This window comes from Mycolicibacterium psychrotolerans (genome assembly GCF_010729305.1).
Lineage (GTDB): Bacteria > Actinomycetota > Actinomycetes > Mycobacteriales > Mycobacteriaceae > Mycobacterium > Mycobacterium psychrotolerans.
Map to the genome: position 1 here is coordinate 5,396,938 of NZ_AP022574.1, position 57,259 is coordinate 5,454,196.

Consider the following 57,259-nt stretch of genomic DNA (forward strand, 5'->3'; position numbering starts at 1 on the left):
TGATGCGCTGGATCGGCTTCTCGCCCCAGCGCGTCGTCCGCACGTGTCTGGACACCCTCGACCGCGCGGGCTCTACTGCATGCCGCAGCCGGAGGCCCGAATCGGCTGGGGAATCAAACGTTTCACCCCGACGGTGTACACCCGCGCCGCCGGTCTGGTCACCCGCGTCACCACCTGAGAGGATCACCATGGCCACCGCATCGATCGACATGGACGCCATGCTGGCGAAGATCAAGGACCGACAGTGGGCGCTGGCCGACATCGACTGGGCCGCACCGGGCGCGGAGCGGATCACCGACGAACAGCGGCCCAAGCTCAAGGCGTTCATGGCCGACCTGTGCTGGATCGAGAACATCGGCGCACGGGGTTTCGCCGCGCTGGCCAAGAAGGCGCCCACCCCGACGATCGCCGAGATCTACCGCTACTTCCACGCCGAGGAGCAGCGGCACGCCAATGCCGAACTGGCGCTGATGAAGCGGTGGGGCATGCTCGACGACGGGGAGATGCCCGAGCCGAACGTCAACATCCGGCTGGCGATGGACTGGCTGGACCGCTACGCCGACCGCATGTCGCTGTCGGTCCTGGGTACCGTGATCCCGATGCTGGAGGTGGCGCTCGACGGCGCGCTGCTGAAGTTCCTGCTCGAAGAGGTCGACGATCCCGTCTGCCATCAGGTGTTCGAGAAGATCAACAACGACGAATCCCGGCATCTGGTGGTCGATTTCGCGGTGCTCGACATGATCGGCCACGCCGACGCGCGGCGGCTGGCCATCGAGTTCGTCGGCACCGTGGCCTCGCCGAGCCTGATCATCGGCGCGCTGATGTACATCCCGCTGCTGAACCGGGTGGTCGACGAGATCGCGGCGATGGGCCTGGAACCCGAACGCCTGCACCAGGCGATGCTGCGCTTCAAGTCGCTCGGCGAACGCGGCGAGAACACCTGGCGGGTACCGACCTATCAGGTTCTCAAGCGCCACGCCGCGGTGGTCGTCAACCCGCGCCACCCCTACCACCTGCTGGCCAACACCATGGTCCGGCTCTCCGACTTCTATCCCCGGTCCCTGCTCAAGCCGATCCCCAGCTGGTTCAAAGAACTCACCCACGACCCGGCGGCCTGACCCGTGGCCGGAACACGCATCCACGACACCCTGATCGTCGGCGCGGGCTTCTCCGGGCTGGGCGCCGCGGTCAAACTCCGGAAGGCCGGTGTCGACGACATCGTGATCGTCGAACGCAGCGACCGTGTCGGCGGCACCTGGCGTGACAACACCTATCCCGGTGTTGCCTGCGACATTCCGACCATGCTGTACTCGTTCTCGTTCGCCGAGAACCCCACCTGGTCACGGATGTATCCGTCGGGCGGCGAGATCTGCGCCCACATCGAAGAGCTGACCGACCGGCACGGGCTGCGCCCGCTGATCCGGTTCGACACCGAGATCACCGGCCTGAGCTTCGACGAGAGGGCCGGCGTGTGGACCGCGACAACCAAGGGCCGCAAGCGCTTTGCGGCCCGCACCGTGGTGTTGGCCGCCGGCCCGCTGGCCCACCACAAGCTGCCCGACATCCGCGGCATCGACACCTACCGCGGCCGCACGATCCACAGCGCCGCCTGGGATCACGACTTCGACGTCACCGGCAAGCGGGTCGCGGTGGTCGGCACCGGTGCCAGCGCCGTGCAGATCGTGCCGGAACTGGTGAAGACGGCGGCATTCGTCAAGGTTTTCCAGCGCACTCCGGGTTGGGTACTGCCCCGCCCGGACGTCGAGATGCCCGCATCGGTCCAGACGCTGTTCGCCAAAGTGCCTGCCGCACAGGAATTGGCACGTCAGGCACTGTTCTGGGGACACGAGGCGTGCGCGGCGGCGCTGGTGTGGAACACGCCGCTGAGCGGGCTGGTGGCCGCACTGGGCCGGGCCCATCTGCGGGCGACGGTCAAGGACGCATGGCTGCGCAGGCAGCTCACGCCGGACTTCACGCCGGGCTGCAAACGCATGTTGATCTCCAACGACTACTACCCCGCCCTGCAGCGTGAGAACTGCAAACTCATCGACTGGCCGATCGCCACGATCAGCCCGGCAGGGATCCGCACCAGCGACGGGGTCGAGCACCATCTCGACGCGATCGTGTTCGCCACCGGATACGACGTGCACCTGTCGGGTCCGCCGTTCCCGGTCACCGGGCTCGGCGGGCGGTCGCTGCAGCAGGAGTGGGCGGATCACGCCGAGGCCTTCAAGAGTGCCAGTGCGCACGGCTTCCCGAACCTGTTCTTCATGACCGGGCCCAACTCCGGTCCCGGCCACAATTCCCTGCTGGTCTACATCGAGGGACAGATCGATTACGCGGTCGCCGCCGTCACCGCGATTCTGAACGAGAACCTGCGCTACCTCGACGTCCGCGCCGACACGCAGCGCCGCTACAACGCCGCGATCCAGCAGCGGTTGACCAGGACGACCTGGATGTCGGGCTGCCGCAGCTGGTATCTGACCGCCGATGGGTTCAACGCGTCGATGTACCCGGGGCTGGCGACGCAGTATCTTCGACAGATGCGCCAATTCCGGCTCGACGACTATCACGCGGTGGCACACGAGGTGCGGGCACGCGCCGTCACCTCCACTGCCTGAGCACGCCCGGATGTCCCAGCCGAAGTCCAGCGGGCCGATCCCCACCATCCTGCGCCGGATCCGGCGCGGATCCCGCGACGTCGTCGAGACCGCGGTGTCGCAGTTGTTCGACGCCGCCGTGCAACCGCACGGCGCCGCCGAATCCGGCGAGTACCGCATCGACGAACTTGCCCGGCTGGCCGGCACGACCACCCGCAACATCCGCGTCTACCGGGACCGCGGGCTGCTGCATCCGCCGCTGCGGGTCGGCCGCATCGCCCTGTTCAACGACACCCATCTGACCCGCCTGCGCCTGATCACCTCGCTGCTCGACCGCGGATACAACCTCGCGCACGTCCACGAGATGCTCTCGACGTGGGAGCAGGGCAAGGATCTGGGCGACATGCTCGGCCTGGAGTCGGCGATCGCGGGCAGCTGGGCCACCGAGAAGCCGCAACGGATGACGATCGAGGCGGCCCGGCGGCTGATCGACGACGACGCCGCATTCGAGCGGCTCGTCGCGCTGGAGATCATCCGCGTGGAGCAGGAGCAGGCCACCGTCGTGCGGCCCACCCTGGTCGACGCGTTCACCGAGATCCACCGGTACGGCGTCGCCTACGACAAGCTCATCGACATCCACGAGCAGATCAGCCCGCTGCTCGATCAGATCAGCGCGATCCTGGTACAGGCGGGCGTCGAGGAGGTCCTCGACAAGATCAACCCGGGCGCCGCGATGCCCGACGACGTCAAGGTCGCCGAACTGATCACCACGCTGGTGCGGTTCCGCACCCGCGCGGTCTCCGCGGTCGGTGCCACGCTGGCGTTCTCGATCGAGACCGCCATCGAGACGACCGTCGCGCAGATGCTCGGCGACCTCGTCGAGAGGAACACCGACGCCGGCGGAGAGTGACCCGGCGCTACTCCCATTCGATGGTGCCGGGCGGCTTGCTGGTGATGTCCAGCACGACCCGGTTCACCTCGCGCACCTCGTTGGTGATGCGCGTCGAGATCCGTTCCAGCACGTCGTAGGGCACCCGCGTCCAGTCCGCCGTCATCGCGTCCTCGCTGGAGACCGGGCGCAGCACGATCGGATGCCCGTAGGTGCGGCCGTCGCCCTGCACGCCCACCGACCGGACGTCGGCCAGCAGCACGACCGGGCACTGCCAGATCTGGTGATCCAGTCCGGCCGCGGTCAGTTCCTCGCGGGCGATCGCATCGGCACGGCGCAGAGTTTCCAGCCGGTCCGCGGTGACCTCGCCGACGATGCGGATCCCCAGCCCCGGACCCGGGAACGGTTGGCGCGCAACGATTTCCTCCGGAAGGCCCAGCTCGCGACCCACCGCGCGGACCTCGTCTTTGAACAGCAGCCGCAACGGCTCGACGAGCGTGAACTTCAGGTCGCCGGGTAGGCCGCCGACGTTGTGGTGGCTCTTGATGTTCGCCGTGCCCGCGCCGCCGCCAGACTCCACCACGTCGGGATACAGCGTGCCCTGCACCAGGAACTCGACGTCCCCCTCGGCCGCCCCCAGCGCGTCGCGCACCGCACCCTCGAACGCGCGGATGAACTCGCGGCCGATGATCTTGCGCTTGCCCTCGGGGTTGGTGACCCCGGACAGCGCCTCGAGAAAGCGGTCGGCCACATCGACGGTGACCAGGTTCGCCCCGGTGGCGGCGACGAAATCGCGCTGTACCTGTGCGCGCTCACCGGCACGGAGCAGACCGTGGTCGACGAACACACACGTCAGCCGATCGCCGATGGCACGCTGCACCAGCGCCGCCGCGACCGCGGAGTCCACGCCGCCGGACAGCCCGCAGATCGCCCGTCCGTCGCCGATCTGGGCGCGCACCTGCTCGACGAGCGCGTCGGCGATGTTGGCCGGTGTCCAGGCGGCGTCGATCCCGGCGAACTCGTGCAGGAACCGGCTGAGCACCTGCTGGCCGTGCGGGCTGTGCATGACCTCGGGGTGATACTGCACGCCGGCCAGCCGCCGTGACCGGTCCTCGAACGCCGCCACCGGCGCACCGGAACTGGTGGCCACCACCTCGAACCCGGCCGGCGCCTCGGTGACCGCGTCACCGTGGCTCATCCACACCGGTTGTGTCTCGGGCAGATCGGAATGCAGATCGCCGCCAACGACTTTCAGCTCGGTGCGACCGAACTCGCTGGTGCCGGTGTGCGCGACGGTGCCGCCGAGCGCCTGCGCCATGGCCTGGAACCCGTAGCAGATGCCGAACACGGGGACGTCGAGGTCGAACAGCGCCGGGTCGAGCTGCGGCGCACCGTCGCTGTACACGCTGGCCGGCCCGCCCGACAGCACCACGGCGCGCGGGTTGCGCGCCTTGATCTCGTCGACGCTCGCGGTGTGCGGGATGACTTCGGAGAACACCCGCGCCTCGCGCACTCGACGTGCGATGAGCTGGGCGTACTGGGCACCGAAGTCGACCACCAGTACCGGGCGGGGAGCAGCTGAATCCACCCGCACAGTCTAGTGGGGCTCTCGAAGGTCAGGCGCCCTGCGCCTCGGCGGTCGTGGGATCCCGCCGGTTGACCGTCTCGGCACTCACGCCCCAGTCCAGAGCCGCAGGCGCGCCGGCGGGCACCATCGGATGCGCCGGCTCGATGGGATCAAGCCGCCGGTACGGCTCGCCCTGCGCGGGCCGCAGGTCCTCCTCGCCCTTGTTCGGCCACAGCGAGGCGGCCCGCTCGGCCTGAGCGGTGATCGAAAGCGAGGGATTCACACCGAGATTCGCCGAGATCGCCGCGCCGTCGACCACCGACAGCGTCGGGTAGTTGTACACCCGGTGGTACGGGTCGATGACGCCGCGCTGCGGGTTCTCGCCGATGGCCGCGCCGCCCAGGAAGTGCGCCGTCAGCGGGATGTTGAACAGCTCACCCCAGGTTCCGCCCGCCACGCCGTCGATCTTCTTCGCGATGCGGCGGGTGACCTCGTTGCCCACCGGGATCCACGACGGATTCGGCTCGCCGTGGCCCTGCTTGCTCAGGTAGCGGTGGAAGCCGAACCGGGTGCGCTTGGTGAACGTCGTGATCGAGTTGTCGAGATTCTGCATCACCAGCGCGATCATCGTGCGCTCGCTCCAGCGCCGCGGGTTGAGCAGGCGCAGAGTGCCCTGAGGATCGCTGCGCGCGGTGCGCACGAGCTGTTTCCAACGTGGCACGTCGGTGCCCTCCGGACCGGCGCCGTCGGTCATCAGGGTCTGCAGCAGCCCCATCGCGTTCGAGCCCTTGCCGTAGCGGCACGGCTCGACATGGGTGTCGGAGGTCGGATGGATCGACGAGGTGATCGCCACGCCGTGCGTGAGGTCCAGGTCGTCACTGACGCGCAGCCGTCCCGCGCCGACGATCGACTCCGAGTTGGTGCGGGTCAGCACCCCGAGCCGGTCGGACAGCTTCGGCAGCCGGCCGCTGTCGCGCATCTTGAACAGCAGCCGCTGCGTGCCGTAGGTGCCGGCCGCGAGCACCACCTGGTTCGCGGTGAACGTGCGGCGGGTGCGGCGCACCCAGCTTCCCGTCCGCACGGTGCGGATCTCCCAGGTGCCGTCGGGACGCTGGGAGAAATCGGTGACCGTGGTCATCGGGCGGATCGTCGCGCCGGCGCGCTCCGCAAGCCCCAAGTAGTTCTTGATCAGAGTGTTCTTGGCGCCGTAGCGGCAGCCCGTCATGCAGGAGCCGCACTCGATGCACCCGGTGCGCTCCGGACCGGCGCCGCCGAAGTAGGGATCGGGAACGGTCTCGCCCGGCGTCTTTTCGTTGTCGGGGCCGAAGAACACCCCGACCGGCGTCGGGACCCAGGTGTCCCGGCAGCCCATGTCCTCGGCGACTTCCTGCATGATCCTGTCGGCGTCGGTGACCGTCGGGTTGGTGACCACGCCGAGCATCCGCTGCGCCTGGTCGTAGTGCGGCAGCAGCTCGGAGCGCCAGTCGGTGATGTCGCGCCATTGCGGGTCGTTGAAGAACGGCTCCCTCGGCACGTAGAGCGTGTTCGCGTAGTTCAGCGACCCGCCGCCGACCCCGGCGCCGGCCAGGATCATCACGTTGTTGAGCAGGTGGATGCGCTGGATGCCGAACATGCCGAGCCGCGGCGCCCACAGGAACTTCCGCAAATTCCACGAAGTCTTGGCGAAGTCGGGATCGGCAAAGCGCTTGCCGGCCTCGAGCACGAGGACCTTGTAGCCCTTCTCGGTCAGACGCAGCGCGCTGACGCTGCCGCCGAAGCCGGAACCGATGATGACGACGTCGTAGTCGGTCTGCATACGACCATTATGAACTTACCGGCCGGTAGATCTCTAGACAGGGCCGCTTAATTTGTAAAGTGGCCCCGTTCACACCGGGCCGAGCAGGCTCAGCTGCCGACCGTGAGACCGACCTTCTGGAATTCCTTGAGGTCGCAGTAGCCGGCCTTGGCCATCGACCGGCGCAGGCCGCCGACCAGGTTGAGCGCTCCGAACGGATCGTCGGACGGCCCGCTCAGCACCTGCTCGAGCGTCGGGCGTTCCCCGGCGGCCACCTGCAGCAGCGCGCCGCGCGGGAGCGACGGGTGCGCCGCCGCGGCGGGCCAGAACCAGCCTCCGCCGAGCGCTTCAGCGGCCGAGGCCAGCGGCGTGCCGAGCACCACGGCGTCGGCGCCGCACGCGATGGCCTTGGCCAGGTCGCCGGAGGTGTGGATGTCGCCGTCGGCCAGCACGTGCACGTAGCGGCCGCCGGTCTCGTCGAGGTATTCCCGGCGCGCGGCGGCGGCGTCGGCGATCGCGGTGGCCATCGGCACGCTGATCCCGAGCACCTCGTCCGACGTCGTCACCCCGGTGGTCGAGCCGTACCCCACGATCACGCCGGCAGCGCCGGTGCGCATCAGGTGCAGCGCGGTGCGGTGGTCGAGCACGCCGCCGGCCACCACCGGCACGTCGAGTTCGGAGATGAACGTCTTGAGGTTCAGCGGCTCGCGGTCCTGCGCAACCCGCTCAGCCGAGATGATCGTGCCCTGGATGACGAGCAGGTCGATGCCCGCGGCCACCAGCGTCGGCGTCAGCGCCTGCGCGTTCTGCGGCGAGACGCGCACCGCGGTGGTCACCCCGGCCTCCCGAATCCGCGCGACCGCGGCGCCCAGCAGCTCGGGATCCAAAGGCGCAGAATGCAATTGCTGCAGCAGCCGGATCGATGCCGACGGGTCGGGCTCCTTCGCCGCGGCCTCGATCACCTCGGCGATGCGGGCCTCGACGTCGGCGTGGCGCCCGATCAGGCCCTCGCCGTTGAGGATTCCGAGGCCACCCTGACGGCCCAGCTCGATGGCGAACTCCGGCGACACCAGCGCATCGGTCGGGTGGGCCAGCACCGGGATCTCGAACCGGTAGGCGTCGAGCTGCCAGGCCGTCGACACGTCCTGGGACGAGCGGGTGCGCCGCGACGGCACGATGTTGATGTCACCCAGTTCGTAGGTACGGCGCGCCGTCCGGCCCATGCCGATCTCGACCATGTCTCGCATGTCTGCTCCCCTGTTCAGCCCGCAACGACCCTAGCGGGTGGTGTAGTTGGGGGCTTCCACCGTCATCGTGATGTCGTGGGGGTGGCTCTCCTTGAGCCCGGCCGCGGTGATCTGCACGAACTGCGCCTGCTGCAGCTGCTCGATGGTGGCCGAGCCGGTGTAGCCCATCGCAGCACGCAGCCCGCCGACGAGCTGGTGGATGACCGTCGACAGCGGGCCGCGGAACGGCACCCGGCCCTCGATGCCTTCGGGCACCAGCTTGTCCTCGGAGAGAACGTCGTCCTGGAAGTAGCGGTCTTTGGAGTAGCTGCCGCGCAGATTCCCGCCCGCGCCCCGACCCTGCATCGCGCCCAGCGACCCCATGCCCCGGTAGCTCTTGAACTGCTTGCCGTTGACGAAGATCAGCTCGCCGGGCGACTCGGCGGTGCCGGCCAGCAGCGACCCCAGCATCGCGGTGGACGCGCCGGCCGCGAGCGCCTTGGCGATGTCCCCGGAGTACTGCAGACCACCGTCGGCGATCACCGGCACGCCGTGCGGTGCGCACGCCGCGACGGCCTCCAGAATCGCCGTGATCTGAGGAGCGCCGACACCGGCCACCACGCGGGTGGTGCAGATCGAGCCCGGTCCGACGCCCACCTTGACCGCGTCGGCGCCCGCCTCGACCAACGCCAGGGCCGCCGAACGGGTGGCGACGTTGCCGCCGACGACCTCGACCCGGTCCCCGACGGTGACTTTGAGCCGGTGCACCATCTCGAGCACGCCGCGGTTGTGGGCGTGCGCGGTGTCGACGATCAGCACGTCGACCCCGGCGTCGGTCAGCGTCATCGCGCGCGACCACGCGTCGTCGCCGACGCCGACCGCGGCGCCGACGAGCAGGCGCCCGTCGCTGTCCTTGGTGGCCAACGGGAACTGCTCGGTCTTGACGAAGTCCTTGACCGTGATGAGCCCGGTGAGCGTGCCGTGCCCGTCGACGATCGGCAGCTTCTCGATTTTGTTGCGGCGCAACAGACCCAGCGCGGCCTCAGCGGACACGCCCTCCTGCGCGGTGATCAGCGGCGCCTTGGTCATCACCTCGGACACGGCCTTGGACTGGTCGACCTCGAAACGCATGTCGCGGTTGGTGATGATTCCGACAAGGGAGCCGAGGGCATCCACCACCGGCAGGCCGGAGATGCGGAACCGCGCGCACATCGCGTCGACCTCGGCCAGCGTGTTGTCCGGCGAGCAGGTCACCGGGTCGGTCACCATTCCGGCCTCGGACCGCTTGACGGTCTCCACCGCGCCCGCCTGCTCGGCAACGGGCAGGTTGCGGTGCAGCACGCCCATTCCGCCGGCGCGGGCCATCGCGATGGCCATCCGCGACTCGGTCACCGTGTCCATCGCGGAGCTCACCAGCGGCACCTTCAGCCGGATCTTGCGGGTCAGCTGACTCGAGGTGTCCGCCGTGGCGGGAATCACATCGGAGGCCGCGGGCAGCAGCAGGACGTCGTCGAACGTGAGCCCCAGCATCGCGACCTTGGTCGGGTCATCGCCGCCGGTGGGCACCGGCACGGCCAGGGGAATGCTGCTCTCGGCGATCGACATGGGAGCCTCCAGTAACCAGACACGGGACAGGCGACAGACGCGACCTGAAAGCCCATCTTATCGGCATCAAGCTCGGCATTTCCGTTCGCCATGACGTGCCGCGCGAGTGCTGGCGCGATCCCCGGGGGGCTGCGTACTCTTGTGTCGTGCGAGACCACCTGCCGCCAGGATTGCCGCCTGACCCGTTCGCCGACGACCCGAGTGATCCGTCGGCGGCGCTGGATGCGCTGGAGCCGGGTCAGCCGCTCGATCCGCAGGAACGCACCGCCGTGGAGGCCGATCTGGCCGACCTGGCTGTTTACGAAGCGCTGTTGGCGCACAAGGGAATTCGCGGTCTCGTGGTCTGCTGCGACGAATGCCAGCAGGACCACTATCACGACTGGGACATGCTGCGCGCGAACCTGTTGCAGCTGCTGGTCGACGGAACCGTCCGTCCGCACGAGCCGGCCTACGACCCCGAGCCCGACTCCTACGTCACCTGGGATTACTGCCGCGGTTACGCCGACGCGTCACTCAACGAGGCCGCGTCGGAGTCCGACGGCTATCGCTGACGGCTGAACCGCCGGCCGGTCAGCTGGTGCGCGCCTGTCCGGGCGGCACCGCAGGCGGGCCCGGAACCGCCGGGCGCGCGGGAGCCGCCGGCACCTCCGGCACAGCCGGGATCACCGCTGTCTCGGGCTCGACAGGAATCATGAGCAGCGTCGTGGTGGTCGGCACCAGAATCTCGACGGACGAGGGCACCGTCACGGCCGGCACCAGGGTCGTCGTCGGCAGTGGAGTGGGCGACGGTTGCGGTGTCGGCGTCGGCCGCGGCGCGGACGTCGGCGACGGCGCAGCGGTCGTCGATTGCTGAGCCACCACCGACGTCGAGGTAGGAGTGGGCGCCACGGTCGTCGTCGGTGTCGGTGACGGCGCCGCGGTCGTCACGGTGGTCGCCGGCGTCGGACTCGGCGCCGCAGTGGGCGTCGGCGACGCCGGGGACGTCTCCGAGGACGGCGAAGGCGACGGCGAACCGCTGGTCGACGTCTCCGACGGCGACGACGGGTCGGTCGACGAACTCGTCGGCGTCGTCTCCGTCGGCACGGTGAGCGACAACGTGTTCGGGTCGACACTGATCGAGGGGAATGTGGGCAGCGGGGCGCCCGGAGGCACCGTCGCGGCCGGGTTCTGGGCCTCGACCTTGACGGTCAGCTCCTGCCACTGGGACACCAGATCGGCCTTGCGCTCGTCGTCACCGACTCCGGCCACGGTGGTCGTGACGGCCTCCAGCTTCGCCTGAGCGCCCTGCCAGTCACCCTGCTCGATGAGACGCTGCACCTGCTGCATCTCGGTCTGGGCGGCCAGCGCCACCGCGTCGTCGCGGGCCTGGGTCTGCTCCCCGAACAGCACGCTGCGCAGACCGTAGAGCGCGTCGCCGGGTCCGGATCCGGCGATCACCGCGCCGAAGCCCCCCAGACACAGCACGGCAGCGGCAGCCGAGCCGACCACCGCCAGCGACAACCGTCGCCGCCGGCCCGGGGACGTCGCGCGATCCAGCGCCGCAGCGGCCTCCTCGGTGGTGAGCACCGATCCCGTCGGCGTCTCTCGCACATCGTCGCGCCAGCCGGCCAGCAGGTACGCCAGCTCGGCGTCGCCGCGATCGGTCGAGTACGGGGGCTGCTGCGAGGCCAGGGCATCGAGGAACTGGTCGGTGCGATTGATGTCGTTCAGCGACGGATCACCGCCATTGGCGTTCCAGCGTCCGAAATCAGGCATGGTCGCGTCCGTTCGCGGTGATCTCCGCCTTCAGCCGCGACAGCGCGCGGTGCTGGGCCACCCGCACGGCACCCGCGGTGCTGCCGACAGCCTCGGCGGTCTCCTCCGCGCTCATCCCGACCACGACGCGCAGGATCAGGATCTCGCGCTGCTTCTCGGGGAGCACCTGCAGGAGGGCGTTCATGCGGGCCGACGATTCGGACTCGATCGCCTTCTGCTCGGGGCCGGCCTCGCCGGAGAAGCGCTCGGGCACGACATCCATCGGATCGGCCTTGTTACGCCCCGCGGCACGATGCGCGTCAGCAACCTTGTGCGCTGCGATGCCGTACACGAAGGCCAGGAACGGTCGTCCCTGATCCCTGTACCGCGGCAGCGCCGTGATGGCAGCCAAGCACACCTCCTGAGCAACGTCATCAGCTGAGAGACCGCTACGCTCCGCGGTCCCCACGCGCGCCCGGCAGTACCGGACGACGAGGGGGCGGATGATCTCCAGCACCTCCCGGAGTGCGTTTCGATCGCCGGCAATCGCTTCAGCGACGACAGCATCGAGACGTTCTCCCGAAATTGTCATCGTGTGCAGGGTCTCCAGCGTTACGTCGGGGACACATCCCGGAGGGGAGGTGGCTACGGTCGTCGGTACCGAATAAGTGTCGGCTCAGACAAACAATAACGACCGCGATGGGCGCAACCGCGTTAGCGCGAGCGCCACACGCCGCCTCGTCTGATCACGGTTTCGGCGCAGGTGTCGCGGATGTCCGTGATCTGGGCCGGTGAGTGCTCGGCACTACCGATCCCGACGAGCAGGGACGCGACCGCCCAGCGCAGCGGTATCAGACCGTGCTCGCCGGACTCGGCCAGCGCGCGATCGCCCTCCTGGCGGGCCGCACCGAGGTCGCCGGCGGCGCAATGCGCGGCCGCGAGGACCACGCGTGATTTGACGCGATGCCGGATCGATGGGCCCGCGTCGGCCAGGTGCACGGCGCGTTCGGCGTGAGCGAGCGCGGTGTCGTCGCCGCACGCCATCGCCAGCTCCGCCGACACCCACGCCAGCCGGATCGGCAACCGCGCACCCGAGGTGACGGCGACGAGGTCGGCGGCGCGCTGCAGCGCACGCTGCGAAGCGGCGAACCGCCCCACTCCGAGCGCATCGGCGGCCAGACCGACGAGAGCGTCGGCGCCGGCCTCGCCGGTACCGCCGGACAGCGCCCACGCCCGGCCGTCGAGCGAGCGGGCACGGTCATGCCAGCCGAGCTGACGCAGAAAGGACGCGCGGGTGCTCTGCGCCAGCGACAGCATCAAGCCACGCGGGCGCAATCGCAGCAGCGCGTCGAGGTCGGCGTGGGCGCAGGCGTAACGGCCCTGCCCGGCAGCGGCGACCGCGCGCAGCCACCGGTCGTGTGGGGTGACGGCGCTCGGCAGCGGCCACGCACCGGGGTTGCTGCCGAAGGCTTCGTCGTCCATCTCGAAACGCGACGCTATCAACCCCGCCGATCTGTTGAGCGCGTCAGTTAACAGTTCGTGGTGACCATGTTACGAACAGGAAAACTGGAAGACGGGTGTCGAGTTCGGTTCGGGCAGCGCGGAATTAACTGACCGGGAGAAATGGCGCCTAAATAGGCCGTGGGACGGTTGTCGATAACACCCCACTCGTTGCGAACGCGTCGCACCGATGAACGTGATGTAAATTTTCTGCCTGCGCGTATGCGGTTTCGCACAGGGGGGCGCTATTGACGGAAATTCGTGAGCCCTTCTACGTTGTGTGCACGAGTGGTCATCGGCGACTGTGCTCGGATCTTTTCCACGACTGACATATCCACGTCGTCCGCGAAATGGGTGTGCAGAGAGGGGTTTCGCAGTGCCACAGCCGCAGCAGCTTCCCGGTCCGAACGCCGACATCTGGGATTGGCAGATGCAAGGCCTTTGCCGGGGCGTCGATTCCTCCGTGTTCTTCCATCCCGACGGGGAGCGTGGCCGCGCCCGCGCCCAGCGGGAGATGCGCGCCAAAGAGATGTGCCGCAGTTGCCCGGTGATCACCCAGTGCCGCTCGCACGCACTCGCCGTCGGTGAGCCCTATGGCATCTGGGGCGGTTTGAGCGAGTCGGAGCGCGAGCTTCTGCTCAAGCGGGGCATCCGCCGGTCGGCCTGATGGACGCCAGCCACTGTTCGAACGTCGTCGGTGCGATCCGCGCGCCGTCGCCGGGGAGCAGGATGGTGCCGGCCAACTCCTCACCCAACGGACCCGACCACGTCGGAATCAGCGTGACGTCGCGACCGAGCGCGGCATGCGTGCGCCGCGCCATGTCGACGAGATCCTGCGTCTGCGGGCCGGCGACGTCGACGTAGCGCCCCTGCGGTTCGCCGACCGCGATCTCGGCGAGCACCTCGGCGATGTCGTCGGGGGCGATCGGCTGGACGAGCAGCGGAGCGATCGCCGCGACGCCGTCATGTTCGGTCCAGCTGGCGGCCAGAGCCGCGAAATCGTGAAACTGCGTCGCCGGGACGATGGTCCACGGCACAGGTCCGTCTTGCACCAACCGTTCCTGCACGCGTTTACCGGCGTAGTGGTCGGTGCCGCCGTCGGTCCGGTCGATCCCGACGATGGACAGCAGCACATGGTGTCGAACACCGGCACGTTGCTCCGCGCCGAGCAGGTTGGCCGTCGTCGTCTGAAAGTAGGACCGGGTCTCGTCGAGACCCATCGGCGGTGCGCTGGTGGTGTCGACGACCGCGTCGACGCCCTGCAGAGCGTCGTCCAGCCCGGCGCCTGTGAGCAGGTCGACTCCAAGCGAGCGGCTGATCCGCACCACCTCGTGCCCGCTTCGTGCGAGCGCCGAGGCGGTACGGGCACCGATGTTGCCAGTGGCCCCGGCTACTGCGACATGCATGAGGCTTCTCCCGTTGTCGGGTACACGTCGATCATCGACCTGATCGGCGCGCCCCGTCTACCGCGAAACGGCCCCGAGGCAGTCGGCCCCGACGTTAGGCTGCGACAGGTGAGCACGGCCGCTGAACGCGCTGCCCAACTCGAACTCGTCGCCCGGCTGAAGTCGGCGTTCCCCGAACTACCGGACGCTCCCCCGCCGGACATGCTCGATCCGGCGCGAATCAAGGCTTACCTCAAGCCCGTTCACGACGTCGGCGGTGAGCCCGACGCGCCGATGAAGTACGAGAACAAGCAGTACGAGACCTGGGAAGAGCTCACCTACGTCATGTGCGAGGTGCTGGCCTGGCGCGGCATCTGGCTCTCCGAGGAACGCCGCCGCATCGGCAACGTCGACGTCGGCCGGGCCGAATACCTCGGACTGCCCTACTACGGCCGGTGGCTGCTCGCGGTGGCCCGCGTGCTCGTGGAGAAGCACCACATCAGCCTCGGTGAGCTCAGCGAGCGCATGGCCGAGGTCAAGGACCGCTACGCCGACGGACTGGGTGGCCGAACGCCCGACGCCGCGCCGAAGTCCGAGGGCGACGGCGCCGGGGTGTTGCGCAACGCCCATCATCAGCACGCCGTCGGCAAGGGTGATCCGCAGGTGTACGCCGGTCTGGCCGGGGAGCCGAAGTTCGCGGTCGGGGACGCCGTCGTCGTGCGGGACCTGCCGGTGGTGTTCTACACCCGCACCCCCGAGTACGTGCGCGGGGCGACGGGACGCATCGCCCCCGTGGCCTACGAGAGTCCCGCCGCCGAGGACGAGACCTGGGACCGGCCCGACGCCCGCCCGGAATGGTTCTACGTGGTGGAGTTCAACCAGTCCGAACTGTGGCACGGCTACACGGGCACCGCCACCGACACGCTGCGCACCGAGCTGCCCGAGCGCTGGCTCGCCGCCGTCTGAAACCAGCTGCCGCAGAAGGGAAATCGCTGTGTCCCACGATCATGACCACGATCACGACCGGACCGTCAAGCCGATGGTGGACGAAATCACCGACTTCGAGGTCCTCGAGATCGCGCTGCGCGAACTGTGCATCGAGAAGGGCATCTTCACCGCCGACGAGCACCGGCGGTTCACCGAGTTCGCCGAACAGATCGGTCCGACGCCGGCGGCCCGCCTGGTGGCCCGGGCGTGGCTGGACCCGGACTTCAAGCGTCTCGCGCTCACCGAACCGATGACGGCGAGCAAGGAGGTCGGCGTCGACTGGATGGAGCCCACCGGTTTCGGAACACCGAGTGATTTCACGGCTTTCGAGATCCTGGAGGACACGCCCACCGTCCACCATGTGATCGTGTGCGCGCTGTGCTCCTGCTACCCGCGGCCGATTCTGGGCAATTCACCCGAGTGGTACCGCACCCCGAATTACCGTCGGCGCCTGGTGCGCTGGCCGCGTCAGGTGCTCGCCGAATTCGGCCTGTACCTGCCCGACGACGTCGAGGTCCGGGTGCAGGATTCCAACCAGAAGCACCGCTTCATGGTGATGCCGATGCGCCCCGACGGCACCGACGGCTGGTCGGAAGACCAGCTGACCGAGATCATCACGCGCGACTGCCTGATCGGAGTGGCACTGCCCAAGCCCGGCGTCACCACCAACGTCATCACCGATACCCGCCCGGCCCTGCACCCGATGAGCGAGTGACCCGTGGAGAGCCCAGCACTGCAGCAGATCGTCGAACGCAACCAGGTGTGGCCACGCATGGCGGCCAAGTACGGCGTCGAAAATCCGGTGCCGCCATGGAAGACCAGCCTCGACGGGCTGTGTGACGCGCTGGACCGGGCGGCGTGCGAGGCCGACCTCCCGACGTTCAAGGAGCGTCGCGACGAGGAGGACGTCCTGGTGGTCACGACGTACGCCGACCTGCCCTACCCGGAGAATCAACTTGTGGCGCTGGCGCATTCCCTGCTGGCGCGCGGCGTGATCACCGAAGCGGACCTCCAGCAGCGGATGGCTGCGATCCGCGCCCGCCTGGAGGCCTAGAGCTCAGGAATCGTGGCGCGGGAAGTCCAGTAGGTTGGCCCGGATGCGTGCCGCTCCGTCGCGGGCGATCGACGCGGCGGCGGCACTGGCGGGTTTGCGAGCGGCCTGGTCTTCGAAGCACGCCACGAACTCGTCGCTGAAACCCAGCCGAGGGAATCGTTCGACCACCTGTGTCCGCACGCTCTCGGGGAAATCGTCGGGTCTGTGTCCGACGACGTCCCAACTGGTGGCGACCTGCAGCAGGTGCGACTCGGGGTCGTCTTCCGGCGACACGTCGTCGCGCATGTGCAGCACGATGATCTCCTCGGCCCTCGCCGCGCGGTCCGGCGGCCAGCCGGCCGCCAGCCCGAAGACCCACGCCAGACAGCCGCCCGCATCCTCGAAGGGCATGAGGTGGCTGTCGAACGCGCCGGTCAGACCGATGTCGTGCAGCAGCGCCGAGACGAACAAGAGTTCGTCGTCGAATGCGATGCCGTGCGCGGCAGCATACGTCGCTCCCCACGCGTAGGACCGGAGGCAGTGATTGAGCAGCGCGGGGGTGTAGAAGCGGACACCGACTGTGCGTGCAGCCGTCGCCGCCGGTGTGTCCGGGAACATCACTTCAGCTTGCGCCCGCGAGCGGCCGACCGCCGCCGGATCGGCGATTCGGCGGCTCAGTCGGCAGAACTGAGCGCGGGTTGCCCCGGCAGTCGCGTGCTGCGGTCGGCGCGGCGGGCCTGCAGCCGGCGCCGGCGCACCTTCCACGAACTCCACTCGCCCAGCGTGACGCCGGCCGCCAGGGCCGTCCCGATCGCGAACGCGCCGAGCACCGAGGCGAATCCGAGCGCGTGCTGATCGTTGAGGATCGCGTAGATACCGTGCAGCAGGGCCAGACCGGGCAGCAGCGGCACGATGCCGGCGATCGACACCACCAGCGGCGGCGCCAGGTTGCGGCGCTCCATCAGCCGGCCGACCAGACCGATCGGCACGGCGGCCACGAACGACGCGACGACGGCGCCCAGACCGGCGCCCTGGGCCAGCAGGAACGCGATGGTGCCCGCCGCGCCACCGAAGGCAGCGGCGATCGCCGCCGAGCGTTCCGCGTAGCAGGCCAAGGCGTATGCGGCCGCACTGGCCGCGCCGAACGCGACGCGAGCCGGGAACTCGGCCAACGCCGGCGGAGCGTGCGCGTCGATGGCGACGAACGGCGCCCCGAAGCGGTTGGCGAGATGCAGCACCAGCGCGACGCCGGCGATCGTCGCGCCGGTCATCATGACCAGTTCGAAGAACCGGCCGGCCGCGGTCACGGGCGCGCCGCTGATGACGTCGCCGACGGAGCCGACGAGTGACAGCCCGGCCAGCAGCACGACGAGGCCGGCGGCGATGGCCACGGTCGGTTCGAAGTGGATGCCCAGTCGGGGGCTGAGCCAGTACAGGATGATCGGCGGCGCCGCTGCGATCGCCCCGCCGACGGCGTACTGGAAGAAGAACGGGAGGCCGTGCCGGTTGAGCCGGCGGTTCACCCGGTCGATCGTCATCGTGCTCAGCGCGCTGACGACGCACCCTAACCAACTCGCGCCGAGGGTGCCGGCGGTGGCGAACGCGAGCGCGCCCCAGGCGAGCGTCGCGATCCAGCGCCGATAGGGATGGGGCGCGGTGATGATGGTGTCGAGTTCGGTGCGGGCCTCCGACGGGGAGATCTCGCCGGCCCGGATCTTGCCGATCAGCCGGTCGACAGCGGCCAGCCGGCTGAAGTCGATGGAGCGGGACTGCACGATGTGCAGCGTGCTGACCGGGGACGACGGCCCGCGGTAGGCGGCAACGTGGATCGTCGTGTTGATGACGTCGACCTCGCAGCGGTCGACGCCGTAGGCGGCGGCGATCGCGGTGACCTGATCCATCGTGGCGGTGGCGGGTGTTCCGGACGCCATCAGGAGGGCGCCGACGTTTCCGGCCAGATCGAGAACTTCGCCGACGCGCGCGTAGTAGCCCTCGTCGGCCTCCGTGTCCGACAACGCGATGCGCGGTAGAGCGCCGGTCGGCGGATCGGTCTCCCGAATGATGCGGCTCAGGATTCCGCGCTGACGTGGCTGCGCGCCCACGGCTGTGCCCCTCTTCCCTTTCTCGGATTCACTCAGCCTTCGCGGTCATGAGCAAAACCTATTTTACTCATGGCAGCTGCGTTGACCAGGCCTCTCGGGGGTGAGAGTGGGCACACCAGGTCAGGGGACGCGGACCCAGGGCTGGCAGTTGTGCGACTCGAAGGATTGCACCGTCGGGTTGATGTTCGCGTACATCGGGCCGATAGACATGTTGGTCGCGACGACATGTGCCTTGTCCGGACCCGGCGTGCTGTAGCTGAACCACAGGCACATCGAGTCCTGGGTGGGCACGTCGTTGATCCACACCCCGAACGTCGAGGCAGTGCCGTCGGTGCGGTAGAGACCGAGTCCGACGTCGCGTCCGACGACGAAGAACCCCTCGCCGGGGATCGGATCCATCGGCTGAGCGTGGGCCTGCGCGGCGGGCGCGACGGAGATCAGGCCGGCGACGAGCCAGACGGAGACGAGCCAGACGGATGTGACCCGTTGCCTCCTCATGGCCGCAGCGTAGGCCTTTCCGCAGCGGCTGAGGCGCAGATGAAGGAGGATCCTGGACTGGCGCGGTGGGAATCAGCTGTAGCAGTAGGAATCCGACGAAGCGTCGCCACCCTGTAGCCGGATTTGGTGTACCCGCAGGCCGCGGAACTCCTCGCCGTGCGGGAAGAAGTTCTCGTCGATGCTGAGCCCGCCGTCAGGATCGGCGTCGAGCTTGGCCATCCACGCGCCAACGCCGTCAGGGTAGAACTGGTCGTCCCATGCCCCATACAGCGAGTTGGTGAAGTACACCCGCTTCCCGTCGCGGCTGACTTCGACCATCTGCGGGCCTCCTGACAGCGGCATATCAGGCATCGCGGGATGCGGTGCGCGGTCAACGATGCCGCCGAGCCGCACCGAGCCCACTTGCTTCGGGTTTGCGGGGTCTGACACGTCGAACTGTTTCATCTCACCGGTACCCCAGCACGACACGTACAAGAACCGGTCGTCGACCGACAGGTCGATGTCGGTGATGAGCGGCGGCACCGCGGCAAACGGCTTGAGTGCGGGAGGCAGCAGGTCTGGGTCGGCGGGTTCGGGCGGGATGGTGATGACCTTCTCGGCCGTCCACTCGTCCTCGTCGCGGAACCAGCGCCAGATCGAGCCGGACAGGTCCTCAGTGGAAATCACCACGCCGACAAAGCCCCAGGTCGCCTCCGGGTCGTGGGATGGGCGCACCTCCAATGCCATCTGGTGTTGTGCGCCCAGGTCGACGCGCTGCACGTGCTCGCCCTTGGCAAGGTTCCAGAAGTGGATGGCGTGGCCGTACTTCTGGCCGAGCAACAATTCCGGCACGATGCCGTTCTCGATCATCGAGGGGCTGCCCCACTCGCTGGAGATCAGCACGTTCTGGTTGAGGTGCCACCACGCGTCGTAGTGGAAGTGCTGCGGTCCGCGGTCGGTCTCCCAGGCACGCAACACGTCGAATGTCGCGTGGTCGAGCAGGGCGATGCCGCCCGGTCCGTCATCGTTGCCCTCAGCACCCCCGAGGCAGGTCAGGAATACGCCGTCTGGTCCGCAGTGAAGGGTGTGCGGACGCGAGTATCCGGCGTTCTGGGACAGGGTCTTGCCGTCGATCGTCTTGATGAGCGTCGGGTTGCGTAGGTCCGGCTGGGTGTCGAACACGTTGATGTTGGACGATCGCAGTCCGGGAACCAGTAGGTAGCGGCGCTCGAGCGCGTGCATGTCGTGGCCCTCGTGCTTGAGGGCGCTGCTGCAGGCGTTCCAACCAAAGTGATGAACCTCGTCGCCGCGGCCCGGGAGGTCGGTCCAGCCGACCACCCGCCCGTAGCTGTCAGACGTCGGATTCACATCGATGACGGTCACCGCGTCGTGCTTCTGTGCAGCGCGGTCGAAGGCCACCACGTACGCGAGCTGCTCGCCGGGAGCGGCCGCCGCCTCCGCAGCGGTCCGGTAGAACGTGGGATCGATCGACGGTTGAGCCATGTGATGACCTCCCGACTGGGCCCCTAATGCTCCAGGACAAGCCGTACGCAACTAGATCTGACTGCCGTGAAATCGTAGTCTCGGGTCGCACGTCGGGTCCACCATTCGCCAATTTGGGGAGGGCGGGTCGTTGCCAAGAAAGACCTGTGAGGGCTTCCCACATCGATTCTCACGCATTGTGAGACGAGAGCGCCCCCGGCTGGAAACCGGGGGCGCTCCGCACGTGCTCGCCTAGTGGTGGTGGTGCCCATGACCGTGGCCGTGGCCATGGCCGTCGTCGGCCGCCTCGGCCGGCTTGTCGACGACAGCGGTCTCGGTGGTCAGGATCATCCGCGCCACCGACGCAGCGTTGACGACCGCCGAACGGGTCACCTTGACGGGGTCGACGACACCGTCGGCGATCAGGTCGCCGAACTCCAGCGTCGCCGCGTTGAAGCCCTGCCCCGCCGGGAGCTGCGAGACCTTGTTCACCACGACCGAGCCGTCCAGCCCGGCGTTGGTGGCGATCCAGTACAGCGGCGATGCCAGCGCGGCGGCGAACACGTCGACGCCGAGCGCCTCGTCTCCCTTGAGTTCCTTGCGGAGCGCGTCGAGGGCGCTGCGAGCCTGCACCAGTGCGGCACCGCCACCGACGACGATGCCCTCCTCGACGGCAGCCTTGGCGGCAGAAACGGCGTCCTCGACGGCCTCCTTGCGCTTCTTGAGGTCCGTCTCGGTGGCCGCGCCGACCTTGATGACGGCGACGCCGCCGGCCAGCTTGGCCAGCCGCTCCTCGAGCTTCTCGCGATCCCAGTCGGAATCGGATGCCTCGATCTCGGAGCGCAGCTGCGCCTTGCGGCCCTCGATGGCCTCCTGGGTTCCGCCACCGTCGACGATCACGGTGCTGTCCTTGTCGACGACGACCCGGCGCGCGGTGCCGAGCACCTCGAGGCCGACGTCGCGCAGCACCAGACCGACGTCCGGGTTGACGACCTGACCGCCGGTGACGACCGCGAGATCGTCGAGGAACGCCTTGCGACGGTCACCGAAGAACGGCGCCTTGACCGCGACGGCCTTGAGCGTCTTGCGGATGGCGTTGACCACGAGCGTCGACAGGGCCTCGCCCTCGACGTCTTCGGCGACGATCAGCAGCGGCTTGCCTGCCTCGGCGACCTTCTCCAGCAGCGGCAGCAGATCGGGCAGCGAGCTGATCTTCTCGCGGTGCAGCAGCACCACCGCATCCTCGAGAACCGCTTCCTGCGAATCGAAGTCGGTGACGAAGTAGGCCGAGACGAAGCCCTTGTCGAAGCCGACGCCCTCGGTGATCTCCAGTTCGGTGTTCAGCGTCGAGGACTCCTCGACGGTGACGACGCCGTCGGTGCCGACCTTGGTCATGGCCTCGCCGACCAACTCGCCGACCTGCTCGTCGCGCGACGACACAGTCGCGACTTGGGCGATGGACTTCTTGTCCTTGACGGGAGTGGACGCGGCCAGCAGGGCCTCGGACACGGCGTCGGCGGCCTTGCTGATGCCCGACCCGAGTGCGATCGGGTTCGCGCCGGCGGCCACGTTGCGCAGGCCGGCCCTCACGAGCGCCTGCGCCAGCACGGTGGCGGTCGTGGTGCCGTCGCCGGCAACGTCGTTGGTCTTGGTGGCGACCGACTTGACCAGTTGGGCGCCCAGATTCTCGAACGGATCCTCGAGATCGATCTCGCGGGCGATCGTCACACCGTCGTTGGTGACGGTCGGACCGCCGAAGGCTTTGGCGAGCACCACGTGGCGACCGCGGGGACCCAGCGTCACCTTGACCGCGTCGGCGAGCTTGTCGACGCCGACTTCCATGGCGCGACGCGCGGTTTCGTTGAACTCAATTTGCTTGCTCATTGGTTTCTTTCCCTAAAGGCGGGTATGACGCGCACCGCCCCGGACATCACCCGCGCGTGCGGGAACGTCCGGGGCGGAACACGATTCGACTACTTGGAGACGACAGCCAGCACGTCGCGGGCCGAGAGGATCAGGTACTCCTCGCCGTTGTACTTGATCTCGGTGCCGCCGTACTTGCTGTAGATGACGACGTCGCCCTCCGACACGTCCAGAGGAATCCGCTTCTCGCCATCCTCATCCCAGCGGCCGGGGCCAACTGCGACGACGGTGCCTTCCTGCGGCTTCTCCTTGGCGGTGTCGGGGATGACCAGACCGGAAGCGGTCGTGGTCTCGGCCTCGTTGGCCTGAACGAGGATCTTGTCCTCGAGTGGCTTGATGTTCACGCTCGCCACGATGGAGCCCCTTCACTGATGTAGGTGTGTGTACTCGGTGACCGGTGTCCGCCCCCGCGCCGTCGTCGCGGGTGTCGACACGGGGAGGTCCGGTTGCCACCTAGCACTCTATACACGCGAGTGCTAGGTCCTCAAGGCTCATGGGCCACCAGTACGCCAAGAGCGAAAGTCGGCGGGGCTGAGCTGCGGCGATGCCGGTTATCCACAGGCCCTTCGGAGAGTGCCGGTTATCCACAGGACGAAAACTCTTTTCCCCGCAGCGCACTGCGCCCACCTAGAGTCGAACGTATGTACGATTCGACAGTGCCGGCAGTGGCGTCGCTGGCTGGTGCCGGGGATGCGGATCTGGTCGACATCGTGCGCGGGTGTGGTGCGGCGGCGGCGCGGGCGGAGGCGGTGAAGCTGGCCGCGATCGTCGAGTTGTGGGAGCGCCGCCGTGCGCCGGAGCGGGCGCGCTGGGCCTGTGATGACTGGGATGCCACGGCCGCCGAGATCGGGTGTGCGCTGAACATCAGCTCCGGGCGGGCCTCGGGGCAGATGGATCTGGGGTTGGCGTTACGCGACCGCTTACCGCGGCTGGGGCGGCTGTTGGCGGCCGGGCAGGTGCCAGTGACCTTGGTGACGACGATCGTGTTCCGCGCCGCCCTGGTGGTCGATCCCGCCGTGCTAGCCCGGTTGGACGGCGTGTTCGTCGATGCCGTGCGCGAGTGGGGGCTGCTGTCGCAGAAAAAGCTCGAGACGGCCGTCGACGCGTGGATCGAGCGGTACGACCCGGATGCGGTGCGCCGGCTGCGTACCGGGATGCAGGGCCGCTCGTTCACCGTCGGGGATCGGGACGACAAGACCGGTCTGACGAGTGCGTTCGGCAAGCTGGCCACCCCGGATGCCGCAATACTCGCGCACCGGTTGGCGGTGATGGTGCACTCGGTGTGCGAGGACGATCCCCGCACGCTGGATCAGCGCCGCGCCGATTCCCTGGGCGCCATCGCGGCCGGGTCGTTCGTGCTGACCTGCCGCTGCGGCCACCCGGACTGCCCGGCCGCCCAGGTCGACGACGGGCGGGCGACGAGTTTCACCATCGGCGTCATCGCCGACCACACCGCCCTCGACGCCACCCCCGACGCCACCCTGCACGGCGACCCCGCCGAACAGCCCGCAGAGGGTGAGCCGCAGTCGCAAGCCTCAGAGCCTGAACCAGCTTCAGAGCCCGCGCCCCAGCCAGAACCAGCTTCAGAGCCCGCGCCTCCGCCGGCGCCGAAACGCCGGACCGCGGCGTTGATCCCCGGGTTTCGGGGCGCGATCGTGCCCGCGCCGCTGCTGGCCGAGTTGATCGCTCACGGCGCGCGCGTGCGCGTGCTCAATCCGCTCGACGCCCTCACCGCCACCGACGGCTACCGCCCGTCGGCCGCGCTGGAGCGTTTCGTACGCGCCCGAGATCTGACCTGCCGTTTCCCCGGCTGCGACCGGGCCGCGGTGTTCGCCGACATCGACCACACCGAGCCTTACCCGCATGGTGCGACCCATCCGGCCAACACCAAATGTTATTGCCGCCAACACCATTTGGTGAAAACCTTCTGGGAAGGCTGGACCGACGCCCAGGCCCCCGACGGCACGGTGCGGGTCACCACGCCGACCGGGCACACCTACACCACCACACCGCTGTCGACGCTGCTGTTCCCGTCCTGGAACACCACCACTCCACCCCCACCGCCGACATCGGGACCGACACCGCCGCGGCGACCGGGGCGGGGACTGATGATGCCCACCCGCCGACGCACCCGCGCCCACAACCGCGCCGCCTACATCGCCCGCGAACGCGAACTCAACGCCCGCCAACGCCAACACGACCAGGCCGCCGCCGCACAAGCCGCCACCGAACGCGCCGCCAAACACCAAGCCCGACAACACAACACGGTCGCCACTCCCGAACCCGACTACGGCGACGACCCACCACCCTTCTAGCGAAGCTGGTCGGGGTCCATCATCAGGTGGTCGGATACGTCACCGATCATCTCGACGTCGACCCTGCGTTCGGTGAAGTACCAGCCGTGCTCGTCGCGGGCGAAGGCGTCGTGGTACCGCCCGACGACGATGGGCTGCAAGGCAATTGTGTCCGTCTGCTGGACAACACAGAAGGTGGATCGCGCCGTGGCGCTGTCCCCGGCAACATCGACGATCGGGTTGAGGACGAGATGGCGGGTACGCGAAGTGTTGCCGTGGTCCGGGAACCGACGCGTGGTCGATGCGAACAGCGCCCCGATCCGGCCTGCGCCCGCGACCCCCATGAAGTTGCCCCGGCCCAGCAGCTCACCGACCCCGTCGAAATCGCCCGCATCGATCAGTTCGGCGTACCGGTAGAGCAATTCGGTGATGGCCAGCCTGTCGGCCAACCCGCTCACGCGACCTGCCCCTGCACCACCGGCAGACCCGGGTCACTCGCCGCGTCCAGCGGTGACGGCGACGCGCCGGCCGCGATCAGGTGGGCGGCGAACGACGCGATCATCGCCCCGTTGTCCGTGCACAACCGCGGCCTCGGCACCCGCAGAGTCATTCCCGCTGCGGTACAACGCTCTTCCGCCAGCTCCCGCAGCCTCGAGTTCGCCGCCACCCCGCCCGCGATCAGCAGCGTCGACACCCCGAGATCCTTCGCCGCCCGCACCGCCTTGGCGGTCAGCACATCCGCGACCGCCTCCTGGAACCCCGCCGCCACATCGGCCTGCGACGCGTCGGGATGACTCTCCACGTACCGCGCCACCGCCGTCTTGAGCCCCGAGAAACTGAACGCATACCGGTCGTCGCGCGGACCCGTCATCCCGCGCGGAAAAACGATCGCCGACCGATCTCCCTCACGTGCAAGGTCGTCGAGCACCCTGCCGCCCGGATAGCCCAACCCGAGCAGTCGGGCGACCTTGTCGTACGCCTCTCCGGCCGCGTCGTCGACCGTAGACCCCAGCTCGACGATCGGCTCCCCCAGCGACCGCACATGCAGCAGGTTGGTGTGCCCGCCCGACACCAGCAACCCCACACTCTCCGGCAGCGGCCCGTGATCGAAGACATCGGCCGCAAGATGCCCGCCGAGATGGTTGACCGCATAGAACGGCACCTGCCACGCCGCCGAATACGCCTTCGCCGCAGCGACTCCCACCAGCAGCGCCCCAGCCAGGCCCGGGCCGATGGTCGCCGCCACCACGTCCGGCCTGTCAATGTCCGCCGCCTCCAACGCCCGCCGCATCGTCGGCCCCAGCGCCTCCAGGTGGGCACGGGACGCGATCTCCGGCACCACCCCGCCGAATCGGGCGTGTTCGTCGACGCTGGACGCGACCTCGTCGGCCAGCAGCGTGACCGTGCCGTCGTCGGTCAGCTCCGCGATCCCCACTCCTGTCTCGTCACAGGAACTCTCAATCGCCAGAATGATCATCGCGGCTCCCGCTTCATCGTGTAGGCGTCGGCGCCGCTGACGCGGTAGTACCGCTTGCGGACTCCCATCTTCGTGAAGCCCTCACTCTCGTACAACGCGATCGCAGCCTCGTTGTCGGTGCGGACCTCCAGAAAGATCGTCCCGCCTTCGGCATACTCGACGAGCCTGTGCAGCATCGCCCGCCCGATCCCCTGACCCTGATATGCGGGATCGACCCCGACGGTGTGGATCTCGTACTCGTACGGCTTCATCCGGCCCAATCGGGCGATGCCCGCATAGCCGACCAACTTGTCATCGGCCCGCGCAGCCACGTAGTGGTTGTGCTTGGCCGCGATCTCCGCGAGAAACGCCCGCTCCGGCCACGGGTCGTCCCCGTCGAACAGCTGCGCCTCGAGCTCTGCGCACCGCGCCGCGTCCGCCGCCACCAACGTCCCGTACTGCACGCTCATCGCGCGCCCGCGGGTGGCTTCGCGTCGGGCCGCCGCAGATACAGCGGCACCAACGGCTCCGGCTCTGCGTCCCAATCAGCAACGGCGACAACCAGTCCCGTCGCCGACGGGTACACCGGCGCCAGCCGCGGCAGGTCGAACAGCGCCGCATGCTCGGGTGAGCCCGCCACCGCCGCCGCACCCGCAGGGACGTCGGCCGCCGCGTTGACCGCCGGTCCGTCGACGCGGACTCCGTCGCGGTACCGCGCCCAGTACACCTCGCGCCTGCGCGCGTCGGTGACCACCAGCACCTCCCCCGCCGTTCCGACCGCGATCGCGTCGAGGCTGCACACCCCCCGCACCGGAATACCGAGCGCATGTCCGAACGCCGCGGCCGTCGCCATACCGACCCGCAGCCCGGTGAACGGACCGGGGCCGCAGCCCACCACCACGGCGTCGAGCTCGTCCGCGCCGACGCCCGCATCCGCCAGCGCCGCAACGATGTTGGGCGTCAACCGTTCCGCATGCGCCCGGGGGTCCACGGTCACCTGTTCGGCCAGCAGCTCGACGTCGTCGCCGATGCGCACCACACCCGCGGTCACGGCGGGGGTAGCGGTGTCGATCGCCAGGATCAGCCCGGTCACGGCGTGCTCCACTGCCAGATCGCGGTGCGGACGTCGGTGTCTGCCGCCCGTTCGAGGCGGATGTCGAGGTGACGCTCGGAGAGCCGTTCGGCCACCCCCTCGCCCCATTCGACGACGACGACCGCCTCGTCGAGATCGGTGTCCAGATCCAGGGAGTCCAGTTCGGCGAGCAGGTCGACCGAAGCCTGGTCGAGCAGCCGGTACAGATCCACGTGGACCATCGTCGGAGCGCCAGGCTGACGCGCCCGGTGCACCCGCGCGAGCACGAACGTCGGCGAGAGCACCGGACCCTCGACATCCATTCCCCGCGCGATTCCCTTCGCCAGCACCGTCTTTCCTGCGCCGAGCGGACCGGACAGCACGACGACGTCACCGGCGCGCAACCGCCGGCCCAGTTCCGCGCCGAACGCCAGAGTGTCGTCCGCGGTGAGCAGCTCGGTGGTCCCCGACCCGTCAGCCATGGTTGCGCACCCGATCCCGCACCCGTCGCGTCAATGCCACCAACTTCGACGGCGTGGCACGTTCGACCAGCCGCACCAGCGCGTCGTCGATGATCTCCGGGTTCTCCAGCTGCACCAGATGCCCTGCGCCACCGACGATCACCAGTTCGGACTTCGGCAATGCGACGGCCATCTCCTGCGAGTACTCCATCGGCGTCAGCAGGTCGTGATCGCCGCAGGCGATCAGCGTCGGCACCTTGCGCAGCGTCGTCAGCCCCGCGGTCTCGTCGTGAACCTCCAACGCGTGCAGAAACTCGACCAGCGTGGTGATCGGGGTGTCGTGCATCATCTTCTCGGAGAACACCACCACGCTCGGGCTGATCTTCTCGTCGCCGTAGGACGCCGCCCGCAGGATCGGCCCGATCACCGCCCGCCCGGCGCCGCGGAACCGGTGCACGGTCTTGGGGGCGTACCGCGCGCCGAACCGGATGGCCTCCAGTGCCGGATTCTTCAGGATCTCACCCAGCGGCGATCGCGAAACCCCTTCGGCCGCAGAGGCGATCAGTGCCGCGCCGACGATGCGGGTGGGATAGCGCTGCGGGTACTGGCGCGCATGCGAGAGCACCGTCATGCCCCCCATGGAGTGCCCGACGAGCACCACCGGCCCGCGCGGGGCCATCACCGCCAGCACGCTCTCGAGGTCCTGGCCGAGCTGCTCGACGGTGTAGCTGTCCGGTGATGCCTCCCCGGACTGACCGTGCCCACGCTGGTCGTAGAACACCATGCGGACCTGGTCGCCCCACTGCTCGGTGAGCCGGGCGCGCTGAAAGTGGAAGGCGCCCATCCGCAGGCAGAAACCGTGCGCGAACACCACGGTCAGCGGCGCATTCTGCGGGCCGACCTCGCGCACCGCCAGCGGAACCCCGTCGGGGGTGGTGACCACGGTGCTGCGGTCGGCGTCGAGCAGCTCGAAGTCCTCGTCGCGGTGCGGATCCTCGGCGGTCACCCGGCGGCGCAGCGACCGCGCGGCCGTGACTCCCGCCGCCGACCCGACGGCGGCGATTCCGGCCGCGCCCGCCAGCCACCCGGCCCGGCCGCCCGCAGGGCTCACCGCGAACCCCTGCGGTAGGCCCGCACGATCCGGCGGCGCGGGCTGGTGACGACCTCGTAGTTGATCGTGTCGAGCAGGTCGGCCCAGTCCTGCGCGGTCGGCTCGCCCTCGGTGCCCGGGCCGAACAGGATCGCCTCGTCGCCCTCCGTCACGTCAACCGGACCGGGCCCGAGGTCCACCACGAACTGGTCCATGCAGATGCGCCCGACGTTCGGGTAGCGCCGGCCGTTGATCTGCACGGACATCCGGTTGCTCAACGCGCGGAACACCCCGTCGGCGTAGCCGGCGGGGACCAGCGCGAGCGTGGTGTCGCGGTCCGCGACCCAGGTGTGCCCGTAGGACACCCCGGCCCCGGCCTGCACCGACCGCACCATCGCGACCGGGCACGTCACCGTCATCGCGGGTAGCAGTCCCAGATCGCCGCGCGCGGGGATCGGTGTCTGCCCGTAGACCGCGATGCCGGGCCGGACCATGTCGAACGCCAGGTCCGGTCGCGTCAGCGCCGCGGGCGAGTTGCTCAGGTGCACGACGTCGAAGCGGACACCGCGGTCGCGGGCCAGAGCCGCCAGGTCGGTCAGCCGCTGCGCCTGCACGTCGTTGAACGGATGCTCGGGAACGTCGCCATGGGCCAGGTGCGACATCAGCCCGCGAATCCGCACCGCGCCGTCGGAGGCCGCGGCACGCAGCGCGTCGATCACCGCGGGGAACTCGGCGGGCGCGACGCCGTTGCGGCTGAGCCCGGTGTCGGCCTTGACCGTCACGGTCGCGGTCCGCCCGGTCCGCCCGGCGGCGGCGAGCACCTCGTCGACCTGCCGCGGCGACGACACCGCCACCTCCACATCGGCGGTGAGCGCCGGCGCGAAGTCGGTGCCGGGCGGGTGCAGCCAGGCCAGCACGGGGGCGGTGATGCCCTCGCGGCGCAGCACCAGCGCCTCGTCGATGGTCGCGACGCCGAGTTCGGCGGTGCCGGCGGCCAGCGCCGCGCGGGCCACCTCGGTGGCACCATGGCCGTAGCCGTCGGCCTTCACCACGGCCATCACCGCGGCCGAGCCGGCGCGTTCGCGCAGCACGGAGACGTTGTGCGCGATGGCGTCGAGGTCGACGATCGCCACCGGCGTGTGCTGGGTCGTTTTCGGAGCGTTGATCACCGCCCCCGATTGTCCCAGGCGGTCGCCGCGGACGGGTCAGTGGGCGAAGTGCGCCTCGTCGGAGAACCCGCCGACACCCGTGCGGTCCAGCTTCGCGAGCACCTCAACCAGGTCATCGCGCAGCGCGCGGGCCAGGTTCGCCGAGAACCCCTCGCGCACCACGATGCGCAGCACCGCGACGTCGCTGGCGTCGTCGGGCATCGTGTAGGCCGGCACCTGCCAGCCGTAGCCGCGCAGCAGCGCCGACACGTCGAACACGGTGTAGTTGGTGCCTTCTACCAGCTTGAACGCCACCACGGGGATCGCCGAGCCGTCGGAGATCACCTCGAAAACCGACATGGCGGCCAGCTCACGCGCCAGCCACTGGGCGGTGTCGGACAGGCAGTGCATCACGGTGGTGAAGCCGTCGCGCCCCAGCCGCAGGAAGTTGTAGTACTGCCCGACCACCTGGTTGCCCGGGCGGGAGAAGTTCAGCGTGAACGTCGGCATGTCGCCGCCGAGGTAGTTGACGCGGAACACCAGTTCCTCGGGCAGATGCTCGGCGTTGCGCCACACGACGAACCCGATGCCCGGATACGTCAGCCCGTATTTGTGCCCGCTGACGTTGATCGACACCACCCGCGGCAACCGGAAGTCCCACACCAGGTCGGGGTGCAGGAACGGCACCACGAAGCCGCCGCTGGCCGCGTCGACGTGCACCGGGACGTCGATGCCCTTGTCGGCCGCCAGCCCGTCGAGTGCGGCGCAGATGTCGCCCACGGGTTCGAGTTCACCGGTGAACGTGGTGCCCAGGATCGCGACCACCCCGATGGTGTCCTCGTCGACCGTGTCGAGCACCTGCTCGGGGGTGATCACGTAGCGGCCATGCTCCATCGGCAGGTAGCGCGCCTCCACGTCGAAGTAGCGGCAGAACTTCTCCCACACCACCTGCACGTTGGAGCCCATCACCATGTTCGGGGTGCGGCCCTTCCAGTCCTGCCCGGCCGCCTCCAGCCTCTGCCGCCACCGCCACTTCATCGCCAGCCCGGCCAACATCACCGCCTCGCTGGAGCCCACCGTCGACACCCCGATCGCCGTCGACGGGTCGTCGTCGCGCAGATCCTCGGCGTGGAACAGGTCGGCGACCATGCACACACAGCGCTGCTCGATCGCGGCGGTGACCGGGTACTCGTCCTTGTCGATCATGTTCTTGTCGAACGTCTCCGACATCAGCTGCCCGGCCTCGGGATCCATCCACGTCGTGACGAACGTCGCCAGGTTGAGCCGCGAGCTGCCGTCGAGCATCAGCTCGTCGTGGATGAACCGGTAGGTCTGCTCGGGGTCCATCGACTCGTCGGGCAGGCGCAGGGCGGGGATCGGCGAGGTGGACAGGCGGCCGCAGTAGGCGGGGGTCAACGACGAGTGGCGCGAAACATTGGGCATGACGTCCTTTTTAGAGGATCGAGCCCAGCGCCGTTCGCAGATGAGCCAGGATGCGTGACGACGACGTCGGCGCCGGAGCCGGGCCCGGATCGAGGGCGGCGAATCCGGCTGCGCGGGCGTGCACGAAGGCGGCCGCCGCGGCGGCCTCGCCGGGCGGGAGACCCGAGGCCAGCAGCGCGCCGATGACACCGGACAGCACGTCGCCGGAACCGGCGGTGGCCGCCCACGACCCGTCCGCGACATTGAGGTGGACGGGCCCGTCCGGTTCGGCGACGACGGTCACGTTGCCCTTCAGCAGCACCGTGACGCCCAGGCGGTCGGCCAGGCCGCGGGTGGCCGCGATCCGGTCGTCACCGGGCGGGCCGCCGGCCAGCCGCGCGAACTCCCCGGCGTGCGGGGTGAGCACCGTCGGCGCGCTGCGTCCGGCGACCAGGTCGGGATGGGCCGCCAGGATGGTCAGGCCGTCGGCGTCGACGAGGACCGGCAGGTCCGTCTCCAGCGCGAAACAGAGGGCGGCAGCGCCGGCCTCGTCGGTGCCGAGCCCCGGGCCGACCACCCAGGCCTGCACCCGGCCTGCAGTGGCGTATCCCGGCGTGGCGATCACCTCGGGCCAGTGCGAAACCACCTCGGCGGCAGCGGTTCCCGCGTAGCGCACCATGCCGGAGTGGGCGGCCACCGCGGCGCCGGTGCACAGGATCGCCGCCCCGGGGTAGGTGGACGAGCCGGCCATCACACCCGTCACCCCCTGGGTGTACTTGTCGTCGCTGCGGCCGGGCACCGGCCAGCGGGCGGCCACGTCGGCGGCATCGAAGCCACGGATGTCCGAGGGCGGCAGGTCCAGACCGATGTCGACGAGTTCCACACGGCCGCAACGGCCCAGCGCGTGCACGGGTTTGAGGCCGCCGAACGTCACCGTGAGCGCGGGTGTGACGTGCGCCCCGTCGGTGGCGCCGGTCCCGACGTCGACGCCGCTGGGCAGGTCGACCGCGACCACCGGGATACCCGCCTGCTCGACCACGTCGAAGACGTGTGCCGCCGCGGGGCGCAGCGGTCCGGACCCCGAGATGCCGACGACTCCGTCGATCACCAGATCCGTTGCTGCGGGCACATTTTCGACGATGCGCCCGCCGGCCCTGCGGAATGCGGCCAGCGCGGCGCGGTGGGTGCGCTCGGGGTCGAGCAGCACCGCGGCCGCTCCGGCGCCGCGACGGCGCAGGAACGTCGCGGCCCACAGCGCGTCACCGCCGTTGTCGCCCGAGCCGACCACGGCACACACCGTCTTGCCGGACACCGTGCCCAGCTCGCCGGCGATCGCGGTGGCCAGGCCGAACGCGGCCCTGCGCATCAGTCCCCCCGCCGGCAGGGCCGCGAGCAGCGGCGCCTCCGCGTCGCGGATCTGCTGGACGGTGTAGTAATACCGCATTCGCACAACGGTACGTGGGTACCCGGCGACCATGACGAATTCCCCTGCGAGCGAGCAGCTGCTCGCCCTCGAACACGCCGGCTGGCGGTCACTGTGCGACGGCACGGGCGACCGGTTCTACGGCGACGTGATGACCGACGACGCGCTGATGGTGCTGGCCAACGGCGCCGTGATGGATCGCGCCGCGGTGGTCTCGGCGCTGGGCCAGTCACCGCCGTGGGCGCGCTACGCGATCGATGACGTCCGGACGATCACGATCGGTGACGACACCGCGGCACTGGTGTACACCGGCACCGGTTGGCGCGACGGCGACGAGACGCCGTTCGTCGGCGCGATGTCGTCGGTCTATCGCCGCACCGACGACGGCTGGAAACTCGCGCTCTACCAGCAGACCGCTCGCCCGTAAGGACTCGGCTAACCGGCTTTCGTGCCGCTCAACGCGTCGGCCACCGTCGGATACAGGTCGATGATCTCGTCGATGCGCATCATCCGCATCGGCCGCGCGGTCGCGGGCCCCTCGGCCACGACGCGCAGCGAGATCCCCGCTCTGGAGGTCAGGCGGTGCGTCTCGACGAGCATGCTGATGCCCGCCGAGGACAGGAAGCCCACGTCGGTGATGTCGACGATGAGCACCGACGGGTTGTCGGTCAGCGCGACGTCGAGATGGGTCCCGAGCGTCGGCGCCGTCAGCACGTCGAGGTCACCCTCGACATGCAGGACCGAGGTCTCGCCGTCGCGCCGCGGCCTGACCACGAAGCGGCCGCGGTGTTGTTCACTGACGTTCATCGTTTCGCCCCCGAGGGTCGGACAGACACCGCCGACCGGCACGATGGCCAGCTCGCGAGTCTGTTGCTGCAGGTCTTGCGGCGTAGGCCGCACTGACGGGAAGTCCGTCGTCCGCCGGGCGCATGGCACCGGCACCGCTGCTTGCATAACGGTTCTAACCGGATATATCGATGCCGGGGCGGGCAGCGTTAACAGATTGCTCTTAATTCTCCCTTAATTGACAGGAGAGTCATAATCGCGCTGTTCAGAAGGTTACTCGACGGTAACCGACTTGGCCAGGTTGCGAGGCTTGTCGACGTCGTAGCCGCGGGCCTGCGCGACGCCGGCCGAGAACAGCTGCATCGGGATGGTCGACAGCAGCGGCTGGAACAGCGTGGAGACCGCCGGAATCTCGATCAGGTGGTCGGCGTAGGGCCGCACGGTGTCGTCGCCTTCCTCGGCGATGACGATCGTGACGGCGCCGCGGGCCTGGATCTCACGGATGTTCGACAGCAGCTTGGAGTGCAGCGTCGCCGCATTCTTCGGCGACGGCATCACCACGATGACCGGCAGATCGTCCTCGATCAGCGCGATGGGGCCGTGCTTGAGCTCACCGGCGGCGAAGCCCTCGGCGTGCATGTAGGCCAGTTCCTTGAGTTTGAGCGCTCCCTCGAGCGCGACCGGGTAGCCGACGTGGCGGCCCAGGAACAGCACCGTCTGCGACGCCGCGAACTGTTTGGCCAGCGCGATGACCGGCTCGGCCGTGGCCAGCACCCGCGCGATCAGATCGGGCATGGCCTCAAGGTCGTGGTACTCGCGCGCCACCTCGTCGGGGTACTTCGTGCCCCGCGCCTGGGCCAGGGCCAGGCCGACGAGATAGTTCGCCGCGATCTGGGCGAGGAACGTCTTGGTCGACGCGACCCCGATCTCCGGGCCGGCGCGGGTGTAGAGCACCGCGTCGCACTCGCGCGGGATCTGGCTGCCGTTGGTGTTGCACACGGCCAGCACCTTGGCCTTCTGCTCCTTGGCGTGGCGCACCGCTTCCAACGTGTCGGCGGTCTCCCCCGACTGCGAGATCGCCACCACCAGGGTGTGGCTGTCCAGAACGGGATCGCGGTAGCGGAACTCGCTGGCCAGCTCGACCTCGACCGGCAGCCGCGTCCAGTGCTCGATCGCGTACTTGGCCAACAGCCCGGAGTGATAGGCGGTGCCGCACGCGACGACGAACACCTTGTCCACGTCCCGTAGTTCCTGATCGGACAGGCGCTGCTCGTCGAGGACGATGCGGTTGTCGACGAAATGGCCGAGCAGCGTGTCGGACACCGCGGCCGGCTGCTCGGCGATCTCCTTGAGCATGAAGTAGTCGTAGCCGCCCTTCTCGGCGGCGGAGACGTCCCAGTCGATGTGAAAACGCCGGTAGTCCCGCGAAGGATCGGCGTCCCGACCGTCGAAGTCGGTGATCCGGTAGCCGTCGGCAGTCACCACGACCGCCTGGTCCTGGCCCAGTTCGACCGCCTCGCGGGTGTGCTCGATGAAGGCCGCGACATCGGATCCGACGAACATCTCCCCCTCGCCGACCCCGAGGACCAGCGGCGTGGACCGGCGGGCCGCGACGATCGTGCCCGGATCGTCGGCGTGGGCGAAGACCAGCGTGAAATGACCCTCGAGCCGGCGCAGCACCGCCAGCACCGACGCCGCGAAGTCACCGGCGTGGGCACCGTCGTCGTATTCGCGGGCCACCAGGTGCACGGCGACCTCGGTGTCGGTGTCGCTGGCGAACTCCACGCCGGCGGCCTCCAACTCGGCGCGCAGCACGGCGAAGTTCTCGATGATCCCGTTGTGGACGACGGCGACCTTGCCACTGGCGTCGCGGTGCGGGTGGGCGTTGCGATCGGTCGGCCTGCCGTGGGTGGCCCAGCGGGTGTGGCCGAGCCCGGTCGACCCGACCAGGTTGTCCGCCCCGGCCTCGGTCAGCGCCGCCTCCAGGTTGGCCAACCGGCCCGCCTTGCGCTGCACCGTGAGACCGCCGTGCCCGTCGACCAGCGCCACGCCCGAGGAGTCGTATCCCCGGTATTCCATGCGGCGCAGCGCGTCGACGACGATCCCGCAGGCAGGGCGCTGCCCGACGTAGCCGACGATTCCGCACATAGCAATCCAGGGTACGGCAGAAGACGCTGTCCACCCGGGTGGGATACGGTCGTCGCGTGGCCAGCACGAAGAAGCTCTTCAGCGCGTTGACCCGCCGCGGCCCGCACAAGGTTCTGCGCGGTGACCTGGCCTTTGCCGGTCTTCCCGGCACCGTCTACACACCGGCCACCGGCAAGAATCTGCCCGGTGTGGCGTTCGGCCACGACTGGATCACATCGGCCGAGCGCTACGACGGCACGCTCGAGCACCTGGCGTCCTGGGGCATCGTCGCGGCAGCGCCCAACACCGAGACGTCGCTGGCGCCGTCGGTCCTGAACCTGGCCTACGACCTGGGGACAGCGCTGGACATCATCGCAGGCGTCCGGCTGGGCGCCGGGGACATCAGCGTGCATCCGGGCAAGTTGGCTGTCGCCGGGCACGGCTTCGGCGCATCGGCCGCGGTGTTCGCCGCCGCCGGGATGCCGGCGAAGCCGAGGGCGGTGTTCGCGGCGTACCCGCTGGTCTCCAGCCCACCGGCCGAGCAGCCCGCCGCCGGACTGACCGTCCCGGGGCTGATCCTGACCGACCCCGGCGATCCGATGACGCTGCGCTCGAACGCCGTGGAGCTGGCGCGGGCGTGGAAGCCGGCGACGCTGCGGTCCACCTCGAAGACCAAGGCGGGCGGCCTGGTCGAGGGCAGGCGGCTGGCGACCGTGGTCGGGCTCCCCGGCGCCGACAAGGGCACGCAGCGCATCGTCCGGGCGCTGATGACGGGCTACCTGCTGCACATGCTCACCAGTGAGAAGGGCAAGGGGCCGTACCGGGACTTCGCCGACCCCGAGGCCGTGCTGCCCAAGGCGGCCGTGCTCGATCCGTTCTCCGACGACCCCGTGGATCTGGAGAACAAGGTCGTCGCTCTGCTCAAGCCCTGAGCCGGACTGCTCCCAACCAACTGGTTGGGTGTATATGTAAGTGATGCGGACGGGCATCTTTCTCAGCTATGCGGGCGGCTTCTTCGATGCGGTTGACGAGGTCGTCGAACTGGAGAAGATCGGCGTCGACATCGCGCTGGTGGCCGAGGCGTACTCCTACGACGCCATCAGCCAGCTGGGCTTCCTCGCCGCCCGCACCTCGCGGATCGAGCTCGGCACGGGCGTCGTCCCGATCTACACCCGCACCCCGGCGCTGATGGCGATGACGGCGGCCGGGCTGGACTACGTCTCCGACGGCCGCTTCCGGCTCGGGTTGGGCACCTCGGGGCCGCAGGTGGTCGAGGGCTTCCACGGCGTGCCGTTCGACGCACCGCTGGGCCGCACCCGCGAGGTGGTCGAGATCTGCCGGAAGGTGTGGCGTCGCGAGCGGATCGACTACCAGGGCAAGCACTATCAGGTGCCGCTGCCGGCCGAGCGGGGCACCGGGCTCGGAAAACCGCTGAAGCTCATCAATCACCCTGTGCGCGAACGGATCCCGATCACCATCGCCGCCCTGGGGCCGAAGAACGTCGAGTTGACCGCCGAGATCGCCGAGGGCTGGCAGCCGGTGTTCTTCTACCCGGAGAAGGCCGACGACGTCTGGGGCGACGCGCTGCGGGCCGGCGCGGCCAAGCGCGACCCAGCGCTGGGACCGCTCGACGTCATGGTCAGCGCGAGCCTGGCCATCGGCGAGGACGTCGACGATCGATTGGCCTGGGCGAAGCCACAATTGGCGCTCTACATCGGCGGCATGGGCGCGCGCGGGCGCAACTTCTACCACAACCTCGCGACCCGCTACGGCTTCGGCGAAGTGGCCGATCACATTCAGGATCTGTATCTCGCGGGCAAGAAGACCGAGGCGATCGACGCGGTGCCCGACGAGTTGGTTCGCCAGGTGTCGCTGGTGGGTCCGCGCGGATTCGTCAAGGAGCGGGTGGCGGCGTTCGCCGAAGCCGGCGTGACGACGCTGCTGGTGCATCCGCTGACGGGCGACCGACGCGAGACCGTGGCCTTCGTCGAGGAACTACAGTCGCTGGTGTGACCGAGCTGACCGAGGACGTCATCGCTTTCCTGTCCGAGGGCACGCGTACCGCGAAGCTGGGCTACCTGGCCTCGGACGGGCGGCCGCTCGTCGCGCCGGTGTGGTTCGTCGTGGACGGTGGCGACCTCGTCTTCAACACCGGCGCGGACACCGCGAAGGGCCGCGCGCTGGCCCGGGATCCGCGCGTGGTGATCTGCGTCGACGACGACCGTCCACCGTTCTCGTTCGTCCAGATCCAGGGCACCGCGACCACCAGCGAGGACCCCGACGAACTGGTCGCGGTCGCCACCCGCATCGGCGGCCGGTACATGGGCGCCGACCGGGCCGAGGAGTTCGGCCGGCGCAACGGCGTACCGGACGAACTGATCGTGCGGGTCACGCCGACCAAGGTGATTGCAGCGTTCAACCTGGCCGATTAGATCAGACCTGGATCCCGCCGGTGAGGATCGCCGCCAGCTCACGGTAGGCGTCCGCGTCGTCGAGTCCGGTGCGCTGGCGCACCGCGCGCTGCTGGATGCCCACCATCATCGTCGCGACCAGCTCGGCGGCGAACGCGGCATGCACGTCGCGGAACTCGCCCCCGGCCACTCCCTCGGCGATGAGCTCCTGCACCCGGCCCGCCGCGATGCGGGTGTTCGTCTCATAGGTGGCGCGCGCCGGGGCGAAGGCGTCGAGGTCAGACATGAATTGGTCTGACGCCGGATCCAGCGCCGCGCCCACCGCCGACAGGTACGCCGCGATGCGTTCGCGGGCGCTGTCGGCGGCGGCCACCTGCGTTTCGACGAACTCGGTGGCCGACCGGAAGAAGTGCACCGTGGCGGCCGCGACCAACTGCTCCTTGCTGGCCGCCAGCGTGTAGAGCGTCGACTTGGAACAGCGCAACCGGGCCGCGATGTCGTCGAGCGTCAGGTGCGCGAACCCCTCGGCGAGAAACAGCGCCACCAGCGCGTCGAACAGTTCCGTGCGCCGGCGGGTGGCGAACGCTGGCGTGCTCACCCGGCTGATAGTACTGCAGACGATCCTGTAGTACTGTCCGGCGTATGCCTGTGGACCGGCTGCTGCCCAGCGACGAGGCGCATGAGCTCATCGAGCTCGCCCGCCAGATCTCCGACAAGGTGCTCGATCCGATCGTCGACCGGCACGAGCGGGACGAGACCTATCCCGACGGCGTGTTCGCCACCCTGGGCGAGGCCGGGCTGCTGAGCCTGCCGTATCCCGAGGACTTCGGCGGCGGCGGTCAGCCCTACGAGGTGTACCTGCAGGTGCTCGAGGAGATCGCCGCGCGGTGGGCCGCTGTTGCCGTGGCCGTCAGCGTGCACGGCCTGTCGTGTCACCCGTTGATGATGTTCGGCACCGACGAACAGCGCGACCGGTGGCTGCCCGACATGCTCGGCGGATCCACGATCGGCGCCTACAGCCTGTCCGAGCCGCAGGCCGGCTCCGACGCCGCCGCGCTGACGTGCAAGGCGACCGCCGTCGACGGCGGCTATCGCATCACCGGCTCGAAGGCATGGATCACCCACGGCGGAATCGCCGACTTCTACAACCTCTTCGCCCGTACAGACGAAGGCGCCCAGGGCATTTCGTGTTTCCTCGTTCCCGGTGACACCGAGGGGCTGACCTTCGGCAGGCCCGAGGAGAAGATGGGACTGCACGCGGTGCCGACCACCGCGGCGCACTACGATGACGCATTCCTCGACGCCGGCCGGCGGATCGGCGCCGAGGGCCAGGGCCTTCAGATCGCCTTCAGCGCTCTGGATTCCGGCCGACTGGGCATCGCTGCCGTCGCGGTCGGGCTCGCACAGGCCGCACTCGATGCGGCGGTGGCGTACAGCCAGGAGCGGACGACGTTCGGCCGCAAGATCATCGACCACCAGGGGCTGGCATTCGTGTTGGCCGACATGGCCGCCGCGGTCGACGCGGCGCGTGCGACGTATCTGGACGCGGCCCGGCGGCGCGACGCCGGCATGGCGTACTCGCGGCAGGCGTCGGTGGCCAAGCTGACCGCCACCGACGCGGCGATGAAGGTGACCACCGATGCCGTTCAAGTGTTCGGCGGCGCCGGGTACACCCGCGACTACCGCGTGGAGCGCTACATGCGCGAAGCGAAGATCATGCAGATCTTCGAGGGCACCAACCAGATTCAGCGGCTGGTGATCAGCCGGCATCTCGCGCGCGGCTGACGGTGTCGCACACCGGCTAGCCCGGTCACCACGTGGCTGTGGTCGTCGCGGAGGCTACCCCGCCGGCTCGCCGACCTGCGGGACTTCGTCGGCGGCGATCGCGCACGGGGTCCGGTCGTCGAGCGGCGGGAGCGGCTCGGCCGGTGGCGGTGCCGGTGGCGGCTCGGCCGGTGGCACCGTCTCGGCGGGACCGTCCGGTGCGACCGGCTCGACCGGCTCGACGGGCGGCCCCTCGGTCTCCCCCTCGGTGACCCCCTCGACTTCGGGGTCCTTCTCGTCCTCGGGGCCTCCCTTGTCCTCGGGATCCTCGTCCTCGGAATCCTTCTCTTCCTCGGGGTCGTCCTCCTCGGCCGGATCGTCGCCGAGGTCCGGTGGGTCGAGCTCGGGCGGCTCCAGGTCGGGCGGCTCGAGACCCGCGTCGCCCGTCCCGCTGCCCAGCAATCCGCTCAACGCGTCGGCGAACCGCTGACCGACGGCCGGCAGCGCACCGCCGCCGAGACCGCCGCCGCCGCCCAGGCCGCCGCCGAGATCGGGCATCGGTGCGCCCATCGCCGGGGTCATCGGCGCAGATGCCTGTGGGGGTGGCGCAGCCAGAGGAGCGGGTGGCGGAGGCGGCGGCTCCCACGCCGTGGGCATGGTCGGCACGGGAGCGACAGGGCCTGCCGCGGCCGGGACGGGTGCGGATGCGGGTGCCGGTGCCGGTGCCGGTGCAGAAGCCGGGGTGTGGCTCTCGCGGCGCAGCGGTGGTGGTGCCGTGGGTCCGAGGTCACCGGGTATCTCGAACGTGGCGTGCGAGCCGGCGCGAATCTCGGCGGTGGCGCCCTGATAGGCGTCAGCCACCGCCGCGCCGGCAGCCTGCACGGCGGACAACCAGTCGGTGCGAATCCTGTTGACCACGAATGGCTTCACCGCGCTGTCCACCAGTTCGGCGGCGGCGGCCCGGTCCCCCGCCCCGGAGATGACCGTGGCCGAAGCCGCCAGCCAGTCCGCCCGCGCGGCGCCGACATCCGCCTCGACGGCCGCGACAGCCTCGACCTTGGCGTCGACAGCCCGCCATACCTGCTCGGACACCCGGCGCAGCGCCTCGGCGGCGGTACGCACCGCGGCCGCCACGCCTGCCGACGCGATGCCATGGCGACGCAGGAAGTCCTGCGATGCCTGTGCGCCCGCCCCCTGCCAGGCGGCAGGCAGCGCGGCGAGTTGTCGCTCCTGGACCGCGAGCGCCTCGTCGGCGGCGCGCACCGCCGCATCGAATGCCGCGCAATCCTGCTGCAGCGTCATGAGATTCATGCCGTCCTCGGTGCCGTACCAGTCGCGTAGCTGGCCGGGATGCAGCGTCAGGTCCGGATCCTGATAGCCCACCTGGTGACTGGCCCACACGTACTGCGACACCGTGTCCACCGCCGGGCGTCCCTGCGCCAACCGGCCGGGCACGTCGAACTCCGCGACCACCGACTACCCGACCCGCTCGGCGGCGCGCGCGTCCGCCTCGACGTAGCGGTCAGCCGAGGAGCGCAGCACCGAGCCGATCTCCGCAGCCGCCCGGGACCAGTGGCGCAGCGCCAGCACCACCTCGTCGAGCGCCCCGCGCAGCGCCTCCCCGTGCGCCACGTACGCCCGCCCGGCCGTCGACCCGCCGAACGTCAACGCGCCCAGGTGATGTCGTGCCGCGCCGTCGACGATGCCTGCCGCCGTCTCGTATTCCCGCGCGATTGCGCGCACCATCACCGCGTCGACGCCTGTGGTCCCCATATGTAGTTGGACGCAGGGGACGCCCGGACGGTTCCCGGGGACGTCAGCTTTCCGCGCTGACCGACTCCGCGACCCGCACCGCCAGCTGCCGTGCGGTGTCCTCGTCGGCGGCCTCTACCATCACCCGCACCACCTGTTCGGTTCCCGACGGACGCAACAGGATTCGGCCGGTGTCTCCGAGCTCGGCCTCGACGGCGGCCACCGTGTCGCGCACCGACGGTGCGTCGGCGACCGTGGCCTTGTCCGCCACCTCCACGTTGATCAGCACCTGCGGCAACGTCTGCATCGGCGCCGCCAGGTCGGCCAGGCTGCGACCCGTCTGGGCCATCCGCGCCATCAACCGCAGTCCGGTGACGATGCCGTCGCCGGTGGTGCCGAACTCGGGGAGCACGATGTGCCCGGACTGCTCGCCGCCGAGCGCGAACGCCCCGGCGCGCAGCTCCTCGAGCACGTAGCGGTCTCCGACACCGGTGGTGCGGACCTCGATGCCGGCCGCCCGCATCGCCAGGTGCAGACCCATGTTGCTCATCACCGTCGCCACCAGCGTGTTGCCCGCCAACTCGCCGGCCTCCTGCATGGCCAGCGCCAGCACCACCATGATCGCGTCGCCGTCGATGACCCGGCCGTGCGCGTCGACGGCCAGGCAGCGGTCGGCGTCGCCGTCGTGTGCGAGGCCGAGGTCGGCGCCGTAGGACACCACCGCCGATCGCAGCGCGTCCATGTGCGTCGAGCCGCAACCGTCGTTGATGTTCACGCCGTCGGGGGCGGCATGGATCGGGATGACGTTGGCGCCGGCGGCGCGATATGCCAGCGGCGCCGCGGTCGAGGCCGCACCGTGTGCGCAGTCGACGACGACGGTCAGGGCGTCGAGACGAGTGGCGGCCGCCGTGCCGACGTGCCGCAGGTAGCGCTGCAGCGCGTCCTCGGCGGCGACGACGCGGCCGATGTTCGCGCCGGTGGGCCGGTCACCCGGGCCCTGGTGCACGAGCTCCTCGATGCGGTCCTCGGTGTCGTCGTCCAATTTGTGACCGCCGGAGCCGAAGATCTTGATGCCGTTGTCGGGCATCGGGTTGTGGGAGGCGGAGATCATCACGCCGAAATCGGCGTCGTAGGCGGCGGTCAGGTAGGCCACCGCGGGGGTCGGGAGCACACCGACGCGCAGCACGTCGACGCCTTCGCTGGTCACGCCGGCGAGCACGGCCGCCTCCAGCATCTCGCCGCTGGCGCGGGGATCGCGGCCCACCACGGCGACCCGTCGGCGGGCCGTGCCGGCTCTGATGAGGCGCCGCGCCGCCGCGGCGCCCAGGGCCATCGCCAATTCAGCGGTCAGATCCCGGTTGGCGACTCCGCGCACGCCGTCGGTGCCGAACAGTCGAGCCATGGTGACAACCTCTCACACGATTCTGCGAGCAACCTAACCGCCGGCGCGGCCATCCGGACGGAGGATCAACGGCACGGCGCCCGGCCACTCCGAATGGAGCGACCGGGCGCCGTGTCGAGAAGTGATCAGCGCTTGCTGTACTGAGGCGCCTTGCGGGCCTTCTTCAGACCGTACTTCTTGCGCTCGATGGCACGCGGGTCACGCGTGAGGAAGCCGGCGCGCTTGAGCGCGGGCCGGTCCTCGGGCTGGACGATGATGAGCGCCCGAGCGATGGCCAGGCGCAGCGCGCCGGCCTGACCCGAGGGGCCGCCACCGTCGAGGTGGGCATAGATGTCGAAATGCTCCAGCCGATCGACGGTGACCAGCGGCGCCTTGATCAGCTGCTGGTGCACCTTGTTCGGGAAGTAGTTCTCCAGGGTGCGGCCGTCGAGGTGGAACTGGCCGGTGCCGGGCACCAGGCGGACGCGGACGACGGCCTCCTTGCGGCGGCCGACCGTCTGGATCGGGCGGTCGATCACGATGGGCTCGCGCGGAGCGGCCTCGGACTCGACGTGGACGTCGGTCTCGACGGTCTCGGTCGTGTACTCGGGTTCGGTCACTGGGCCACCTGCTTGATCTCGAACGGAATCGGCTGCTGCGCGGCGTGCGGATGATTCGGGCCGGCGTACACCTTCAGCTTCTTCTGGACCTGACGGCTGAGCTTGGTGTGCGGCAGCATGCCGATGATCGCGTTCTCCACGACGCGGGTCGGGTGCTTGAGCAGCAGCTCGCCGATCGAACGCCGACGCAGGCCGCCGGGATACCCGGAGTGGCGGTAGGCGAACTTCTTGGTCAGCTTGTCGCCGCTGACGGCGATCTTGTCGGCGTTGATGACGATGACGAAGTCACCGCCGTCGACGTTCGGCGTGAATGTCGGCTTGTGCTTGCCGCGCAGCAGCTTGGCTGCTTCGACGGCGAGCCGGCCGAGCACCACGTCGGTGGCGTCGATGACGTACCACGAACGCGTGGTGTCACCCGCCTTCGGCGTGTACGTAGGCACAGCGCTACCTCTTCTTCTCTCGGGTGAGTCCCGGGCTGTCCGGGTGCCGGTCGGGCGTACGCTCTCGTTGCCTCGGCGACCGACGGAGACCCGAGGTTCCGGCAAGCGCAGCGCACGCCAACGAGGCAGCTTACCTGCGGCTGTCGCCGCAGGTCAAAACGCCTCCTGGCGCAGCGGTGGCGGTCAGGACAACGTGTCCTCGGCCGCGGCGACCATCGCGAACTCCTCGTCGGGCGAGTTCGACACCAGTCGGTGCCGGCTGTAGACCGCGAAGTACAGCATGAACAACGCGAACACGCCCAGGCAGCACAGGGCCGCGACGACGTGGACCAGGAACGTCGCGACCACTGCCAGCGAAGCGATGACCAGCGCGAAGCCGGTGGTGACGACGCCACCGGGCGTCCGGTACGGACGGGGCATGTCCGGTTCGCGCCGGCGCAGCACGATGTGACTGACCATCATCAGCACGTAGCTGACGGCGGCGCCGAACACCGCCATGTTGAGCAACAGGTCGCCCTGCCCGGTCAGCGACAGCGCGAAGCCGACGAGGCCCGGCACGATCAGCGCCAGCGTCGGCGCCTTGCGCCGGTTCGTCACCGACAGCGCGGTCAGGAGGTACCCCGCACGCGACAGCGCGAACAACTGCCGCGAGTAGGCGTAGATGATCGAGAAGAAGCTGGCGATCAACCCGGCCAGGCCGATGTAGTTGACGACGGTGGCCGCGGCCGTGTCACCCAGCGCCTCGACCAGGGGGTTGCCCGAGCCGGACATCGCGTCGGCGCCGCCCGCCCCGGGCACCAGCACGAGCACCGTCACGCAGGTGACCAGCAGCACGCCCATCGCGGCGATGATGCCCCGCGGCACGTTGCGTTCCGGCCGGGTGGCCTCCTCGGCGGCCAGCGGCACGCCTTCCACGGCCAGGAAGAACCAGATCGCGAACGGGAGCGCCGCCCAGATGCCGAGGTAGCCGAACGGCAGCAACGACGAGGCGCCTGCGGCGTCGGTGGCCGCGATGTCGGTGAGGTTGGCCGCGTCGAAGCGGCCCACCGCCGCGATCGCGAAGACCACGAGACCGACGAGGGCCACCGCCGTGATCACGAACATCACCTTGAGCGCCTCGCCCACCCCCGACAGGTGGATGAGGATGAAGACGGCGTACGCCGCGAGGTACACCCACCACCCGTCGCGGATGCCGAACAGGTTGAGCGACTCGACATAGGCGCCGATGAACGTCGCGATCGCGGCAGGGGCGATCGAGTACTCGATCAGGATCGCCGTACCGGTGGCGAACCCGCCCCAGGGACCGAGCGCACGGCGGGCGAAGGTGTAGCCACCGCCCGCGGCGGGCAGCGCCGAGGAGAGCTCCGCCATGCCGAGCACCAGGGCGAGGTACATCGCGGCGATGATGACCGCCGCGATGGCCAGCCCGCCGAACCCGCCCTGGGCGAGGCCGAAGTTCCAGCCGGAGTAATCCCCCGACACCACGTACCCGACGCCGAGGCCGGCGAGCAGAAGCCAGCCTGCGCTCCCCGATTTCAGCTGGCGCTGCTGCAGGTAGTCATCGGGCTTCTGATGCTCCGCGACTCGGCGTTCTGAGTTCGTCGACACGCTGTACTCCCTGCCTGTGTCCGGGGTGAGCCGTACAGGTACTTCTCAGAAATGCGGCCGGGTAAACATGCGGAGCTCTCAGCGGTAGTCGATCACGACCCTGCCGTCGATGCGGCCCTGCTCCATGTCGGCGAACACGGTGTTGATGTCGTCGAGCGCGGCGGTGTGCACCGTCGGGTGGATCAGCCCGCGGGCGAAGAAGTCGATCGCCTCGACCATGTCCTGGCGGGTCCCGACGATGGAGCCGCGGATCGTCAGCCCCTTGAGCACGATGTCGAAGATCGACGCGGGGAAGTCGCCGGGCGGCAGGCCGACGAACACGATGGTGCCGCCGCGCCGCGCCAGCCCGATGGCCTGACCGAACGCCTCCGGATGCACCGCGGTGACCAGGACACCGTGCACGCCGCCGGTGGCGGTCTGCACCTCGGCGACGACGTCGGCGGTGCGGGCGTTGACGACGACTTCGGCGCCGAGGCCGGTGGCCAGCGCGAGCTTGGAGTCGTCCACGTCGATCGCGACGACGCGCAGACCCATCGCGATCGCGTACTGCACCGCGACATGGCCCAGGCCGCCGATCCCGGAGATCGCCACCCACTGCCCCGGCCGGGTGTCGGTGACCTTGAGGCCCTTGTAGACGGTGACGCCCGCGCACAGGATCGGCGCGACCTCGACCGGATCGAGTCCGTCGGGGATGCGGGGGGCGTAGGCGGCGTTGACGAGCATGTAGGACCCGAAGCTGCCGTTGACGGTGTAGCCGCCGTTGCGCTGGTGCTCGCACAACGTCTCCCAGCCGGTGCGGCAGTACTCGCAGCGCCCGCACGCCGACCACAGCCACGCGTTGCCGACCTTGTCCCCCACTTTCAGGTCGTCGACGCCGTCGCCGACGGCCACCACGGTGCCGTAGCCCTCGTGGCCGGGGACGAACGGCGGCGTCGGCTTGACGGGCCAATCACCATGTGCGGCATGCAGATCGGTGTGGCACACGCCTGAAGTCTCGAGCTTCACCACGGCTTCGCCGTAGTCGGGCTTGGGCAGCTCGAGCTCTTCGATCGTCAGCGGGGAACCCAGCTGGTGGACAACGGCGGCGCGCATCGTGTTCTCGGTCATGTGTCGATCCCACGCCGAAAGCCCGTGCCGGATAAGGGACTTTTGGTCCACGATCGATGGCCGAACAGACACAAACTCGCACGGATCGAGGGGAATCCGTGCGAGTTTGCGTCTGGTCAGCGGCTCAGAAGAAGCCGAGGGCCTTGTCGCTGTAGCTGACCAACAGGTTCTTGGTCTGCTGGTAGTGGTCGAGCATCATCTTGTGGTTCTCCCGGCCGATGCCGGACTGCTTGTAGCCGCCGAACGCCGCGTGCGCGGGGTACTGGTGGTAGCAGTTGGTCCACACCCGGCCGGCCTTGATGTCGCGCCCGGCCCGGTAGGCGGTGTTGCCGTCACGGCTCCACACCCCGGCGCCGAGCCCGTACAGCGTGTCGTTGGCGATGCTGATGGCCTCGTCGTAGTCCTTGAAGGACGTGACCGCCACGACCGGCCCGAAGATCTCCTCCTGGAACAGCCGCATCTTGTTGTGACCGGTGAAGATCGTCGGCGCGACGTAGAAGCCGCCGTTGAGGTCGCCGCCGAGCTGGGCACGCTCACCGCCGGTGACCACCTGTGCGCCCTCGCTCTTGCCGATCTCGATGTAGGACAAGATCTTCTCGAGCTGATCGTTGGAGGCCTGCGCGCCGATCATCGTCTCGGTGTCGAGCGGGTCGCCCTGCCGGACCGCCTTGGTGCGGATCGCGGCCAGCGCGAGGAACTCGTCGTAGATGTCGGCCTGGATCAGCGAGCGCGAGGGGCACGTGCACACCTCGCCCTGATTGAGGGCGAACATCGTGAAGCCCTCGAGCGCCTTGTCCTGGTAGTTGTCCGCCGCGGCCATCACGTCGTTGAAGAAGATGTTCGGGCTCTTGCCGCCGAGCTCGAGGGTGACCGGGATCAGGTTCTGCGAGGCGTACTGCATGATCAGCCGGCCCGTGGTGGTCTCGCCGGTGAACGCGATCTTCGAGATCCTGTTGCTCGACGCGAGCGGCTTGCCCGCTTCGACGCCGAACCCGTTGACGATGTTGACCACGCCGGCGGGCAGCAGGTCGCCGATGACCTCGAACAGGTACAGGATCGATGCGGGCGTCTGCTCAGCGGGCTTGAGGACGATGGCGTTGCCCGCGGCCAGTGCCGGGGCCAGTTTCCAGACGGCCATCAGGATCGGGAAGTTCCACGGGATGATCTGACCGACCACGCCCAGCGGTTCGTGGAAGTGGTAGGCGACGGTGTCGACGTCGACCTCGGACAGCGATCCCTCTTGTGCACGAATGCATCCGGCGAAGTAGCGGAAGTGATCCACGGCCAGCGGGATGTCGGCGTTCAGCGTTTCGCGGATCGGCTTGCCGTTGTCCCACGACTCGGCCAGCGCGATGGACTCGAGGTTCTCCTCGATGCGGTCGGCGATCTTGTTGAGGATCACCGCCCGTTCGGCCGCCGAAGTCTTGCCCCAGGCCGGCGCGGCGGCGTGGGCGGCGTCGAGCGCCTTCTCGACGTCGCTCTCGTCGGAGCGCGGCACCTCGGTGAACGACTCACCGGTCACCGGCGTCGGGTTCTCGAAGTAGCGGCCCGCGTTCGGCGGGACCCACTGACCGCCGATGAAATTCTCGTAGCGGGGCTTGAACGACATCAGCGAGCCGTCGGTCCCCGGTCGGGCATACACAGTCATAGTGGTACTCCTGCTCGTGTGGTGTGCGTCACTGAAGGTACGCGCGCCACCGTTGCAGCACGGTTGCATCACCAGGAGCAGATCAGCCGAATTCGAAGTCCAGTCCCGCGAGGTGCCCACCCGCGCGGGCGCGGGCGACCGCGTTCAGCCCGGCACAGTCGCGCAGCGCCTGCCAGCCGTCACGGTCGTCGCGGCCTTCGGGCAGCTCGAGCCAGCGTCGCAGCAGCCCGACGCGCCCCTGCGCGCTCTCGGCGAGGACGGCCTCGCGCAGTGTCGCCGACAGCTGCGTGCGCAGCCGCGCCACCGCCGGGGACACCGACTGGGTGAGCAGCGGCCCGGTGTACCGGTTCAGCGCCGCCTCGACGTCGCCGGCGTCCAGCGCGTCGAACACCTCGCCGATGTCGCTGGTGATCGGCGCCAGCAGCCGGTAGGGCCGCGAGCCGAGGTTCTCGGCGCCGATGACCTTGCGCAGCCGCGACATCTCGGCGCGCACGGTGACGACGTCGAGGTCCTTGTCGTCGAGCAGCACCGCGAGGTGGTCGGCCGACAAGCCCTCGGGATGCCGGCTCAGCAGCACCAGGATGTCGGCGTGCCTGCCGGTCAGATGGGTGGCCTGCAGGTGGCCGTAGCTGTCGGTGGTGACCCAGCGGGGCCGGTCCCCGCCGAGCACCACCAGGTGCGGCTTGCGCGCTGCCGGCTCAGCCGCGACGCCCGCCAACCGCAGCAGTGCCAGATGGTTCTCGACGGCCACCGCCGTGGCGCGCACCAGCGCCAGCGTCTGCGACGACGCGACCTGGGCGCCGCCGGTCAGGTCGATCGCGCCGAGCAGCGCCCCGGTGGTCGGGTCGTGCACGGGTGCGGCGGTGCAGCTCCACGGCTGCACGATGCGGGAGAAGTGTTCCGAGCCGTGGATCTGCAGCTCGCGGTCGAGCGCCAGCGCGGTACCGGGCGCGTTGGTGCCGGCGCCGCGTTCACTCCAGTCGGCGCCGGGCACGAAGTTCATCGCCTCGGCTTTGCGGCACGCCGTGGGATCGCCTTCGACCCACAGAAGCGTGCCGTCGGCGGCGCTGACGGCCACCACCACACCGGAGTCGACCGCGTCGTTGACCAGCAGCCGGCGGATGACGGGCAGAGCGGGCGCGAGCGGGTGGGTGTCGCGCAGCCGGGCGATCGCGGTGACGGCTTCGGCGGGCCGGGCGCCGTGGAAGTCGGGATCGACGCCGACGGCCAGGCTGCGCTCCCAGCTCTGCGCGACGACCGGGCGCAGCGACGAGTTGAGGTAGTCGGCGTCGACCTCGCCGGCGATGAACCGTTCGTGCACCGTACGCAGCGCCGACGGAGACGGGCGGGTTGTCGCCCGTCCGTTCGTCGTCTTCGCAGTTGCCACGCGGCGTTCCTCAGTGTCCGCCATCACACCCGCTGCCAGCCTAGCCCAGCTGGGCGGCCCACAGTGGCGGACAGTACTGTGCGACCCCCGATCGGCTCCCCTCCTCTCGGGGGCCGCACAGACTGCGGCGGGGTGCTCAGGCGCCCCAGGCGTTGGCGGCCGTGCGGTCGGTGGCGGCGACGTCGTCGGCGCCGTCGCGGACCGCATTGCCGAGGCTGAACAGGATGTCGTTGAGCGCCGCGGCGGATCGCTCCCAGCGGTCCTGCTCGACGCGGTAGGCATCGGCCGCATCGCGCGTCCAGGTCTGCTGCAGCGGGGCGATCTGCGTCCGCAGGTCGTCGAGAGCGGCGTTGAATCGCGCCGACGTGAGGTGGATCTGCCGGCGGATGGTGTGTTCGATCTCGGCGAAGTCGTACGACAGCATCGGATCCATGTCTGGTCCTCCTCTAGAGATGGGCGGCCACGGAACCGATGGCCTGGGAATGGCCGTCGGTGGATTCGCGCAGGACACGCTCGTTGTCCCGGATGGTCTCGGAGATGCGCTGCAGGGCGGCGTGCAGCCGCAGCGACTCGGCGTTCCACCGCTCCACCACGTCGCGGAACCGGGCGGCGGCGACCCCACCCCACACCGATGCCGGCACGCTGCTCATCTCCGCGATGAACGACTGCAGCATCGACCGGATCTCTTCGTTACGGGCGTCGGTCCGGCCCGCCACCGCCGACATCAGGTCGAAGTCGGTGGTGAGAGCGGCACCCGAGGGTCCTGACGGGATCGGCATCGCTGATCCTTCCGTTCTGACTGGTATCTGATCTTTTGTCTGTACAGAGTTGGACGCACCGGCCTCCCTTTCGGTTCCCTTGTCCCCGATCGAGTTTCAGCCGACCGCACGGGCACTGCGCACCGCGCGGACGCATTCCTCGCCGGGACCGCCCGCGGGTCGTCCTTCGGCCTGACAACCCACGGCGATCCGCACGTCGCCGTCGACGACCACCGCCCAGTCGGTCTGGCTGCCGGCCCGCAGTTCGCGGTAGGTCACTGCCGGGCGGTCGCCCACCGTCGCATCGGCCCGGAAGTCCGCGAACACCCCGTTCGGCGCGAATTCGATTGCCGAGCGCAGAGATTCAGCGACGTCGGACAATGACGCGGGACCTGAGGTGACCGACTGCGTCAGGTGCAGCGCCGGGGTTCCGCCGGGCGCCGACACCTGTACCCGCGCCGAGCCCGGTCCCGCCGTGATGCGGTGGACGGTCCACCCTGCCGGCACGTCCATCGCCACTCGACCCTCGGTCAACAGCACCCACTGCGCGGGTGCCGGGTACCGCGCCCACCACGGAGCCGTCCCCGCCAGCGCGAGCGCACAGCCGCCGAGCACGGCCGCCGTCTGCAACCCGGTCCTTCCGCGGCGCTTGAGCGGAGCCGTCGCCGCCGCAACGGCGCGCACGACGTGCCGCCTGCCGCTGCGCTCACACGGCCGACCCGACGGGGGCACGACGCCTGGGGGCACATCCACAAGCGCGGGACCGAGGCCGTCCAGAGTGTCTGGCACGGAGACCTTTTCGCGATCCAGGATGCGCACCGGGGCGTCAGGGGTCTGGATCACCACGATGTCGTCGGCGAGTTCGACCACGGCCATGCCGTGCGCCGAGGCGAGGATCGCCGCCCGGCGAAACACGACGACGTCGGAGGTGAACTCCTGCGCCGCGGCGGTGACGATCGCCGCCGCGGAAGCCGGCCACCAGGTCGGCAGCACCAGCGCCAGCGTGTGCGGCCGCGCACCGGACGCGGCGGCCAGCACGTCGCGCCACAGGACCGCGACCTCGACGAGGCGGCCGTCCACGACCGTCAGGCGATCAGCCAGGCAACCGATCGCCTGCTCGACCCATTCGGCCGGCGCGACCTCGGGTCCCCGCACCGTCGCCGGTCCCACCTCGACGACGACGGGCGTCACGGCGGGTCGAGCCAACCGACCTGGATCAGCTCATCGGGTCGACCGCGCACGGCGAGCGTGCCGCGGCCCGGGGGCAGCGGTCCGGGGCGCGTCGCACCGAGTTGGACTCCGTCGTCCGGCGCGGCGCTCATCATCAGCCCCGAGCACCCCATGTCGCGCATGCGGGCGAGCACCGGGTCGAACATCGCGCGTGCCGCCCCGCCGGAGCGCCGCGCCACGACGACATGCAGGCCGAGATCCTTGGCGTGCGGCAGGAAGTCGGCCAGCGGGGTCAGCGGGTTGCCTGTGGCCCCGGCGACGAGGTCGTAGTCGTCGACGACGACGAACACCTCGGGACCGCTCCACCAGGAGCGGTCCCGCAACTGGCGCTGCGTGACGTGTTCGTCGGGCATGCGGTCGGTCAGGCGGGCGGTCAGCGCCGCCAGGCGGGCGGTGAGCGCCACCGGAGACGCCGAATAGCCGGCCAGGTGGCCGGTTTCGACGAGACCGAGCAGGGTGCGCCGGTAGTCGACGATCTCCAGGGACACCTCCTCCTCACCGTGGGCGCGCACCAGTTCGGTGCAGAGCGTGCGCAGCAGCGCCGATTTGCCGCACTCCCCTTCGCCCAGGATCAGCAGGTGCGGGTGCTCGGCGAAGTCGAGGGTGACAGCACACAGATCGCGTTCCCCGATGCCGACGACCACCTGCCCGCGCCGCCGCGGGCCGTGCTCGATCGTGTCGTGGCGGACCGTGGCCGGCAGGAGTTCGACGCGCGGCGCGACGAACCCGTCGGGATGCCGGCGGACCGCGGCGGCGAACGGGCGGGCGATCACCATCTCGCGGCCGTCACGGGTGAGGCCGCGCCCGGGCGGTGCGGTGGCCAGGTCGCGGGCACGCCGCCGGTCCATCTCGGATTCGGCGGCCTCGCCGAGGCGTAACTCGATGCGCGTGCCGATCTGATCCTTGAGCGCGGGCCGCAGGTCGGCCCACCGCGACGCGGCGAGCATGACGTGCACACCGTAGGACAGGCCCCGGGCGGCGAGCGCGGTGATCGCCGTCTCGAGGGTGCCGAAATCCTGCCGGACCGTCGACCATCCGTCGACGACGAGGAAGACGTCTGCGGGCCGATCGGTGGGCTCGCGGCCCACGCGCCCCTCGGACTCTCGAGTGCTCAGCACCGTTTCGACGTGAGCCACCGTGCGCCTGCACAGATCTGGGTCCCGCCGGCCGGCGACGCACCCGACCTGCGGGAGGTCGGCCAGCGTGCGCAGCGTGCCGCCGCCGAAGTCCAGGCAGTAGAACTGGACTGCCCGGGCGTCGTGGCAGGCCGCAAGCGCCGACACCAGCGTGTGCAACGCGGTGGACTTGCCCGACTGCGGCGCGCCGATGACCGCGACGTTGCCCGCGGCGCCCGAAAGGTCGACCATCAGTGGCTCGTACCGCTGCTCGAAGGGGCAGTCGACGACACCGATCGGCACCCGCAGGCTGCCGGCGGGTGAGCCGCGCAGCAGGTCGTCGAGCGCCGGGGAGTGCGACAGCGGCGGCAGCCACACGCGGTGGGCCGCGCGGCCCCGCCCGGCCAGCCGGGTCAACACGGTGTCGAGCAACGGCCTGGAGGCGGCAGCCCGTACGGGCCCTTCGACCTCGGCGGCGTAGCTGAAGCGTTGCGCCACAACGGCACTGGACCCCGCGGCATCGCTGACGGTGTACCGCCCTGAGACGAACGCGGTCTGGAACCGGGTGACCTGCTCGGAGGCGGTCTTCAGGTACGCGGCCCCGGGCTGTGCGGGAAGGTGGTAGGCGTCGGGTACCCCGAGCACGGCGCGGGAGTCGGCGGCCGAGAACGTCTTCAAGCAGATGCGGTAGGACAGGTGAGCCTCCAGCCCGCGCAGTCTGCCCTCGTCGAGGCGCTGGCTGGCGAGCAGCAGGTGCACACCCAGTGACCGGCCGAGGCGGCCGACCGCGACGAACAGGTCGGCGAAGTCGGGGTGGCGGCTGAGCAGTTCGGAGAACTCGTCGACGACGATGAACAGCGAGGGCAGCGGCGCCAGCCGGCCGTCGTGCACCCGAATACGTTGATAGTCGGCGATGTTCGCGAGGTTGCCGGCCGCCCGCAGCACCTCCTGCCTGCGGTTGATCTCACCGGAGAGCGCGTCGTGCATCCGTGCCACCAACGGCGCCTCGTCGGCGAGGTTGGTGATCACCGCCGACACGTGCCGGGCCTGGTCGAGACCGAGAAATGTCGCGCCTCCTTTGAAGTCGACCAGAACCAGGTTCAGCACATCGGGTGAGTGGGTGGTGATCATGCCCAGCACCAGCGTGCGCAGGAACTCCGACTTGCCCGATCCGGTGGCGCCGACGCACAGCCCGTGCGGACCCATCCCGCCGACGGCTGCCTCCTTGATGTCGAGTTCGACCACGCCGCCGTCGTCGGACACGCCGATCGGCACCCGCAGTGCCGCCTGTCCGGTGCACGCCGCCCACATCGCCTCGGGGTCCAAACCCTCGGGATCGTCGAACGCCATCAGCGACAGCCAGTCCGCCTTGCCGCGCCGCGGGGTGCCGGCCTGCGGGGATCTGCCGGCGATGCGACGGGCACACGCCTCCGCCTCAGCCAGGGAAAGCATGTCAGGTCCGGCGTCGATCGCCATGCCGTCGGCCTCCACCGTCACCGCCGACTGCGGGCCTGCGGAGCGAACCGCGAGCACGGTGATCCCCTCTCGCTGCGCGGATGGTTCGGCACCGTCGGCGATGATCAGCCGGTGCCGCGGCGCGCCGGCAGTCCGGCTGTGGGGCAACCACTTCACCCAGTCCCACTCGGTGCCGGCACTGCCGGTCGAGGACACCGCGATGCCGAGTGTGTCCGGCGGGTGGGCAACAGCGGCCTGGCACACCATCGCCCGCGCCACCGCGCGGCTGATCCCGGGATCCCCGGTCACCGACAACGTGCGCACCGTTGACAGCGATACCAGCACGGGCACGTCGGCGACCACCGTCCGGTCCTGCAGGAGGCGGCGCACGGCGCCGGCGGTGACCGGGTCCTCGTCAGGCCCGAGTCCGGGCGCGGTGAGCGTCGTCGCCGCGGGCGCGCTACCGACACCCACACGGACCGCCAAGCATTCGGGATGGCGCTCGTCACGGCGCCACATCCGGCCCGAGCCGGCGATGGTCCACAGTGCCGCGGGATCAGGATGGTGACGGTACAGCCACGCGTGCTGATCGACCGCGGACGCCGCCAGCACGCCGTCGACGGTGTCGAGATAGCGCAGATATTCGGCACGGGCCGCGTTGATCTCGGCGGAGCGCCCCGCACCTCGGCCGCTGTGGACGAGCATGCCGACCACGGACACCAGCATCATCAGCGGCAGGACCAGCATCATGGGGCTGCGGGCATTCGAGCCGGCCGACCTGAGGTACAGCGCGCTCATGCCGACCATCGCGGCGATCATCGCTATCGGCATCAGCCGCGCCAGCGGGCTGACAGCGGTGGCATCTGGTAGCGGCGGCGGCGCCTCCAGAGCGATCCGGCCGCCCGGCGGATGCTCGGGTTCCATGCATGTGTAGACGCACCAGCAGCTCGACCGGTTCCGTCCCGTTCGGCACGATCTTCGTGCGTCACACCCCCTGAGGGTCGAGTTACGTTGCCTGAGTGACCGATACGGTGTGCCGGGTGTCCGTTCACGCGCCTGCGCGACAGACGACCGCCGACGTCGCGTTACCGACGGGCTGCCCGGTCGGCGTGCTGCTGCCGTCGATCGTCGACATCGTGCTCGGCGCGACGGATGCGCCGGCGGAACCGACCCGGTGGTTCCTGACCCGCCCCGGCGGCGTGCCGCTCGACCTGTCGGTAACGCTGCGGGACAACGCTGTTCGCGACGGCGATCTGATCCTGCTGACCGTGGCGCCGCCGCCTCCGCCCCGGATCGCGCTCGGCGATCCGGCCGGTGTCGTGAGCGCGGCCGTCCGTGGTCCCGCCCCGCGCGGGACGGGACCGGCCGCCGCGGTGGGGCTCGTCGTGATCGTGGTGCTCGCGGCGGCGCTGATCTGGGCGGGCCGAGTGGGTGGTCAGCAGCCGGCGCTGTGGGTGGCGGCGGCACTGTCCGCGGCGAGCGCCGTGACGGCGGCGATCGAGTGGGCACCGCGGCCATTGGGCACCGTGCTGTCCCTCGGCGCCGTCCTCCATGCGGCGGTGACGGGCGCACTGTCGGGTGCGGGCGCGACGTGGCCGACGGCGGGGCTCCTCGCGGCGGGCGCGGCGCTGCTGATGGCAGTGACGTTGGCGCGTCTGGGAACCGGCGCGGTGACCGCGATGAGCGGATGTGCGGCAACCGCCGGTGCGGTCGCGGCGGCCGCAGGCGTGCAGGTGGTCGCCGCGCCGGGCGTCGGGGCCACCGGCGCGCTGCTGACCGTGCTGTCGCTTGCCCTGCTGTCGGCTGCGCCGACGCTGACGGTCGTGACCGCGGAACTGGGGCCGACGCGGCACACCGTCGGCGCCGGGCGCGCGCTGACGGCTCACCGCATCCTGACCGGATTATTGGCCGGCTGGGCGGGCACCGCCGTCGCGGGTGCCGTCCTGGTCGCCGCGGACGCGGCGGTGGCGCGGGCGCTCGCTGCCACGTTCTCGGCCGTCGTCGCCGCGCTTCTCCTGCTGCGGCAGCGCGTGCACGCCGATGCGGTACGTCGAACCACGCTGTCGGGAACAGGATTCGCGGCCCTGCTGGTGACCGTGTGGGTGACCGTGACCGCGGCCCCGCACTGGGCGCCGTGGTGGTGCGCCGCCGTCGCCGCGGGCGGCGCGGCCGCCCTGCGCGGGTGGCTGCGCGAATCGCCACCGAATCCGCTGTCGCGCTGGACGATTCATCTCGCCGAATACGCCTCTCTGGCGGCCGTGGTGCCGCTGGGCGCCTGGGTCGCGGGCGTCTATGACGCGGTCCGGGCGATGAACCTGCCGTGACCCGCCTCGGTCGACTGCTCGCGGTGACGGCGCTGACGGCCGCCCTCACCCCGGCGCCGCAGGCGCACGCGGCGGTCACACCGCCGCCGATCGACGAGACCCGGCTTCCCGCAGCGGGGCCGGCCCGACCGCCACGGCCCACCGAGCAACGCGAGGACTGCGTGGCCACCCGCGCGCCCACCGGCCGGGGACGCATCCTCGACGACCTGCCGACCGTGTGGGCGCTCACCCGCGGCGCCGGGCAGACCGTCGCGGTCATCGACACCGGCGTGGCCCGCCATCGCCGCCTCCCCCGCCTGGTGCCCGGAGGCGACTTCGTCGCCGCGGCCGACGGGTCCGCCGACTGCGACGGACACGGCACGATCGTCGCCGGCATCATCGCCGCGGCTCCCGATCCGGCGGACCCGCACGCGTTCGGCGGGATCGCTCCCGAGGTGTCACTGCTCTCGATCCGGCAGTCCAGCAACAAGTTCCGTTACACCGACGACGCCGGCCCCGGGGTCGGCGACGTCGATACACTCGCCGCAGCTGTCCGGCTCGCCGCCGACCTCGGCGCCACCGTGATCAACATCTCGTCGGTGGCGTGCCTGTCCGCCGACGGCGGACTCGACGATCGGGCGCTCGGCGCGGCGCTGGCCTACGCCGTGGACGTCACCAACACCGTCGTGGTCAGCG

General features: G+C 69.8%; 55 protein-coding genes and 1 pseudogene (2 of these 56 running past the window's edge). 17 read left to right on the forward strand and 39 right to left on the reverse strand.

Features of this window, described 5'->3' with window-relative positions; genetic code table 11:
• The 4 genes and pseudogenes from G6N45_RS25940 to G6N45_RS25955 all read left to right on the forward strand — a co-directional run.
• Window positions 1–178: pseudogene (locus G6N45_RS25940) on the forward strand (SDR family NAD(P)-dependent oxidoreductase) (it extends 649 nt beyond the left edge of the window).
• Between the two features lie 10 nt (window positions 179–188).
• The gene (locus G6N45_RS25945) at window positions 189–1,118 is read left to right on the forward strand and encodes a ferritin-like domain-containing protein (protein ID WP_163726699.1); all 930 of its coding nucleotides are present in this window, start codon (window positions 189–191) and stop codon (window positions 1,116–1,118) included.
• Between the two features lie 3 nt (window positions 1,119–1,121).
• Window positions 1,122–2,621 carry a flavin-containing monooxygenase gene (locus tag G6N45_RS25950; protein ID WP_163726704.1) on the forward strand — a complete coding sequence of 500 codons (1,500 nt, stop codon included), beginning with the start codon at window positions 1,122–1,124 and terminating at the stop codon, window positions 2,619–2,621.
• 10 nt (window positions 2,622–2,631) lie between these two features.
• On the forward strand, window positions 2,632–3,510 hold the full coding sequence (locus G6N45_RS25955) for a MerR family transcriptional regulator (protein WP_163726707.1): 879 nt from the start codon (window positions 2,632–2,634) through the stop codon (window positions 3,508–3,510).
• Between the two features lie 7 nt (window positions 3,511–3,517).
• Here G6N45_RS25955 and guaA read toward each other — a convergent pair whose 3' ends face one another.
• From guaA to guaB, 4 genes are all read right to left on the reverse strand, one after another.
• Window positions 3,518–5,077, reverse strand: a complete 1,560-nt coding sequence (gene guaA, locus G6N45_RS25960; RefSeq protein WP_163726710.1) for a glutamine-hydrolyzing GMP synthase — start codon at window positions 5,075–5,077, stop codon at window positions 3,518–3,520.
• A gap of 28 nt (window positions 5,078–5,105) precedes the next feature.
• Complete coding sequence (locus G6N45_RS25965; RefSeq protein WP_163726714.1) at window positions 5,106–6,872, reverse strand: GMC family oxidoreductase; 1,767 nt, start codon at window positions 6,870–6,872, stop codon at window positions 5,106–5,108.
• Window positions 6,873–6,961: 89 nt separating this feature from the next.
• Window positions 6,962–8,089 carry a GuaB3 family IMP dehydrogenase-related protein gene (locus G6N45_RS25970; protein WP_179965404.1) on the reverse strand — a complete coding sequence of 376 codons (1,128 nt, stop codon included), beginning with the start codon at window positions 8,087–8,089 and terminating at the stop codon, window positions 6,962–6,964.
• 39 nt (window positions 8,090–8,128) lie between these two features.
• Window positions 8,129–9,682, reverse strand: a complete 1,554-nt coding sequence (gene guaB, locus G6N45_RS25975) for an IMP dehydrogenase (RefSeq protein WP_163726718.1) — start codon at window positions 9,680–9,682, stop codon at window positions 8,129–8,131.
• Between the two features lie 146 nt (window positions 9,683–9,828).
• On the opposite strand from guaB, the gene G6N45_RS25980 reads away from it, so the two are divergent.
• Window positions 9,829–10,233, forward strand: a complete 405-nt coding sequence (locus G6N45_RS25980; RefSeq protein WP_043406106.1) for a DUF5319 domain-containing protein — start codon at window positions 9,829–9,831, stop codon at window positions 10,231–10,233.
• 19 nt (window positions 10,234–10,252) lie between these two features.
• Here the strand turns inward: G6N45_RS25980 and G6N45_RS25985 are convergent, their stop codons facing one another.
• The 3 genes from G6N45_RS25985 to G6N45_RS25995 all read right to left on the reverse strand — a co-directional run bounded on the left by G6N45_RS25985 (window position 10,253) and on the right by G6N45_RS25995 (window position 12,898).
• Window positions 10,253–11,437: an anti-sigma-D factor RsdA gene (locus tag G6N45_RS25985; protein ID WP_163726721.1), complete on the reverse strand. Its 1,185-nt coding sequence runs from the start codon at window positions 11,435–11,437 to the stop codon at window positions 10,253–10,255.
• On the reverse strand, window positions 11,430–12,008 hold the full coding sequence (locus G6N45_RS25990; protein WP_163726724.1) for a sigma-70 family RNA polymerase sigma factor: 579 nt from the start codon (window positions 12,006–12,008) through the stop codon (window positions 11,430–11,432). The genes G6N45_RS25985 and G6N45_RS25990 overlap by 8 nt, the downstream gene beginning before the upstream one ends.
• 122 nt (window positions 12,009–12,130) lie before the next feature.
• Window positions 12,131–12,898, reverse strand: a complete 768-nt coding sequence (locus G6N45_RS25995; protein ID WP_163726727.1) for a tetratricopeptide repeat protein — start codon at window positions 12,896–12,898, stop codon at window positions 12,131–12,133.
• Window positions 12,899–13,292: 394 nt separating this feature from the next.
• Here G6N45_RS25995 and G6N45_RS26000 point away from each other — a divergent pair, with 394 nt between their 5' ends.
• Window positions 13,293–13,583 carry a WhiB family transcriptional regulator gene (locus G6N45_RS26000; RefSeq protein WP_066904111.1) on the forward strand — a complete coding sequence of 97 codons (291 nt, stop codon included), beginning with the start codon at window positions 13,293–13,295 and terminating at the stop codon, window positions 13,581–13,583.
• Here the strand turns inward: G6N45_RS26000 and G6N45_RS26005 are convergent.
• Window positions 13,555–14,322 (reverse strand): SDR family oxidoreductase, encoded by a 768-nt coding sequence (locus tag G6N45_RS26005; protein ID WP_057151027.1) that lies wholly within the window; start codon window positions 14,320–14,322, stop codon window positions 13,555–13,557. The two genes, G6N45_RS26000 and G6N45_RS26005, sit on opposite strands and share 29 nt — an antisense overlap.
• A gap of 108 nt (window positions 14,323–14,430) precedes the next feature.
• On the opposite strand from G6N45_RS26005, the gene G6N45_RS26010 reads away from it, so the two are divergent.
• From G6N45_RS26010 to G6N45_RS26020, 3 genes are all read left to right on the forward strand, one after another.
• Window positions 14,431–15,267, forward strand: coding sequence for an SH3-like domain-containing protein (locus G6N45_RS26010; protein ID WP_163726730.1), 837 nt, complete (start codon window positions 14,431–14,433; stop codon window positions 15,265–15,267).
• A gap of 73 nt (window positions 15,268–15,340) precedes the next feature.
• Complete coding sequence (gene scnC / locus G6N45_RS26015; protein WP_246229206.1) at window positions 15,341–16,003, forward strand: thiocyanate hydrolase subunit gamma; 663 nt, start codon at window positions 15,341–15,343, stop codon at window positions 16,001–16,003.
• 57 nt (window positions 16,004–16,060) lie between these two features.
• Window positions 16,061–16,342 (forward strand): thiocyanate hydrolase, encoded by a 282-nt coding sequence (locus G6N45_RS26020; RefSeq protein ID WP_246229208.1) that lies wholly within the window; start codon window positions 16,061–16,063, stop codon window positions 16,340–16,342.
• A 3-nt stretch (window positions 16,343–16,345) separates the two neighbouring features.
• On the opposite strand, the gene G6N45_RS26025 is transcribed toward G6N45_RS26020, so the two are convergent.
• The 6 genes from G6N45_RS26025 to groES form a co-directional block, all read right to left on the reverse strand.
• On the reverse strand, window positions 16,346–16,939 hold the full coding sequence (locus G6N45_RS26025; protein ID WP_163726739.1) for an HD domain-containing protein: 594 nt from the start codon (window positions 16,937–16,939) through the stop codon (window positions 16,346–16,348).
• A 56-nt stretch (window positions 16,940–16,995) separates the two neighbouring features.
• Window positions 16,996–18,423 (reverse strand): threonine/serine exporter family protein, encoded by a 1,428-nt coding sequence (locus G6N45_RS26030; protein WP_246228802.1) that lies wholly within the window; start codon window positions 18,421–18,423, stop codon window positions 16,996–16,998.
• A gap of 120 nt (window positions 18,424–18,543) precedes the next feature.
• A complete protein-coding gene (locus G6N45_RS26035) occupies window positions 18,544–18,921 on the reverse strand; it encodes an Rv1352/Rv1906c domain-containing protein (protein ID WP_163726741.1) in 378 nt (125 codons plus the stop codon).
• A 72-nt stretch (window positions 18,922–18,993) separates the two neighbouring features.
• A complete protein-coding gene (locus G6N45_RS26040; RefSeq protein ID WP_163726745.1) occupies window positions 18,994–20,403 on the reverse strand; it encodes a selenium-binding protein SBP56-related protein in 1,410 nt (469 codons plus the stop codon).
• Window positions 20,404–20,634: 231 nt separating this feature from the next.
• Window positions 20,635–22,266, reverse strand: a complete 1,632-nt coding sequence (groL, locus tag G6N45_RS26045; protein WP_163726749.1) for a chaperonin GroEL — start codon at window positions 22,264–22,266, stop codon at window positions 20,635–20,637.
• 89 nt (window positions 22,267–22,355) lie between these two features.
• A complete protein-coding gene (groES, locus tag G6N45_RS26050; protein WP_003929249.1) occupies window positions 22,356–22,658 on the reverse strand; it encodes a co-chaperone GroES in 303 nt (100 codons plus the stop codon).
• Window positions 22,659–22,946: 288 nt separating this feature from the next.
• Between groES and G6N45_RS26055 the strand changes: the two genes are divergently transcribed.
• Window positions 22,947–24,620, forward strand: coding sequence for an HNH endonuclease signature motif containing protein (locus tag G6N45_RS26055; protein WP_163726752.1), 1,674 nt, complete (start codon window positions 22,947–22,949; stop codon window positions 24,618–24,620).
• Here G6N45_RS26055 and G6N45_RS26060 read toward each other — a convergent pair.
• From G6N45_RS26060 to G6N45_RS26100, 9 genes are read right to left on the reverse strand one after another with little or no spacing between them, the layout of a single operon-like run.
• A complete protein-coding gene (locus tag G6N45_RS26060; RefSeq protein ID WP_163726754.1) occupies window positions 24,617–25,057 on the reverse strand; it encodes a nuclear transport factor 2 family protein in 441 nt (146 codons plus the stop codon). The two genes, G6N45_RS26055 and G6N45_RS26060, sit on opposite strands and share 4 nt — an antisense overlap.
• Window positions 25,054–26,076 (reverse strand): tRNA (adenosine(37)-N6)-threonylcarbamoyltransferase complex transferase subunit TsaD, encoded by a 1,023-nt coding sequence (tsaD, locus tag G6N45_RS26065; protein ID WP_163726757.1) that lies wholly within the window; start codon window positions 26,074–26,076, stop codon window positions 25,054–25,056. Before tsaD ends, G6N45_RS26060 begins: the two co-directional genes overlap by 4 nt.
• Entirely contained in the window at window positions 26,073–26,525 is a 453-nt protein-coding gene (gene rimI / locus G6N45_RS26070) for a ribosomal protein S18-alanine N-acetyltransferase (protein ID WP_163726760.1), read from the reverse strand. Before rimI ends, tsaD begins: the two co-directional genes overlap by 4 nt.
• Window positions 26,522–27,148: a tRNA (adenosine(37)-N6)-threonylcarbamoyltransferase complex dimerization subunit type 1 TsaB gene (gene tsaB / locus G6N45_RS26075; RefSeq protein WP_163726764.1), complete on the reverse strand. Its 627-nt coding sequence runs from the start codon at window positions 27,146–27,148 to the stop codon at window positions 26,522–26,524. Before tsaB ends, rimI begins: the two co-directional genes overlap by 4 nt.
• Window positions 27,145–27,609, reverse strand: coding sequence for a tRNA (adenosine(37)-N6)-threonylcarbamoyltransferase complex ATPase subunit type 1 TsaE (gene tsaE, locus G6N45_RS26080; protein ID WP_163726782.1), 465 nt, complete (start codon window positions 27,607–27,609; stop codon window positions 27,145–27,147). Before tsaE ends, tsaB begins: the two co-directional genes overlap by 4 nt.
• Window positions 27,602–28,699, reverse strand: coding sequence for an alpha/beta fold hydrolase (locus G6N45_RS26085; protein WP_163726785.1), 1,098 nt, complete (start codon window positions 28,697–28,699; stop codon window positions 27,602–27,604). Before G6N45_RS26085 ends, tsaE begins: the two co-directional genes overlap by 8 nt.
• Window positions 28,696–29,847: an alanine racemase gene (gene alr / locus G6N45_RS26090; protein WP_163726788.1), complete on the reverse strand. Its 1,152-nt coding sequence runs from the start codon at window positions 29,845–29,847 to the stop codon at window positions 28,696–28,698. The genes G6N45_RS26085 and alr overlap by 4 nt, the downstream gene beginning before the upstream one ends.
• Window positions 29,848–29,883: 36 nt before the next feature.
• On the reverse strand, window positions 29,884–31,269 hold the full coding sequence (locus G6N45_RS26095) for a glutamate decarboxylase (protein ID WP_163726790.1): 1,386 nt from the start codon (window positions 31,267–31,269) through the stop codon (window positions 29,884–29,886).
• A 10-nt stretch (window positions 31,270–31,279) separates the two neighbouring features.
• Window positions 31,280–32,692, reverse strand: coding sequence for an NAD(P)H-hydrate dehydratase (locus tag G6N45_RS26100; protein ID WP_163726792.1), 1,413 nt, complete (start codon window positions 32,690–32,692; stop codon window positions 31,280–31,282).
• Window positions 32,693–32,723: 31 nt separating this feature from the next.
• On the opposite strand from G6N45_RS26100, the gene G6N45_RS26105 reads away from it, so the two are divergent.
• Window positions 32,724–33,098 (forward strand): nuclear transport factor 2 family protein, encoded by a 375-nt coding sequence (locus G6N45_RS26105; RefSeq protein WP_163726796.1) that lies wholly within the window; start codon window positions 32,724–32,726, stop codon window positions 33,096–33,098.
• Between the two features lie 8 nt (window positions 33,099–33,106).
• On the opposite strand, the gene G6N45_RS26110 is transcribed toward G6N45_RS26105, so the two are convergent.
• Window positions 33,107–33,478 (reverse strand): STAS domain-containing protein, encoded by a 372-nt coding sequence (locus tag G6N45_RS26110; protein ID WP_163726799.1) that lies wholly within the window; start codon window positions 33,476–33,478, stop codon window positions 33,107–33,109.
• A 252-nt stretch (window positions 33,479–33,730) separates the two neighbouring features.
• The gene (gene glmS, locus G6N45_RS26115; protein WP_163726802.1) at window positions 33,731–35,605 is read right to left on the reverse strand and encodes a glutamine--fructose-6-phosphate transaminase (isomerizing); all 1,875 of its coding nucleotides are present in this window, start codon (window positions 35,603–35,605) and stop codon (window positions 33,731–33,733) included.
• Between the two features lie 56 nt (window positions 35,606–35,661).
• Between glmS and G6N45_RS26120 the strand changes: the two genes are divergently transcribed.
• The 3 genes from G6N45_RS26120 to G6N45_RS26130 are packed head-to-tail and all read left to right on the forward strand — an operon-like array spanning window position 35,662 to window position 38,016.
• Window positions 35,662–36,516 (forward strand): dienelactone hydrolase family protein, encoded by an 855-nt coding sequence (locus tag G6N45_RS26120; RefSeq protein ID WP_163726806.1) that lies wholly within the window; start codon window positions 35,662–35,664, stop codon window positions 36,514–36,516.
• Window positions 36,517–36,559: 43 nt separating this feature from the next.
• Window positions 36,560–37,597 (forward strand): LLM class F420-dependent oxidoreductase, encoded by a 1,038-nt coding sequence (locus G6N45_RS26125; protein ID WP_163726809.1) that lies wholly within the window; start codon window positions 36,560–36,562, stop codon window positions 37,595–37,597.
• A complete protein-coding gene (locus G6N45_RS26130) occupies window positions 37,594–38,016 on the forward strand; it encodes a PPOX class F420-dependent oxidoreductase (protein WP_163726812.1) in 423 nt (140 codons plus the stop codon). The genes G6N45_RS26125 and G6N45_RS26130 overlap by 4 nt, the downstream gene beginning before the upstream one ends.
• A gap of 1 nt (window position 38,017) precedes the next feature.
• Here G6N45_RS26130 and G6N45_RS26135 read toward each other — a convergent pair whose 3' ends face one another.
• A complete protein-coding gene (locus tag G6N45_RS26135; RefSeq protein WP_163726815.1) occupies window positions 38,018–38,593 on the reverse strand; it encodes a TetR/AcrR family transcriptional regulator in 576 nt (191 codons plus the stop codon).
• Between the two features lie 44 nt (window positions 38,594–38,637).
• On the opposite strand from G6N45_RS26135, the gene G6N45_RS26140 reads away from it, so the two are divergent.
• Window positions 38,638–39,780: an acyl-CoA dehydrogenase family protein gene (locus G6N45_RS26140; protein WP_163726818.1), complete on the forward strand. Its 1,143-nt coding sequence runs from the start codon at window positions 38,638–38,640 to the stop codon at window positions 39,778–39,780.
• Window positions 39,781–39,834: 54 nt separating this feature from the next.
• Here G6N45_RS26140 and G6N45_RS26145 read toward each other — a convergent pair whose 3' ends face one another.
• The 13 genes from G6N45_RS26145 to eccCa all read right to left on the reverse strand — a co-directional run bounded on the left by G6N45_RS26145 (window position 39,835) and on the right by eccCa (window position 55,184).
• Complete coding sequence (locus G6N45_RS26145) at window positions 39,835–41,232, reverse strand: hypothetical protein (protein WP_163726823.1); 1,398 nt, start codon at window positions 41,230–41,232, stop codon at window positions 39,835–39,837.
• 3 nt (window positions 41,233–41,235) lie between these two features.
• Complete coding sequence (locus G6N45_RS26150; RefSeq protein WP_163726826.1) at window positions 41,236–41,532, reverse strand: DUF7162 family protein; 297 nt, start codon at window positions 41,530–41,532, stop codon at window positions 41,236–41,238.
• Between the two features lie 43 nt (window positions 41,533–41,575).
• On the reverse strand, window positions 41,576–42,913 hold the full coding sequence (gene glmM / locus G6N45_RS26155; protein ID WP_163726829.1) for a phosphoglucosamine mutase: 1,338 nt from the start codon (window positions 42,911–42,913) through the stop codon (window positions 41,576–41,578).
• A gap of 125 nt (window positions 42,914–43,038) precedes the next feature.
• Window positions 43,039–43,512 (reverse strand): 30S ribosomal protein S9, encoded by a 474-nt coding sequence (gene rpsI, locus G6N45_RS26160; protein WP_057151061.1) that lies wholly within the window; start codon window positions 43,510–43,512, stop codon window positions 43,039–43,041.
• Window positions 43,509–43,952, reverse strand: a complete 444-nt coding sequence (gene rplM, locus G6N45_RS26165; protein WP_057151062.1) for a 50S ribosomal protein L13 — start codon at window positions 43,950–43,952, stop codon at window positions 43,509–43,511. Before rplM ends, rpsI begins: the two co-directional genes overlap by 4 nt.
• Before the next feature lie 183 nt (window positions 43,953–44,135).
• On the reverse strand, window positions 44,136–45,560 hold the full coding sequence (gene eat, locus G6N45_RS26170) for an ethanolamine permease (protein WP_163726832.1): 1,425 nt from the start codon (window positions 45,558–45,560) through the stop codon (window positions 44,136–44,138).
• A 78-nt stretch (window positions 45,561–45,638) separates the two neighbouring features.
• Window positions 45,639–46,667, reverse strand: a complete 1,029-nt coding sequence (adhP, locus tag G6N45_RS26175; RefSeq protein WP_179965244.1) for an alcohol dehydrogenase AdhP — start codon at window positions 46,665–46,667, stop codon at window positions 45,639–45,641.
• 124 nt (window positions 46,668–46,791) lie between these two features.
• Entirely contained in the window at window positions 46,792–48,315 is a 1,524-nt protein-coding gene (gene exaC / locus G6N45_RS26180) for an acetaldehyde dehydrogenase ExaC (RefSeq protein WP_057151064.1), read from the reverse strand.
• 82 nt (window positions 48,316–48,397) lie between these two features.
• Window positions 48,398–49,726 (reverse strand): helix-turn-helix domain-containing protein, encoded by a 1,329-nt coding sequence (locus G6N45_RS26185; protein ID WP_179965245.1) that lies wholly within the window; start codon window positions 49,724–49,726, stop codon window positions 48,398–48,400.
• Between the two features lie 112 nt (window positions 49,727–49,838).
• Entirely contained in the window at window positions 49,839–50,135 is a 297-nt protein-coding gene (locus G6N45_RS26190; RefSeq protein ID WP_057151065.1) for a WXG100 family type VII secretion target, read from the reverse strand.
• Window positions 50,136–50,148: 13 nt separating this feature from the next.
• Complete coding sequence (locus tag G6N45_RS26195) at window positions 50,149–50,481, reverse strand: WXG100 family type VII secretion target (RefSeq protein ID WP_163726838.1); 333 nt, start codon at window positions 50,479–50,481, stop codon at window positions 50,149–50,151.
• A gap of 96 nt (window positions 50,482–50,577) precedes the next feature.
• Window positions 50,578–51,666 carry a type VII secretion-associated protein gene (locus tag G6N45_RS26200; protein ID WP_163726841.1) on the reverse strand — a complete coding sequence of 363 codons (1,089 nt, stop codon included), beginning with the start codon at window positions 51,664–51,666 and terminating at the stop codon, window positions 50,578–50,580.
• Complete coding sequence (eccCa, locus tag G6N45_RS26205) at window positions 51,648–55,184, reverse strand: type VII secretion protein EccCa (RefSeq protein WP_163726844.1); 3,537 nt, start codon at window positions 55,182–55,184, stop codon at window positions 51,648–51,650. The genes G6N45_RS26200 and eccCa overlap by 19 nt, the downstream gene beginning before the upstream one ends.
• Before the next feature lie 95 nt (window positions 55,185–55,279).
• On the opposite strand from eccCa, the gene eccD reads away from it, so the two are divergent.
• On the forward strand, window positions 55,280–56,584 hold the full coding sequence (gene eccD / locus G6N45_RS26210) for a type VII secretion integral membrane protein EccD (RefSeq protein ID WP_163726847.1): 1,305 nt from the start codon (window positions 55,280–55,282) through the stop codon (window positions 56,582–56,584).
• Window positions 56,581–57,259 carry the 5' portion of a type VII secretion-associated serine protease mycosin gene (gene mycP / locus G6N45_RS26215; RefSeq protein ID WP_163726850.1) on the forward strand. 638 nt of this gene lie beyond the right edge of the window, so only the first 679 of its 1,317 coding nucleotides appear in the window; the start codon lies at window positions 56,581–56,583; its stop codon lies beyond the right edge, outside the window. Before eccD ends, mycP begins: the two co-directional genes overlap by 4 nt.

Coding starts and splice junctions, on each gene's coding strand:
- G6N45_RS25945 (WP_163726699.1), top strand. CDS start 189: ATGGCCACCGCATCGATCGACATGGACGCCATGCTGGCGAAGATCAAG.
- G6N45_RS25955 (WP_163726707.1), top strand. CDS start 2,632: ATGTCCCAGCCGAAGTCCAGCGGGCCGATCCCCACCATCCTGCGCCGG.
- G6N45_RS25965 (WP_163726714.1), bottom strand. CDS start 6,872: ATGCAGACCGACTACGACGTCGTCATCATCGGTTCCGGCTTCGGCGGC.
- G6N45_RS25970 (WP_179965404.1), bottom strand. CDS start 8,089: ATGGTCGAGATCGGCATGGGCCGGACGGCGCGCCGTACCTACGAACTG.
- guaB (WP_163726718.1), bottom strand. CDS start 9,682: ATGTCGATCGCCGAGAGCAGCATTCCCCTGGCCGTGCCGGTGCCCACC.
- G6N45_RS25985 (WP_163726721.1), bottom strand. CDS start 11,437: ATGCCTGATTTCGGACGCTGGAACGCCAATGGCGGTGATCCGTCGCTG.
- G6N45_RS25990 (WP_163726724.1), bottom strand. CDS start 12,008: ATGACAATTTCGGGAGAACGTCTCGATGCTGTCGTCGCTGAAGCGATT.
- G6N45_RS25995 (WP_163726727.1), bottom strand. CDS start 12,898: ATGGACGACGAAGCCTTCGGCAGCAACCCCGGTGCGTGGCCGCTGCCG.
- G6N45_RS26005 (WP_057151027.1), bottom strand. CDS start 14,322: ATGCATGTCGCAGTAGCCGGGGCCACTGGCAACATCGGTGCCCGTACC.
- scnC (WP_246229206.1), top strand. CDS start 15,341: ATGGTGGACGAAATCACCGACTTCGAGGTCCTCGAGATCGCGCTGCGC.
- G6N45_RS26020 (WP_246229208.1), top strand. CDS start 16,061: ATGGCGGCCAAGTACGGCGTCGAAAATCCGGTGCCGCCATGGAAGACC.
- G6N45_RS26025 (WP_163726739.1), bottom strand. CDS start 16,939: ATGTTCCCGGACACACCGGCGGCGACGGCTGCACGCACAGTCGGTGTC.
- G6N45_RS26035 (WP_163726741.1), bottom strand. CDS start 18,921: ATGAGGAGGCAACGGGTCACATCCGTCTGGCTCGTCTCCGTCTGGCTC.
- G6N45_RS26040 (WP_163726745.1), bottom strand. CDS start 20,403: ATGGCTCAACCGTCGATCGATCCCACGTTCTACCGGACCGCTGCGGAG.
- groL (WP_163726749.1), bottom strand. CDS start 22,266: ATGAGCAAGCAAATTGAGTTCAACGAAACCGCGCGTCGCGCCATGGAA.
- G6N45_RS26055 (WP_163726752.1), top strand. CDS start 22,947: ATGTACGATTCGACAGTGCCGGCAGTGGCGTCGCTGGCTGGTGCCGGG.
- tsaD (WP_163726757.1), bottom strand. CDS start 26,076: ATGATCATTCTGGCGATTGAGAGTTCCTGTGACGAGACAGGAGTGGGG.
- rimI (WP_163726760.1), bottom strand. CDS start 26,525: ATGAGCGTGCAGTACGGGACGTTGGTGGCGGCGGACGCGGCGCGGTGC.
- tsaE (WP_163726782.1), bottom strand. CDS start 27,609: ATGGCTGACGGGTCGGGGACCACCGAGCTGCTCACCGCGGACGACACT.
- G6N45_RS26095 (WP_163726790.1), bottom strand. CDS start 31,269: ATGCCCAATGTTTCGCGCCACTCGTCGTTGACCCCCGCCTACTGCGGC.
- G6N45_RS26100 (WP_163726792.1), bottom strand. CDS start 32,692: ATGCGGTATTACTACACCGTCCAGCAGATCCGCGACGCGGAGGCGCCG.
- G6N45_RS26105 (WP_163726796.1), top strand. CDS start 32,724: ATGACGAATTCCCCTGCGAGCGAGCAGCTGCTCGCCCTCGAACACGCC.
- G6N45_RS26110 (WP_163726799.1), bottom strand. CDS start 33,478: ATGAACGTCAGTGAACAACACCGCGGCCGCTTCGTGGTCAGGCCGCGG.
- glmS (WP_163726802.1), bottom strand. CDS start 35,605: ATGTGCGGAATCGTCGGCTACGTCGGGCAGCGCCCTGCCTGCGGGATC.
- G6N45_RS26125 (WP_163726809.1), top strand. CDS start 36,560: ATGCGGACGGGCATCTTTCTCAGCTATGCGGGCGGCTTCTTCGATGCG.
- G6N45_RS26140 (WP_163726818.1), top strand. CDS start 38,638: ATGCCTGTGGACCGGCTGCTGCCCAGCGACGAGGCGCATGAGCTCATC.
- G6N45_RS26150 (WP_163726826.1), bottom strand. CDS start 41,532: ATGGGGACCACAGGCGTCGACGCGGTGATGGTGCGCGCAATCGCGCGG.
- glmM (WP_163726829.1), bottom strand. CDS start 42,913: ATGGCTCGACTGTTCGGCACCGACGGCGTGCGCGGAGTCGCCAACCGG.
- adhP (WP_179965244.1), bottom strand. CDS start 46,667: ATGACCGAGAACACGATGCGCGCCGCCGTTGTCCACCAGCTGGGTTCC.
- exaC (WP_057151064.1), bottom strand. CDS start 48,315: ATGACTGTGTATGCCCGACCGGGGACCGACGGCTCGCTGATGTCGTTC.
- G6N45_RS26185 (WP_179965245.1), bottom strand. CDS start 49,726: ATGGCGGACACTGAGGAACGCCGCGTGGCAACTGCGAAGACGACGAAC.
- G6N45_RS26190 (WP_057151065.1), bottom strand. CDS start 50,135: ATGGATCCGATGCTGTCGTACGACTTCGCCGAGATCGAACACACCATC.
- G6N45_RS26195 (WP_163726838.1), bottom strand. CDS start 50,481: ATGCCGATCCCGTCAGGACCCTCGGGTGCCGCTCTCACCACCGACTTC.
- eccCa (WP_163726844.1), bottom strand. CDS start 55,184: ATGGAACCCGAGCATCCGCCGGGCGGCCGGATCGCTCTGGAGGCGCCG.